Source organism: Actinoplanes sp. TFC3 (assembly GCF_001553785.1).
Taxonomy (GTDB): domain Bacteria; phylum Actinomycetota; class Actinomycetes; order Mycobacteriales; family Micromonosporaceae; genus Actinoplanes.
This window is the reverse complement of sequence record NZ_LOJP01000001.1, coordinates 1,235,071-1,292,741: the sequence shown is the minus strand read 5'-3', so window position 1 is coordinate 1,292,741 and position 57,671 is coordinate 1,235,071. Positions and strand designations below refer to the sequence as shown.

Sequence of the window (57,671 nt, the reverse complement as noted above, 5' to 3'; positions counted from 1 at the left end):
TCGTAGACCGCGTCGAGGCGCTCGGCAGTGTCGAGCACCTGGATCGGCGATTGGGGCGTGCCCGTCTCATCGATCACGCGCAGCAGCAGCTCGTGGCGCAGCACCCGATTGGTCTGCAGTTCGAGGATGGGCTGGGCGTAGAGGGTGAACCGATCGGTGCCCAGGGCGGCGGCCACGCGGCTGCGGTAGGAACCCTGGCGGTCCTTGGCCGGCACCGGGTCGGGCACGAGCGTGACCGGGCGGTTGCCCTCGCGGGCCTGCCGCCACGCGTGCTCGGCGTCGATCAGCAGGTCGTGGCTGCCCGCCTCGCCGTCGGGGCGGAAACGGACCAGCCCGGCCCAGGCGCGGGCGTGCACCCACACGTCGGGTAGCACGAACGTCTGCGTGCGCAGGGCCTCCACGAAGTGGTCGGCTTGACGCCGGGCCATGGCCCACGACGTGCCGGGGAGCAGGACCGCGATCTCCATCGGACCGGTGCGGCCCAGCAGGTCGGCCGGCTGGGCGATGCCTTCCAGCACGCGCGCAGTGCGGTGCAGCAGCTCGACGCCGTCACGCCCGCCCAGCTCGGCCCGGTCGGCTTCGACCCGGATGACCAGGACCGCTCCCCCGCCGCGGCGTTGCGCCCGGTCGATCTCGTCGGCGAAGCGGGCCCGGGTGAGCAGGCCGGTGGCGGGGTCCGGATCGATGATGGAGGCCTGCACGGTCTCGCCGCGCCGGGTCAGCCGGTCGACTTCGCGGCGGGCGCGTTCGCGGGCGGAGACGTCGCGCAGCGCACCGCGGATGCCACTGACCGTGCCGTCGCGCCCGGCCAAGGGCTCGAGCCGGCAGTCCACGTCGAACCAGCTTCCGTCCGGGCGCAGCAAGCGAACGGTCACATGCACCGACTCGCGGGCGGTCCAGGCGCGGGTGATCGAGGCGAGCGCCGTGGCATGGTCGTCGCGGTGCACATAGTGCGCGAGCAGCTGGCGGTTGACCTCCATGCCGTTGACGCCGGTGCCGAGCAGCCGCGCCAGGCCGTCGGACCAGGCCACGCGGTCACCATCGGCGGTGTACAGGAACCAGACTTCATCGTCCACGGGCGTCCGCGCCTCCGGCAAGTGCGCCGGCCTCGGCCCCGCGTTGGGGCTGAGTCGTGGGCGCCGGGAGAGGCGGTCCCGCAGCGCCCGGGGACGCGGGAACCGCTCGTCGGGTGCTGTCATCCGCTGTTCCCACCTCCCCTGCCGAGTGAACGATGCCCCCGCCCTATTACGACCTGTTACCGCTCTATGTAACAGGGGGCGCAGGCCTCAATGTTTTCGCACCTGCGCCCGGAACACAAAGAACAGGGTGTTCTCCGCCGAACAGAGCAGGGATTCAACCGATCGGCTGACCTGGCGGTGGCCCAGCGAAACGGCCCGGACATCGGGTGATCCATGACGGACAGTTACCGTGAGTGCCGACAGTGGAACGATGAGCAACACCAGGTCCGTGATCATCCCCTGAGGCCCCGGCCGGGTGATCCATAACGGGTAGATATGGTGGCGGTCCGGGCACAGAACCGAGGACGAGACAGACGTCAGCGAGGGTGACGCATGGGCATCATTCGGGACATGCAGCGCGCGCAGGCGACGCAGGCCGCCGCCGATCAACGCTCGCGCACCGCAGCCGCACAGCAGCGGCAACTGATCCGCCGCAACGCCGACCTGGCGATCGCCGCCGCTCAACAGGCCGCCGCGGACGCCGACCGGCAACGGGAGCACCGGCGGCTCTACGCCGAGGCGCGCACGGCCGACGCCGCCGCCGCCAACGCCGATCTGCGGGCGCGGCTGACCGACCTCGACACCTTGCTGCTGTCCACGCTGGACGTGGATGATCACATCGACCTCGACCGGTTCAAGAAGGCGATCGAGGTGCCCCCGTTCGACCCCGGGCCGCTGGGTCGCCCGGCGCCCGAGCCGTCCTGGTCGAGCTACGCGCCGCCGCAACCGCGCGGGGTGGGCAAGATCCTCGGGGGTGAGCGCCTGCACGCTCAGCAGGTGGCGGCCGCGCGGCGTGCGTTCGACCAGGCCCAGGCGCAGTGGGCCGAGCACGAGCAGCGCCGCCTGCGCCGGCTGGTCGCCCGCGAGCAGCAATACCAGGAATACAAACAGCGACACGAGGCGAAGTTGCTGGCGTACAACGCGGAGGTGGACCGGTTTGCCGCCGCGGTCGCGGGAGCCGATCCGTCATCGGTGGTGGAGTACTTCGCGATGGTGCTCGGCAACTCGGTGTATCCCGACGACTTCCCCCAGCACTTCCGGCTCGCGTTCCTGCCCAAGCAGCAGCATCTGCTGATCGAGTACCACCTGCCGCCGGTCGAGGTGATCCCGGTGGTGAAGGAATACCGCTACGACCGCGTGCGCGACGATCTGCTGGCCGTGCCGCGCGAGGAGAGCGAGATCCGGCGCCGGTACACCGAGGTCATCGCGATGGTGGCGCTGCGCTCCGTACACGAAATCATCGAGGCGGATCGGGGCGGCCTGGTCCGCCGGGTCCTGTTCAACGGCATCGTGGACACCATCGACCGGCGCACCGGCCAGTTCGTGCGTCCCTGCTTGGTTTCGCTGGACACCGACCGGGAGACCTTCGCCGCCATCAAGTTGCGCCGGGTCGATCCGGTGGCCTGCCTCAAACACCTGCAAGGCGGCATTTCGGGTACGCCCGATGCCCTCGACGGCGTCACGCCGGTGCTCGATTTCGAGCGGGAGGCGGACAACGACTTCACCCAGGAGTTCAACGTCCTGCGCGACATCGACGAGCGCCCCAACCTGGCCACGTTGCCCGAGCCGGAGTGGGAGCAGACCGTGGCGGATCTGTTCTGCACGATGGGCCTGTCCATGGGCACGGGCAAGGGAGGTCGCTGGCTGGCCTCCGACCCCCGCCCGCTGTTCGGCGGTCCAGTGGTGGTTCAGACGGTACGGGGCCAGGTCGTCGATGTTGCGACAGCCACCGCGCTCGCCACTGCTGTCATCGAGGCTGGTGCGACAAAGGGCATCCTGGTGGCCACCGACGGCTTCGAGCCCGCGGTGCACGACGAGCTGACCGGCCGGCCGATCGAGCTGCTCGACGGCTCCGCACTGCTCAACCTGCTGGCCGAGCACACCGGCATCAAGGCTCGGATCGAGTCCGAAGGTGGTGCCCGCGGGTAGCGTCCACGTGCGCGGGCACCTCGTCGTGCCGGTCGCCGACGCTCAGCGTCCCGGTGGGCTCGACCATCAGGATCGACGCGCCGCCGGCCGAGCTCGGCTTGTGCTCGGTGCCCCGTGGCACGGTGAACACGTCGTGGCGGTGCAGCACCACCGTACGGTCGCGCAGGTCGATCGTCAGCTCACCGTCGAGCACGAGGAAGAACTCATCGGTGTGGTCGTGGGTGTGCCAAATGTGCTCGCCCTGCACCTTGGCGATCCGCACGTCGTAGTCGTTCACGGCGGCCACGATTCTCGGGCTCCACAGCTCGTCAAAGCTGGCCAGAGCCTTGTCCAGTGATGTCATGCCGCTCATGGTGGCCCCTTGGCACGGCACCCGGTGAGTGCTAGAAATCGCACATGCCGCAAGAATCCTTGCACCGGGTGGTGGTGCTGGCCGACGAGAACTCGAACCCGTTCGAGCTGGGCTGCGCCACCGAGGTCTTCGGCCTGCGCCGTCCCGAACTGGGCCGCGACCTGTACGACTTCCGGCTGTGCGCGGCCGCGCGGACCACCAGGATGCGCGACGGCTTCTTCACGCTCACCGGGGTGGCCGGGCTGGAAGCGCTCGACGAGGCCGGCACCGTCATCGTCCCCAACCGCCCGGACGTCGACGTCCCCCGCCGTCCCGCCGTCCTCGCCGCGATCCGCCGGGCCCACCAGCGCGGCGCCCGCATGCTCGGCTTCTGCAGCGGCGCGTTCACCCTGGCCGAGGCGGGCATCCTCGACGGCCGCCGCGCCACCGCGCACTGGCAGTGGGCCGACGCCTTCCGCGCCCGTTTCCCGCAGGTCACCCTCGAACAGGACGTGCTGTTCGTCGACGACGGCGACATCCTCACCGCCGCCGGCAGCGCCGCCGCGCTTGACCTGGGCCTGCACGTGGTCCGCCGCGACCACGGCGCGGAGATCGCCAACGCGGTGAGCCGCCGGCTGGTCTTTGCCGCGCACCGCGACGGCGGCCAGCGTCAGTTCATCGAACGCCCGATTCCGCAGATCCCCCACGATTCGCTGGCTCCGCTGCTCGCCTGGGCCCAGCAGCACCTAAACCAGCCGATCACGGTCGCCGACCTTGCCGCCCAGATCGCCGTCAGTCCGGCCACCCTGCACCGCCGCTTCCGCGCCGAGCTGGGCACCACCCCGCTGGCCTGGCTCACCGGCGAACGCGTCACGCTGGCCTGCCGGCTGATCGAACGTGGCGAAGCACGCCTGGACGTGGTCGCGCGCCGCAGCGGCTTGGGCACGGCAACCAACCTGCGCGCCCTGATCCGCCGGGAGACGGGTCTCACGCCGACGGAATACCGGCGTCGCTTCGGTGCTTCCGCGGACACCACCAGTTCGCCTCGCCCAACGCCGCCACCAGAGCCGGTGCCAGCACACCACGCACTATCGTCGCGTCGATGATGATGCCCAAGGCCAGCGCGGTGGCCAGGATCTTCACCTCGGTCGTGGGCACCTGCGACAGCGAAATGAAGGCCAGGAACAGGATCAGCGCCGCCGACGTGACCAGCCGGCCGGTGCGCGCCACGCCATGCACAGTGGCATCGTCGGTGTCGTGGCCGTTGTCGTGTTCCTCGCGGATGCGGGACAGCAGGAACACCTCATAGTCCATCGACAAGCCGAACAGGAACGCGAACACGGCGATCGGCACCCAGATGGTGATGGCACCGGACGCGCTCTGATCGAAGAGCAGCTCGGTGCCGTGGCCGTCCTGCCAGATCCACACCGTTATCCCGTACGCCGCCGCGAGCGAAACAACGTTGAGCAGCAACGCTTTGAGTGGTAGCACCACCGAACCCAGCGCGCGGGCGAGCAGCAGGAACGTGACCACCACGATGATCAGCACGACCCAGCCGGCGTTGCCGTACGTGGCCACCGCGAAGTCGGCATCCTGGGCCGGTGTCCCGCCGACCCGCGCACCGGCATCCTCGGCCACCGTCCGCACCCGGGCCGCCGCGTCCTCACCCTCGCCCGTGGAGGTGTCCTGGCTGGTCCAGGCCAGCACAATCGCCTGGTCACCGCGCTGCCATCCGGCCGGAGCGATCGCCGCCGCCACCCCGTCAGCCGCGGCAACCTTCGCGCGCACGCCAGCCGGATCGGTGGTCAGGATCTCGATCGGGGTGGAGACGCCCGACCCGATGCCGGAGTTGTCCACAGCGGTGATCGCGGCGCCGGCCTTACCGCCGGTGGAGGCGAGCGAGGCGTTTGTCGGCTGTCCCAGCCGCAACCCGAGCACCGGCGCGGCGAGCATCAGCAGGACAAGGGTGGCCAGGATCGCGGAGAGCCAGCGGTGCCGGACGACTGCGGTGCCGACCCGGCGCCACAGTTTGCTTTCCGGGTCAGCGGAGCGCCGGTGGGGCCAGTCAAGCCGGGGTCCGCACAGCGACAGAAGTGCGGGCAACAAGGTGAGCGACGCGAGCACGCTCATGACCGGAATGAGCAGTCCGGTGAATCCGACGCTGCGCAGGAAGGGCACGGGCAAAGCGATCAGGGCGGCCAGGCTGACCGCGACAGTCACTCCGGAAAAGAAGACGGAACGGCCGGCGGTGCTCAGCGCTGATCGTACGGCGTCATCGTTGCTCAGCCCTTGACCTCGTTCTTCGCGCCAGCGGGTGACGATCAGCAGGGCGTAATCGATGGCCACGCCCAACCCGATCAGGGCGAGCAGGAACTGCACGATGAACGAGATGTCGGTGACCGCAGTCAGCCCCCATACGATGAGAAAGGTGGTGAGAATGGACGCTGCGGCAATGACCAAAGGCATCAGCGCCAGCACGGACCCGAAGACCAGCAGCAGCACAATCAGCGCACCGGCACCGCCGAAAATGGTCTCGGCCAGCACGTCCGCTCCCCCGCCGCCACCTCCCTCGGTGGCCAGGGCATCTTTACCGGTAACCGTCGCGCCATTCTGCTCGGCAATCTGCTGCAGCACGGGCAAGGCGGCGACATACGCATCGCCACCGGGAGTGGGCCGCGGATACACCAGAATCAGCCCGAGATTGTCGCGCAAAAGCTCAGGCTGATCCACGTACGACGAAATGCGCGACCCCGGCAAAGCGCTCTGCACCGCCGTCGTTACCCGCTCGGCAACAGCCGGATCGGGCCGATCGACCACCAGCAGGATCGGTGAGAAATCCCCGCCGTTGCCAAACGCCGCCGTGATGTCCTTGTTGGTCTCATAACCGGGCTGCCCGGGCAACGAGAAGTCATACGTCAGCGCAGCCGTGGCCTTGGGCGCCGCGATCCCGCCCACCACGGTCAGCACCAGCCAGGCGGCCACCACCCACCACCGCCGGGCCACCACCCACCGAGCCAGCACGATCATCCACCGACCCTAGAAGTGGCCGCCGCCACCCGCGAGCCGGCGCGACGCCCCGTGGCCACATCGCAACCCTCCGACCAGCGCATCCGCCCGGCACCGCGGCCCGCAGCCACTTCGCAACCCCGAGACCAGCGCATCCGCCCGGCACCGCGGCCCGCAGCCACTTCGCAACCCCGAGACCAGCGCATCCGTCCGGCATCGCGGCCCGTGCCCGCATCGCAACCTTGAGAACTGCGCATTTGTCAGGCCACGGCGGCGGGCTCGGGGGTGATGCGCAGTTCGTCGATACGTTGCCACAGCGGGTGCAAGGCGGCCGACGGTTCGCGGTTGTAGATGCTGCCGCGGATTCGGACGAACACACAATTTCCCACCCGCTCGAGCACGGCCTGCCGGCGCATGTCGCTCTCCCAATGTTCCGGGCCGTGGTACGTGTCGCCGTCACATTCGATGGCCAAGCGGCGGCCGTCCGGGGCGTTGAGCACGAAGTCGATCCGATAGCCGCCGATGCGGTACTGCACGATGGGCCGGTAACCGCGTTCGTGCAATTGGCGCAGCACTTCGCGTTCGAAGTCGTTCGACGGTTCGGCCGGGGCCGCAGCGGGCGAGCCCCGATGCAAAGCGTGGTTCAGCAGCAAAGCGCGAGCGTCATCGGCGCGTAAGGAGGATGCCTGAATCGAATGGAAAATCCAGAGCTGATCACGAGCCCGGGACGCTGCCACATTGATCCGGCGGTGATATTCGCGCTTGGTGAAAGCGGCCAGCCTGCCGTCCTGCTCGGACACCACCATCGACAGCAGCACGACATCGCGTTCATCGCCCTGGAAGGTGTAGGCGTCGCCCACCCGCAACCGGCGGACTTCCATTTCGTCCTCGCCAATGCTCTCGCGCAACGATTCGAGCAGATAGCCGGCCTGGCCACTGGTGCTCAACAGGCTGATCACGCCGAGCGTCTTTTCCCGGTAAGCCGGGTCCGCCACGATCTCGGCCACCCGGGCGACCAACGCGTCGGCTTCGGGCACGTTGACCTCGCCGAACGGGCTGACCGGCGCTCGCAGGCCGGTGGGCACGTGCTGTGTTCGTACCGGATCAAGGGTCGAGGTGTCGGCGCGCAGCGGCTGAATTTTGCCGTCGTAATAGTGCCGGGACGAGAAATCGATGATCTGCGGCACGCACCGGAAATGCTCGGTCAACAGAATGCGCTCGGGTGAGCGGCGCACGGCGTGATCGTAGAGCGACGATTCGGGGTCGAAATGCTCGGCCGATGGCACGTCCGGCAAATGGCTTCGGATCAGCCCGGTCACGCCGCCAACAAAGCCGAGCTGCGGGCCGATCTGCTGGTCATCGCCGACCACGACAGCCCGGTCAGCCAGCGACAACACCGGCAATGCGAAAAGGTCAGCCTGCGACGCCTCGTCCACGATCACCACGTCGAAATGCGCGCCGCCGGCGAATTGTTCGATCGCCCGATCCACCGACATGACCCACACGGGTACCGCCTCGACCGCCGATGCCATCGCACGCTGGGCATGGGCCTGCCACGCCGCGGCACTGCGCCCGGTCCCCTTACCGATCTTGCGCAACGCGGTGGTCCAGTCGGCGAGCGCAGCCCGGCGGCGATCGTCGAGAGCCCGCGCAACTTCCAGCCACGCGGATGCCACCACAAGATCGGCGGTGAGCTTACGTATCTTGCTGCGCGCCTGTTCGACACGCCGGTTCAGAGCGGCCGGATCGACGCTACCAACGACCTGATCGAACCAGGTCTGCGCCTGCCGCCACCGCCAGGCCTGCAAGCACGCTGCCCCGGACACAGCCGGAACCTTCCCCGCGTCGATCTGCCCGGTCCAGATCGGAGCCGTTGCGGCGAGACGGTCCCTCAGCTCAACATATCGGTGCACCGCAGGCCGCAGCGCGAGCAGCCGTGCGGTCTCCGCGAGAGCAGCGTCCCAGCCCTCCAGCGTGCGCCAGGCCGCCGCAAGGTGCGGCCAAGGCGCCAGGCTGTCGGCCACCGCCCGATCGGCCGCGCCCAACACGTCAAGGTCGAAAACAACGGGCGAGTCGGAAATAAGCTTCGCAATTGCTACCAGCCGACCCGCGTCAAGGTCGAGTTCCTCCTGCGGTACGAGCACAGCCAGCCGAGCCGACAAAGCAGGCCACTCCCGCGCGTCCCACCCCAGTGACTGCGCGGCCTCAGCCAGCAAGCTCCCGGTCCACACCTCGGGCTCGCCGTTGCGCGCCGGAATGCCCAGCCGCTCGGTCCACTCCGACCAGTGCTCGCCCAGCCTTCGCTGAGCCTGCGCACGGCGTACCCAGGCAACCGCCACATCGACGTCGGCCACGCTGCGCAACGGCTCGTCGTCGACGCGCATCTCCTCGGCCACCCGGAACAGCCCGGCCTGCAGCAACCGGGACACGCCCTTACCCGCCGCGAACCGACCCCGCAGCTCACTCAGCGTCGCCAGCAACTTCTTCGGCTCCGCGACGAGCTGCGGCGCGATGACGACCCGGTGCCCGGCCAGGGTGCGGGTCAAGTCGGCCAGGGACTGCTGCAACGCCTCCGTGGCCGCCACATGATCACGCCAGATCGTGGCCCAGTGCCGATCGGCGAGCAGGCGCCCGAGCCGGTCGGTCCACGTACCTTCGCGGCGATGCAGCCAGGCGACCGCCTCCCGCAGACCGTCGAGCAGACCGGGCAGAGAATCGGCGCCAATTTCTCGTACCGAATCAGGATCAACACCGGCCGCCGCCAAGCGCGACACCCGCTCGGCGGCCAACGCCCGATTGGCTCGGTCCTGCTTGGCCTGAGCCTCATCCGGCAGGGCCGCAACGTCGGGCAGATCCCGAACCGCCGCGGCCCGCTCCCCGGGCGCCAAGCGCATCGCCAGCTCCAGCAATTCGCCGAACTCCGCGCTGGTCAACGGCGGTTCATCGATAGGTTCAACGGCATCCGGAAGCCCGCCGTGCGCCGTCGCCCGCGCGCGCAACCACGCCCCCACCTCGGCGGGCGACAGGGCGGCATCATCGACCCGGTAGGTGGCAGCCTCATTCTCCGCAATCGCCCGCAACCCACCCAACGCCCCGGCCAAATCGAGTTCGGCCGCCGCCAACCGCTGCGTGATCCGCTCAACCCGCTGCGCCTCGGCCACCTTGTCCAGCGTGGCCGCGCGGTCGGACAACTCCCGAGCCGCCAACTGCAATTGCACAAGCTGATCAGTGGTACGACCAAGCACCGCCAAGCACAGCGCCTGCACCTCTTCCGGAAGTCCATCCCGCAGCACCCGCAGCGGATCCTCCTTTTGAGCCACCACGAGCACCCGCTTGCCGTTCGCCATCAAGTGGCAGATCAAATTGCGGATGGTATGCGTCTTCCCGGTGCCCGGCGGCCCCTGAACTGCCACGTTGCGATGCTGGGCAAGCCGGCGCGCAATGGACTCCTGCGCCTCATTGGTAGGTAGCGGCATGAGAAGCCGTTCGCCCACCCGGTGCCAATCCTCGGGCCGGTCCTCGGGCATCCGCAACCGGCTCGGCTCGTGCGCCACGATCGCCGCCAGCGCCCCGATGCTCGCCGTGTCCCCGGCCAGCAACCTGTCCCGCAAACCTTCGAGGAAGCCGCGCAGCAGACGCTGCTTGGGGCGGGCAAAAAGGACACCGGTGTCGGCGATGGTCACGGTGTCGCCCAGCCGGCGGACGGCGCGATCGAAGAACTCGTGCCGCTCGAACTCGTCCCACAGGTCGACTTCCACGATGCCAGCCGGCCCGGCAAGCGCGAGCAACTGGCGCAGGTAGCGGTCATCAAGGCCGGTGAGGGCGTCGATCTGCAGCCGGGACGGGCCCTGCGGGGACACGGTGATCAGGCAGCGATCCGGTTCGTACTCGATGAGCACCGGCGTGGCCACCAGCGGATAACGCACCCGAACGCCGTCGATCACGGTCTCGACGATGCCGTGGCCCCAGACCAGCTCGGTGGTAGCCACGGCCATGTCGACTTGATGCATGCGATCGAAGAGCTGCCGGTGCACCGTACGGGTCTGCTCGGCGGCGCGGCTGCCCTGCACCCATGGCCGCCACACCTGGTCCCGCCAGTCTTCGAACCCGTCCGCCGGGGTGTCCTCAGGCTCGTTGAGGCCTGGCTCTGGCCCTGGCTCGTTGAGGCCTGGCTCTGGCCCTGGCTCGTTGAGGCCTGGCTCTGGCCCTGGCTCGTTGAGGCCTGGCTCGTTGAGGCTCGGCTCTGGCCCTGGCTCCTTGAGGCTCGGCCGCGCCATCGACGGCTTGTCGCGGCTCTGCCGCGATTCCGGAGGCATCGGGGGCTGGCGAGGCATCGGGGGCTCGTTGAGACTCCGGCGCAGCTCCGGAGGCACCGGCGGCGAGGCCGGCATGTCGGGCAAACCCACGCACAGCCATGTCGTGCCGTCCGCAGCCGGACCCACCTGGCAATCCGGATGAACGGGCAACTGATCAAGCCAGTGCGCATCCCCCGGTACGGTCCGCGCCGGACGATCCATCTGAGCGCGAACTGCAAGCAGGTAGTCAGCCACGGAGACGGCACGATCCCGAATGACGATCGGCGTCTCCTGCATCCTTCGCAGATTAGCCTGTAGTGCCAGCTATACCCCCGTTACTAGCCCCAGCCCCATCGACCATCGCGCCCCAGCTCTCTAGCGTTGATCGCATGGGATTCGCTCCAGTCATGCGCTCGGTCTTATGAGTCTGCTGCCGGGTCGATGCGGCCGTCGTGGTTCGGCTGCGTCAGGTAGATGTCGCGCTTGGATCGGGCCTGCGGGCTGGCGGGGACTGCGCTCAGATCAGGCCGTTCCGCTTACTGCACCATCCAGTACGGGCGCTAGCCGGCGCCCGCGCTGGCCGGATCACCCACCGGGCGTTCGCATGCACACACGCTCGCGCCCGCAGCTCTACCCCGAGTCCCCGGCGGCCCGAGTTTCTCAGCTGTTCCCAGGCACCCACCGGCCCGTTCACGCTTCCACCGGCCAACACAACCCCAACCACCTGGCCCAGCCTCAACCAAGCCCGCTCCCGCCACCAGCACCCCAACCCCCGGAGATGCATCCTGCAGCAGCAATCCGTCCAACCAACTCAGCCGGACCAGGTGATCACAGAGCTACGGGAACTGCAGCCGCCGCGGCCGCGGGATGACCGGAGGCGGTAGTGGCAGGTCGTCCAGGTGGCTCCAGTCGAGGGTGCCGTTGTCCGTGGACTTGATCTCGCCGAGGCAGGCTCGGAGCAGCCCGAGGTGGGGTGCTCCCGCATACCCGGCGATCACTACTTCGGGGCGCGGCTCGATTGTGGCTATTGCTGCGCAGATCTTGGCGACCTCTCGCTCGTCGACGGCGTCGAGCGGTAGCGGTGGCTCGGCTTGCGAGCGGCGCCAGGGTGGGCCGAAACGGCGTAGCAATTCTCGGGTCAGTCGGCCGAACGAGCGCCCGACTGCCGCATCGCGCATCGAGTCCCGGGCCGATTGGCCATAGCACCACGGCACGATCACGTGGCCGTTGATGACCACGAGTTGATACACCGAGCGTGGCACGCTGATGATTTCGGCGCCGGGGAGCGTGCCAAGAAACAGCACCAACTCCTCGTACGGGAGGGGCCACCGCGGGTTGGCCAACACTCGTTCCGTGGTCTGCGTCATCGAGGGATGGGCATTGACTTCACGTTCGATCGCCGTACTCAACGCCTCGGGCACCCGGGTCCACATTTCGGCGGCTACCTTGTCGCCGAACTGCTCGACCACCCAATCGCTAGGACCGACCAGAACGTCTGGACGCATTCAAGACCACCACCGTCCGTGTCGCTGGCGCTACGTCTGGCTAGAAGAGTTTCATCTCCGGAGATCGACAGGAAGAGGCTTCTTGCGAGTTCTCGGAAACACCGATGAGTGAAACCCGGTCGGACGCTCAAACCGTTGCGGCGACGCTGAAGCAGCAGGTCTTTGATGCGCGAACCTGCAACTTGCAGGGCGAACCGCGCCTGCAAGTTGCATGTCAGCTCGCAAATCAGTCGTCCATTGGACAGTCAAGCGCATCCATATTTCGAGACGGTGACTTCCCTGCAAACATCCACGGACAGTGATCATGGCGCCGGAGGTTGGTAAGGTCCGCGAGGTGACGCGGCACAGGCACTTCTGGCCGGCCGCCCTCGCCGTGGTACTAGCCTTCTGCGGCGCAGTGGTGGCTGTGCGAGCCGGTGCTGTGCGCGTACACGATGCATCCCGGGCTATTGATCTTGCTTTGCAGGACCAGGGCGAGGCGCTGCTGCGTGGCGACGCGCCCGGATGGTTGCGGCCGGTGGACCAATCCCAGCAAACGGAAATGCGTCGGCTGTACGACAACCTGCGCGGTCTGGAAGTGTCGGCCTGGCTTCCCCGGGCTACCAGCCTGGCCGGTGACGATTCGCTGTGGCGGGCTGCGGTGCAAGTCCGGGTCTGTTTCACCGGCACCCGATGTGTACGCGCCCACAACACTTACGTGCCATTGGGCGACGTGATCACAGCGGCAACCGTGTGGCGAGTTTCTGACGATCACGCGGTACTCGAAAGCTTCTTGGTGTCGGCGCCCATGCCAGCTGCGGCCGTACCGTGGAAGACGAAGACTTTGAATTTCGCCACCGGATCGCGAGTGATCGTGGCGGCTTCGAGCGGTTCCATGCAACCGGCCCAATGGGTCGCCGTCGCGGACCGGGCAGCGCAGATCGCCGACAAATATGCGTTTGTGCGACCGGGGAAGTACGTCATTTATCTGGCGGCGGCCGACGAATGGCAAACGGTGATCGGTGAGGATGGCGAGGCACTCGGATTCGTCGACCGCACCAGCGAACAAACAGCCTTCACCGTGGTGGACGCCGCCGAACAACCCAGCGAAAGGTTACTCCGGCACGAACTTGGTCATGTCGCCACTTTGCTCGGCACGCTCGGCGGTCAACCGGACTGGGCGATCGAGGGAATGGCCGAATATGTAGCCTGGGAACAGACACCGATGTCGTCATACCGTTTGACGCAGGCGGCTCGCGACCACATCGCTCGTACGCAATGGCAGGGACGGCTGGATTTGCCGTGGTCGTCGCAACGCACCGAACGGGTCGGGTTCTACGCGATGGCTTACCTGGCGATCAGGTGCCTGGCTTCAACGTACGGGGAAGCCTCGCTCTTGTCTTTCTTCGATCGCGTCGCCCGCCAGAATCGCTCCCCGGCCGAAGCCGCTTTGCCGGCGTTCGGAACGCCATGGCCGGCGGTCGAGGAGGCCTGCCACGCGAAGATCGAAGGGTGGCTGAGCTAAAGTGCTGTCGGCACAAACTTGTTGCGAGGTGCCTCGGCTCCGTCGTGAAAGCGATGGTGTGTGCGTCGTGAAGGCGAAGGTGCCTGCGTCGCGATGGCGCCGGGGAGAATCTGGGAAGCCGGTGCGATTCCGGCACGGGCCCGCCGCGGTAACCGGGGAGCCGCCGCCCATGCACCCAGGTGCAGCCACTGGCGCATTGCGCGCTGGGAAGGCGGGCGGTAAGGCAGCGATCCGGAAGTCCGAAGACCGGCCTCGCGTCCACCCAGCGGAAGCCTGCCCAAAAATGGATCTGTACGACGTCATCCACTCCCGCCGAGACGTCCGAGCCCAATTCACCGGAGCTCCCATCCCGGACGAGACGCTGCAAAGAATCCTCGAAGCAGCCCACGCGGCGCCCAGCGTCGGCCTCTCCCAGCCGTGGGATTTCATCCTCATCCGCAACCCCGAAACCCGCGCGCAATTCCACCAGCACGTCCACCACGAACGTGAAGTCTTCGCGTCATCCTTGGACCCGGTAGCCGCCGAACGCTTCTCCCACATCAAAATCGACGGCATCCTCGAATCAACACTGTCCATCGCCGTCACCTACGACCCAGCCCGGGGCGGCCCAGCAGTTCTGGGCCGGCACGCAATCGCGGACGCCGGGCTGTATTCGGTTTGCCTGGCCATTCAGAACATGTGGCTGGCGGCTACGGCGGAGGGGCTGGGCGTGGGGTGGGTTTCGTTCTACCGCGAGGAGTTCCTGGGTGAGTTGCTAGGGGTGCCGGCGGGGATTCGACCGGTGGCTTGGCTCTGTCTGGGACCGGTTACGCATTGGGAGACGACGCCGGATCTGGAGCGGCACGGGTGGCGCAGACGACGGCCGGTTGAGGCTGCGGTGCACAAGGAGCGGTGGCCAGCAATGTGATTGAGGAGGCGCGGCGCGCTACCCGCAGGAGGTGGCGCGCCGGCCACTCGCGAACTAGTGCCTCGTCTTTGAACGTTGGCCGTGTAATCCGTCGGTTCTGATGGGGTGTCGGGCAGGCTGTTCCTTTCGCGGTTTGTGGGAGGTGATGCCGGGTGGGCCGACGCCCGGAAGTGTTTGTGCGAGCTCTGTCGTTGGCCGAGGGTCAGCGGCTGCAGAAGATCACGCGTACTGCGAAGAACCCGGTCAAGCTGCGCCGGGCGGTCGTCGTGCTGATGTCCGTCCAGGGCCAGCCGGCGGGGGACATCGCGTACCTGCTCAAGGCGACCGACGACTACGTCCGCGACGTGATCCACGCGTTCAACGAGCGGGGGTTCGACGCGCTGGACCCAAAAGGGAGAGGGGGCACGCCGAACAAGGTCAGTGAGACGGTCCGCGACTGGATCTGCGTGATCGCCCGGTGTGACCCCCGATTCCTGGGCCGGCCGTTCTCGGGCTGGTCGCTGTCGAAGCTGCGTGACTACCTGATCGACACCGGCTGGGTCGCCACGATCAGTATCGAGACCGTCCGGCGAATCCTGCACGAACGCGGCGTGACCTGGCAGCAGTCGAAGACGTGGAAAGCCAGCAACGACCTGGAATTCACCGCCAAGATGCGGCGGGTCCTGGACCGCTATGACCATCCACCGGCCAGCGGCCGGGTCATCTGCGTCGATGAGTTCGGGACGCTGAACCTGCAGCCCCGGCCGGGCAAAGCCTGGAAACCACAAGGCCGGCCGGTCCGGCTACGGGCAACTTACCACCGTGATCACGGTGTCCGGCACATGATCGCCAACCTCGACCTGGCCACCGGGAAGATTCCTTACCAGATCCGGGACAGGAAACGCTCAAGCGAGTTCCTCGCCTTCCTCAACAGCCTGCGACGCCGCTGGCCAGGACAGACGATGCACCTGATCCGGGACAACTTCTCCCCGCACAAACACCCCACCGTTCGGGCCTGGTGCCAGGCCAACGACCTCTTGATCAACATCAATCATCTCGAAAAGACCGTTCATCAGCTATGCCATTGTTTCGTAGTGCGAAACGTGCATTACTTCTTAAGACATCGACAGCGGCGTGCAAATCCGTCTTCGCAATTTGCGCGGTACTTTGAGCACGATCTGCGATCGTATCGAACCAAGGCGACCCAACCGCCAACGACGACCGCGCAATCGCACATATGGCTTCTGACGCATGCAGCGCGGCAGAAACGTCGCCAATAATAAGATCGGCGTACAGCAAGCCTTCATACAAATGCGGATCGACTGGCGCCTGCTCAATCTTCTTACGGTACTCAGCACGGAAATCTTCAACCGACGTGTACCGGTCGAAGTAAGGCAGCGCCTCCGAGTGGGCGAAATATAAGATTTCGTCCATACATTCCGCCGCTTCGTCCACGTTCAATGGAGATGGCCAATAACTTCGCCGGTCGCTTGCGTGGCCCACATTTCGAAGAGTATGCCCGCCAAAGTTCTCTTTGGGTACCGCGAGCAATTCCACACCAAAAGTAACGCCAAAATCGCCGCCGTATCGAGAATTCTTCAAAATAAAATAGAACAGTAGCCATTCCGAATACCTTTGGTAGAGAAGTGTTCTTGCAGTTTTCCACTGCCCGGGAAGCTTCGGTATCAGGTGTCGGCGGACACTGCGCTGCCAGAGAGCGGGTTCCATCCTTATCTCCTTTCATGAGATGCCGGGGACCGGCGACCGCCAGGCCCCCGGCGCCTGCACGTCTAGCAAACTACCTCGAAAACAGGGCTATTCTTAAAGCCGTCGCCCGGCGCAGCTTGACCGGGTTCTTCGCAGTACGCGTGATCTTCTGCAGCCGCTGACCCTCGGCCAACGACAGAGCTCGCACAAACACTTCCGGGCGTCGGCCCACCCGGCATCACCTCCCACAAACCGCGAAAGGAACAGCCTGCCCGACACCCCATCAGAACCGACGGATTACACAGCCAACGTTCAAGAACGAGGCACTAGCCGGTGTACGCCTCGATCTGCTCCGGACGCAGCGTGGTCATGGCGATGGTGGCACCTTGGTCGTCGACGAACTCAACCTCATATGCGAGGTAGGGCGTGTGAAAAACGTGCACCACCGTGCCGACCGCCCCAGCTTCCAGCCCGTCGCCGGGCACCGGAGCGGTCAATTGCACGGCATCAAGTTCCTCGAAGTTCATCGTTCCTCACTTCGGAAAGGAGATGGTGACAATCCGAGGAGTAGTGGCACCCGTCTCCACGATCCAAGCGGTCCTGACGATTATGGTGCCGTTAGGACCCGTTAGCGGTACATCCACCGCCCACCTTTGACCATACTGATCGACCTTCCCCGGGATCGGCGAACCGCTCCGGACCCCGTCCCTGATCTGTTGTTCGATAAGCGCCACAATGTCCAGGCCGGTAGCGGACCGTATGACGTGATATTTGTTCTTCCCCACCGGTGATCCGGGTTCATCGCGTAGCCCGCAATCTTGCGGGGATCCGGTTCTGCGATGGAGAAGTCAGGAGGATCGGCTGGCTGCCGAGTCGGATCTGGCGGTGTCTCCCTGAGCGGCTCCGGAGCATTACTACCGCCTTTTCCCATTCCACCGAGGTTGTCGACGGTGCGGGACAGCCTTCCCGACATTTCCTCGAGGCGCCCCAAGCTGGCCAGCAGCCAATTCAGCCACCGAGCGATCTTCCCCGCCCAAGCAGCGCACAGCGTCGTCACCTGCTCAACCACCGCCGGCGTACCCACCCCGAGCGTGGCCGTCAGCTCAACCGCATAACTGATCAGCCGGGACACCACCGTGGCTACAGCGTCGCGGACCATCATGCGCACGGACCCCACGAGGATGCCTGCTACTTCGGTCATCGAAGCCGTGGTATTCGCCGCCGTGGACAGCGCTTCGAGGGCTTGTGCCTGGTGAGTGGCGTGCAGTGCGTAAGCCTCGAATGCCGCCCCGGTCCAATCCGGTACGTCGGTTTCCAAGGTGCGTCGGAGGGTCGCTGCTTCGGCCGATAGGGACGATGCCGTGTTGCGCCAAGCGGTGGCGTTGGCGGTTACTTGCGCCGGGTCGCCGGCGAGCCAGTCGAGGGCTTCGGCGAGGGGTTTGACGTGCTCGATCAGCCAGGCGATGCCGTACTGCAGGAGCCCGCCGAGTGGGTCGGACATCAGGGCCAGGCCGTCGAGTCCTGCACCGATCAAGGCGAGCGAACTGTCGATCCAGTTGCCGCTTTCGACACCCTCGGCGAGCTGCTCGATGTCCTCGGCGATCCAGATACCGGCCCATGGCGATCCAGCTGGCGAATCCGTGGTCATAGCGCGTTCCGAATCGCGTGGAATACGCGTTCGCGCACCCACTCCGTAGTTTCGTAGTCGGCTGCTGTGTCACGCAGGTCGCCGGCCGTGTCGTTCAGTCGAGCGGCCGTGGTGCGCAGGGCATTGATCACGGTGTCCTGCAAGATGTTCAGCATCGGGGGCACGAAGGCGCACAGCTGCCCGTACGCCTCGTTTCCCGATCGGACGACGGCTCCCGCATCAGCCGCAGCCGTGACGCCGTCGGCCACCGCTTGGACGTGCGTGGAGTGGGCGGCAACCTCCTGTGGCCGTACCGTAAATGGCGAGGTCATGGCCGGAATGACGCGATGATCGCCTTGCCTGTCTCGGAGTCCGCGCCGATTGTCTCGGCCGTTGCGGACGCAGCGCGTTGGGCCACCTCAACCTGCGCGGTCGCCATCGCCTCCAGGATGTCGCGCGCGGTCTCCTGCGCCGGATGATCGACAACCTGGGCGGCGACAGTGACCTGCCGATCTAGGCGCGCACCCCCACTCCGGCGAGGTGAGCCAGCATCGCCTGGTTCGCCTCCCAGCCGTCCGGGAACTTGACCGGCACACCCAGGTGCACCGGCTCCGTCGAAGGGTGCGCGTCCAGCAGTTCCGCGATTCCCTCGCGAGCAACGACCACGCAGGCGTGACGGTGCCGGGAGGTCAGCACGCAGAGGCGCCCCGACTCCAGATGGAAAGCCGTGGCGTCACGGCGGCCGGACAGCGGGTGCAGGACCACGGTGAGGTCGTACTCGCGGCCTTGCAGACGGTTGGCCGTGTCGACAGTGATGTCGCGGGCCTCTTCCGGCAAGAAAGCCCGGATGGCTGCTACCTGATCACGGTGGGCGGCGCCGATGGCGATGCGGTCGGCGGTCAGGGGGCGGGTTCCCGATTCGGACTGGGTGACGCCGTCGCGGGCCAGGGCTCGGGCGGCGATGAGGGCACACGCTGCTGCCGCTTCTGCGTCGGTTCGGACGGTGAAACGGGCCGGCAGCTCGTGCAGGGCCCAGCCGGAGGTTGCGGCCACGTCGAGGACTTCGTCGATCGGCGATGCTGTGGGCGTACCGAAGGAGAGGGTTCTGTCTGCTGGTCCGGTGCCGGAGCGGAAACCGGTGAAGGGGTAGAACGCGGCTGCGACCACCGGGGCGGCGGAGGCGGGCAGGCGCCAGGAGACGGGGAGGCGGAGGACCGGCAGGTCGGGGTTGTGGCGCAGCAGGACCGCGACGGCGCTCTGCATGGGATCCCAGGACAGACCGGTCCAGCGATCGACTTCGACGGTCGAGAAGGGATCGAGCTGGCCCGGGTCTCCGACGAACAACGCCCGATCGAAGCGGGGCGCCACACGCAGCAGAGCGTCGGAGCGCATCTGGTACGCCTCGTCGACGATTGCCCAGGGCCAGGTGCCGTCGGTGACGGTGGCCCACTTCGCCGCGGTGCCGATCGTGACCGCAGGCCCGCCCAGATCCGCTACCTTGGCGCCCACCCGGCACGACGGGTGCGCGCGAACCCGCTCGGTCGCGACGTAGTCCACGGCGGAGAGGCGACCGACGCCGAGCTCGGGCGATGCCGCTGCCAGCCGGGCAATCAGATCGTCGACCTGCTCATTCGTCTGAGCGACGATCATCAGGGGCACACCCGTTGCCGCGAGCACGCCGGCGGCGCGAACCACCAGGGTGCTCTTGCCCGCGCCGGGCGGGGAGTCGACCACGACGCCGCGGTGCACGGACGTCGCGAGGTCGTGCAGCACGGCGTCAACGATGCGCGCCGCCTCGGCGCCCGGGGTTTCCATCACGGCGCACACCGTACTGGGAGGGTCTGACAAAACTGGCGTATTGCCACAAGTGGGTCCAGCATGGCTACTTTAAGTGAATGAGTGTCTTCATGCGCCCCGGCGATGCGGACGACGGCGTGTACAGGCCGATCCTGCGTCCCCGCCGGGGCGAACTGAGCGCCCTGCACCATTTGGACGCGGCTGCCGCTCGGCTGGTCATGCCGATTGTGGAACTCGGTTCGCAGGATCGATTGCCGCAGCTCATCAAGCAGGTGCCCCCGCGCACCACCGCGGTCGGTGTGGACTTGGGCGCGGTGCCCGACCCGGCCGGCTCGCTCGTTTCGCCGCCGCTGGACCTCGCCGAGGAACTGGCAGAGCTGGGCGTGGCAATGCTGCCGGTGCTGCGGGCGTACGACAGCTCTCGTCGCCTTTCCGAACACGGCCTGGCCGCACGCATGCACCTGATGCGGGCCGTGTTGCGGCTTCAGCCGCACCTTGACGTGCGCAACTCGGCGGAGGCCACCGCCACGACGTCGCGCCTGCTCACCGGCGCGGGGCTCGATCCCGAGCGCGTGGACCTGCTGATCGATCTTGCCGAGACCGCCTGTGCCGCCCACGCGTACCGCATCGAAGAACGCGCCCGTCAGGTGTTGCGCTGGGCCAGGACGATGCCGTGGCGCTCGGTGACGGTGGCCGCCGGAGCCATGCCGCCCAACCTGGACGATCTTCCGGCGGATGAACCGGTTACCGTCGGCCGGCTCGACGCCCAGGTCTGGGCCCGGTTGAAGGAGCCGGGTGTCGGCTATGCGGATTACGGCGTCACGTCTCCCGTGCGTCGCAACGGCGTGAACCATCGGCAGCTCCCTACGCTGCGCTACACCACCGAACGGGACTGGTGGATCTACCGCTGGGCCAGAAGAGGCGGGCGAAGCGACGATCGCTGTCATGACTTGTGCAGGACGCTGGTCGGCTCCCCGCATTGGCCGGCCGAGGGGGCCCGCTTCTCGTGGGGCGACGCCGAGATCGCCCGTCGCGCACGCAGTGCTCGCGGCGGTGGCAGCCCGGCAAGCTGGATAGCGTGGAGCACGTCCCATCACATCGCTCATGTCCTGCACAGCCTCACCCCCGAACCGTCAGCCTCGTTCAGCCGACCTTCCAAGCCGCGACGACGTCCATGATCGGGTAGACGAACACGATGTCGCCCTTCTTGCCCGGCACGTCGAAGACCACCGAGGACGAATACTCGCGGCCGGCCGACAGCCGGCGCAGGAAGCCGCCGTAATCACGGCCATCGCATCCACTTCCCCCGACCGACGGCAGCCACGAGCCGTCGGATTTCTGGAAGCGGAAGTCGTACTCGCTGATCTCGGGTTCGCCTTCCAGCACCTTGACCTTGAGCTTGACCGGCAGGTAGCCGCCCTCCTCGGGCTTGACCGAGTAGATGTCGCAGGCACCCTTGTGGAAGGTGCCCGCGGTGACGGTGACCTGGAACTTCGAGTTGTTCTCGCCCTGGATCACGAACGGCTTGCCGTTCGCCAGCCGCTGCGGCCCGAACCGTGCCCGCGCCGGATCGGATGGATCAACCGGCGACGACGGCACCTTCTGCGGTGGCTGTGCCTTTCGCGCCGTGGCCTCCTGCGACGACACTCCGTGGGCCGGCACCGATGGCTGCGCGCCACGCGAGACGGTCACCGAAGCTGATTCGGGAGCATTGCCGCCGTAGGCCCGCACGGCCAGGTAGACGACGGCAACCGCACCGACCAGCAGGAGGGCGACGCCACCGGCGAAGTACGTGGCGATCAAGCCTTTGGGCAGCTTGCCGCCGCTGCGAGCAACCGGTGCAGGAGGACTTACGCGCACCGTGGCCGTCTGGCCGGAGGCGCGTTCCGCCACGGGAACCTCCAGGTCAGCCGGGTTTCCCAGGCCTGACATAGGCAGCACGGTGTCGTTGAGCGGTGTCGATGCCACCGCCGCAGGCGAAGTGGCGTCTTTCGTCTCGTCACTCACGGCGGCTGTCCCTCCTCGGTCGGCGCGAAAATCGAGTTCGATCCCGTTGAGCAGCGAGCATAAGCGGCTTCGCAAAAAAGCGTCGTCCCGCCTGTGGATAACTGCCTCACCTGCGTTTTCGCTCCAGCAGCACGATCGTCAGCATGGGATAGGACCAGCGCTGCGCACGCCGGTAGTGCGCTGTGAGGAGGATCCTTTTCGCCAGCGGCATGCCGTCCAGCAGGTCGGGCAGGTTGTCGCCCCGGATGATCCAGATCCGGGACGGCGAGGTCAGGCAGGCTGCCCACAGACATTCGGTGGCCAAGAACTGCCCGTCGGTGCGCTGTGGAGTGATCCGTAACACGTCCGGCGGCCGCGGCTCCGGGAGGTAGCGTTCGTAGATGTCCCGCGCCGCCCAGGGGATGCTCGGATGGGTGTCGGGAAAGACAGCCACGTCGCCCGCGAGATACCGAGGGCCGATGACTTGCGCGATCCGCGCCGTATCTTGCCGATGCCCGGCGCCACTTCGAAGATCGATCTGCATCGCGTACGACAAAAGCACGGCAACCACCAGCGCCATTCCCGCCTGCACCCGCCCCGCCCGCGCAGCACCGGCGCCGGCCAGCACCACCAGCGCAGGAACGGCCAGCAGCACATACCGGGCGACCCAGACCGGCACCTGAGTTCCGGCGATCAGCAGCAGAACCGGCGGGACAAAGCCGGCGCACGTCACGCACAAAGTGGCCATTCCCCGCCGCACGCCGAGCACCGCCAGGGCAAGAACGATGCCCCCAACCGCCGCGGACGCGAACAAATGCTGCGGCACGGCTTCGAGGGTCGGCGCATCGACAAGCGTGATCCAGGACACCTGGCCGTTCTGCCCGGCGGCGCGGATGCTCAGAAGTCCAACGGGTGCGGCTGCCACGAACGCCGCACCCGCCCACAGCCAGGTTGTCCGCCACCCGGCTCGGCGGTTGCTGAGCTGGTGCACGGTCACCGCGGTGGCGTGGGCCACCAGCATCAAAACGGCGCTGAGGGGGTGGAGAAGTCCGGTGGCGGTGGAGGCTGCTGCGTACCGGATGATCCTGCTTCTTGTGGGTTGCTCCAGAAGGCGGATGAGGAACAGGAGAGCGAGAGCGGCAAACAGCACAGTCAGGGCATACGGTCGCGCCTCTTGTGCATAGCGCGACGTGACCGGCAGCAGCGCGAACAGCATGCCGGCAGTTATCCCTGCCCCGGCGCCACCGAGACGCCTGCCGATCACCGCGACCACCCCGGCGGTCACCGCAACAGCGGCGAGCGAAGGAAGACGCAGCGCAGCCGTTCCAGTTCCGGCAAGGGAGGTAACGGCCTTGAGAAGGAAGTAGTACGGCAAGAGCACGGCGTCGACCGAACCGGTGAGCTGCCACAACTGTGACCAGGACAGCCGGACGGCACCCCATGTCGCCAGTTCATCGGCCCACAACGCCGGGCCGGTCAGCCGCCATGCGCCTAGGCATGCGGCTGTCAACGCCGGCAGAGCCCAGACCCTGCTGCTCTTCGAGACCGGCTCGCTTCTCAGCACCGGCCCGCCCAGTACCGGCTTGCACTGCGGAACCGGCTTGCTCTTCAACACCGGCGGACCTTAGGGAAGCTAAAAGAACAGCATCTGACCACTGCCCGGCCCTGTGGATAACTTCGGCGGCGAACCGGTTGAACTCGTACACTTGTACGAATGAAGCTTGATGCGGCAATCGCTTATGCCCGGCACGGCATCCCGGTCCTGCCGGTGCACACGCCTGACCTGGGCGGATCGTGTTCCTGCGGGCGCCCGGACTGCGATCGGCCCGGCAAGCACCCGAGGCTGCGGCACGGGCTCAGAGAAGCCAGCGCCGACCCGCATACGGTGCACAAATGGTGGTCACGCTGGCCGGACGCCAACATCGGCCTGCGCACCGGCGTCGCGATGGATGTGGCCGACGTCGACTCCCTCGAAGGCTGGCACGGCCTGCGGCACGTGCTGGACGGCGCGATGCCGCAGGGACCCCAGGTGCGCACGGGCGGCGGCGGCTGGCATTTCTGGTTCTCACCTCTCGGGTACGGCAACAGGGTGCACGTCATCCCCGGCGTCGACTGGCGCGGCGACGGCGGCTACGTATTGGCACCACCATCCCGGCACGCCAGCGGCACCACCTATTACTGGGTGGTCCGCCCCGGCATACCACTGCCGTCAGCACCGGCGGCGCTGGAAGAACTCATCGCCGGCCCGGAGCCCCCGCAGTCCACGACGGCTTTGGGCTCGGCGACCATCGCCCACCCCGACAGGTACGCGGCCGTCGCACTGGAAACCGAGACCGAACGCGTCGCGCATGCACCGGCGGGATCGCGCAACGACACCCTCAACCGGGCGGCGTTTGCTCTGGGCAGGCTCATCGGGGCGGGACTACTGGAGGAAGGCTTGGTGACGCGCGAACTTACGGCCGCGGCTGCATGGTCGGGCTTGGGGCGTACGGAAACCGTGCGAACGATCCGCTCGGGGTTGAGCGCTGGCCGCCTCTTCCGCTGCCGGGGAGTGACTGCGGGATGCGGGCGTCGGTGGTGAAATCGGGCAGAGAACGAGGCCAAGATCGCATGGCGTAGTTCCGGAGTTACCGCCAGGATAGGGGCGTGACTGATCGAGAGACGCCGAAGTCCTATTTGGTCGAAGTAAGTCTGCCCCTTGGCCGCGACGAGGTGTGGGATGCGGTCACGCAGCCGCCCGTGCTGCGGCAGTGGTTCGGTTGGGACTACGACGACCTGGACGGCGAGATCCAGCACATCTTTGTCAACGAGGCCACCTTCTTGGCGCCCGAGCGGATGGGCTGGGCCGACGGCTCCTATTTGGAGGTGAGCGGAAACGACGCCGGCACGGTCGTACGCGCCGTACGGCAAGGCTCAACCGACGATTCCGGCCGGTACGACGCGGTCGAGGAAGGTTGGCGCGCCTTCCTGCTCCAGCTGCAGTTCCTGCTGATTGAGCGGCCGAAAGGGGCACGCCGCACCATCTACCTGACCGGAGCGACCAACTGGCCAGAGGTACTCGGCACCATCGGTGGGGCGGTCACCCGCGCCGGCGATCGCGCGGCCTGGCTGGTCGACGGCGACGGCCACCTCGTGGTGATCGCCGGCCGCGAACCGCAGAACAGCCGCGGGGCGGGCCGGATGGAGATCACCGTGTCGACGTACGGGCTGGACGACGCCTCGTTCGAAGTGGTGCGCAAGCGGTGGGCGGAACGCTGGGCAGCCAAGGCACGCAACGCCCAAGTGACGACGGCGGACACTCCCGCGCCGTAACGGCTCCGATGACGAGGCCGGACACCCCCACGCCGTAACGGGTCCCACCGGCTTGGCGGCTGTACCGCGCCGCAACCACACACCGGTTCGGCGTCCGTGGCCGGCACCGGGGCGAGAAAGGCCGATCTGGCAAACGTCCCTGCGTCGTGACATTTCGAGTCCCACCCCGGGTGAGGCCTGAGCGGGACCGACGTGATGCGGATCCGTGTTCTTCGGCACGCAGCCGGTTCGCCGCCGGGCGGGTAGCCTGGCTGCTCTCACCGCCGAGTCGAAATTGCAGGGAGGGCGCATGAGCGGGCTCGGCGACATCCCAGCCGACGCGAACGGCCAGGCAGACCTTCCGGGCACAGCTGGCCCGGATGCCACCGCACGCACCCTCACCGACCCGGCGCGACTGCACGCTCTGCATCAGGTTGCCGCGAGCGCCGAGCCGGATGCTGCCTTCGACCGGTTCGCTTCGCTGGTCAAGCGCATGTTGGGCGTACCCGTGGCGCTTGTTTCTCTGGTTGATGATCTCCGGCAGTTTTTTCCCGGGCAGGTCGGGTTGCCTGAGCCGTGGTCCGAGAAGCGCGAGACCCCGCTCACCCATTCGTTCTGTCAGCATGTGGTTGACGAGGGAATTCCCAAGGTCTTTCCCGACGCGCGGATCTATGCGCAGGTGCGGGACAACTTGGCGATTCCGGAGCTCGGCGTGGTGGCGTACGCGGGGATGCCGTTGAATGATGCCGAAGGCCGGACCCTGGGGTCGCTGTGCGCGATCGACACGAAGCCTCGGGCCTGGACCAAGGACGAGCTGGAAATTCTGGCCGACCTTGCCGAGGCCTGCGCCTCCGAGCTGCGGTTGCGGATCGCGCGGGCCGTGGCCGATGAGGCTCGCCAGCACGCTGAAAGTGCGCGGGCACAACTGGCCATGCTGGCCGAGTTGACCGAAACGTTCGCGCGCACGCTCGACATTGACGAGGGGATGCGGCTGCTGGCCAACGGTGTCGTCCCCCGGCTGGCCGATTGGTGCATGGTCACGCTCGCCGGTGACGACGGCGGCGTGCGGCTCGTGGCCGGCGCGCACCGCGACCCGCTGAGGAAGGCCGACACCGAACGCTTCGCGGACATCATGGCCTCGGCGCTTGGTCCAGATTCTGCGGTTCTTGCGGTCCAAAGATCCCGTACGCCGGTACGCCGGGCAACCGAGCCCAGCTCAGCACTGCTCTCTCGTACCACGAACCCGGAACTCGCCACGATCGCCGAGCGGCTGGGCTACGCGTCCTACATTGTCGTGCCCGTCACCGCGCCGGTGAGTCAGAAGGTTCTCGGTTCGATCACGTTGATCAATGGCCCGGACCGGGCGGCGTTCACCGAGGCCGATGAGCGGACCGCGCTCGACATCGCCCGGCGGACCGGTCTGACCATTGACAACAGCCGGTTGTACCGCCAGCAACGCCATGTCGCCGAGGTTCTCCAGCACAGCTTGCTGACCGAATTGCCGCAAATTCCCGGCATGAAGTTGCACGCCCGCTACCTGCCCGCTCAGGACGGCGCGGCGGTCGGCGGCGACTGGTATGACGCGTTCATCCAGCCCGATGGCAGCGTGATGCTGGCGGTGGGGGACGTTTCGGGCCACGACATCGAAGCCGCGGCGGCGATGGGTCAGCTGCGCAACCTCGTACGAGGTGACGCCTACGCCCGCGACGACGAACCCGGCAACCTGCTGTCCCGCCTTGACCTCGCCGTCCGCGGTCTCAACATGGGCATCGCCGCAACGGCCGTTCTCGCCCGTGTACGCCGCAACGTCGACACCTACGAGCTGACGTTCTCCAACGCCGGCCACCCGCCGCCGTTGCTGCTGCGCCCGGACGGCAAGGTCGAGATCTGGTGGGAGAAGCCGGAACCCCTCCTCGGCCTGCTGCCCCGTCAGCACCGGTCAACGCATAGCCGAACGGTGCCGGTTGGCTCAACGCTGCTGCTCTACACCGACGGCCTGGTCGAGCACCCGGACCACATCCTCGACGAAGGCATCGACCGCATGGCCCGCTGCCTGCACGAAGGGGCAAACCTCCCGGTCGACGACCTCGCCGACCTGCTCATCAACGCAACCGCCCGCCGCGCTGACGACACCGCCTTGCTCCTGATCAAGCTCCGCTGAGGGCTGCCGGCTCGAGCTCCGCCGAGCCGTTCACGCCGGCCTCGTCATCCGCGGCCGAGTCACTCACCGGCGGCCCGCCGTGCGTCCAGGGCGTCTGGTCCGGCTCGGGGAAGGCGCCACCCGGCCGGTACGCCTCGCTCAACGTCGTGAACAGCAGCCGCTCCCCCACCTCGGGAACGCTGCCCGGCTCGGCCACCAGTTTGCGGCCCATGCCGCCGGACAGTTCGAGCAGTACCTCGGTCTTCGCTTCGTCCCCGGGCAAAACAGGCGTTACCGAGATGATCGTGGCCTTCTGGCTGGGCCGGGCCGGGGAGGTCAGCGTGGCGCCGGGCTCCATTCGTACCGGTTCAGCGGTCACCACCATGATCCGGGGCCGCAGCACCGGACGCTTGCCCGAATCGTCGATGCGGTCGGCCTTGGCCAGGGTGACCGCACCCTCGAACGCCGCCCCGGCCAGCCGGTATTCGGCCATCACCAGCGGGTCGTCGAACGCCCGCTGCACCGCATAGCGCGCCGCCGCGTTCTCCAACCGGCTGAGCCGTGCCGCCGCAGCAACCGCACCGTCCCGCCGTGGCTGAGGAGCGCCACCTTCGGCCAGGTGCTGGTAGAACGCCGAGTAAGCATCCCGGTCGCCATCCCAGCGTCCCGCCACCCGGCTACCCACCGGCAGCGCGCGCAACAGATCAATCGCCTGCCACATCAAGTTCCAGGTCGGCAGCAGCTGTTCCCGCAACACCGCCGTCAACTCTGCGATGTCGGGTTCCGCGACCGACAGCAGCGGCGCCAGCACATGGTTGTCGAACGCCGGATCCGTGGCCGGGCCGGCCGGCGGGAGGAGCGCCGGATTTTCGGCAGCAGCCGCCGCCTCGAAAACGCTCACGCCCGCGGGCGGCGCGATCCAGGCCATGAGCGCGGCCAGTTGGGCGTCTTCGGCGCTGCTCTGCCCGGTCGCCCAATGCAACGACATCGCCTGTACGACGTTGAGCAGCAACGATGAGCCGGGGACCTCGGCGGTGTTGGCGAAGAAGGTCAGCCACCGGCCCAGCAGGGGCACCGCCGCCGGCACCGCGTACTCGCCCTCGGTGCTGCGAAAGCGCGTCGATCGTCCGAAGAGGCGCAGGAACTCGACGCCGCCGGAGTTGGGCACCCACAGTTGCGGCGCGTCGGTGAAGCGGTAGCGCACGTCGCGCCCCCGGTCCACGGCGACCGCCTCGGTCAGTGCGGTGAAGGAGTCAACATACGGGACAATTGCCTCGGCCAGCGACGCGGCGAAGGCGAACCGGTCATCGCGGTTGCGGGGCTGAGCCACCACCAGCAAGTCCGGATTTTTCCGGTCAGTGCCCAGCATGGCGGCCAGCGGGGCGTTCGCCTCACCGGCCATCGCGTACGGGATCAGCACCATCGGACGCTCGTGAAGGTGCAGGTGGCGGACCGTCGCCAGGGGCTGCGCCCGGGCTGCGGCGAACGCTTGGGCGCGGGCGAGAGCGGTGAGCGTACTCATAGGATCCCGGCGCGCAAGCGGGCAGCAGCCTGGAGCAATGCCGCGGCCTCAGCCTGTTCTTCGGTCGGGGTGCGGGCTTCGGTGGCGAGTTCGAGCGCTTCCTGAATGGTGTTGACGCCACCGAGCGCGTCACGCACCGGGCGGCCCAGCGCGGCGGTGCTGCCGGAAGCCTCGTGACGGCAGAACACGGCAAGCTCGCACGCCGACAGGCATTCCGGGGCATATCGGGCCTCGACCTCATGCAGCGAGGCGATCAGCTGGGCCGGGGGCAGCGCCACGTCGAAGCTGATGCCATCCGGCAGCGAGGCCGCCAGATCGGATACCGAGGCGAGCCGGGTGAGCTGACGTTTCAGCGTCGCGAGCTGCTTGCGCACGTCGATGACCACGGCCTGCGGGGTCAGCGAGAAGTCGCGCGGGCAGACCAGCACCACGTCATGGCTGACCAGAGCCGGATCGTGTCCGAGACTGGTCAGTAGCCGGCGCAGCGCGAGTACGTACACCGCGGCCTGCACGGCTGCCGCCGACACCTTGGCGCTGTCGGCCTGACCGTCCACGATCGCGAACGACTTGATCTCTACGACGTGCAGCCGGCCTTCGACCTGGAACGCGATCAGATCGGGTTCCAGAAAGACCTGCCGTCCCGCGACCTCAAGGGTGAGCAGCGGGTGGTCGACCAGGGCGGCCCCGGCGGCGGCAGCAAGCAATTCCCGGGTACGTCCATGGCGCGCACCCAGCGTTGCATCGTCATCCTCGCCGAGGTCGGCATACGCGACGCTGTCCGTTTCGAGCGCCAACACATCCCGCAAAACGGACAACAGCAATGCGCAGTTGTCCGCCTTGAGCATCGCTTCGAAGCCGTTGCCCCGAGCCAATGCGAACCGGCTCTGCCCGAACCCCATCGGAAAACCGATCTGCTGAGCCAGGCGCGGCTTGTCCACCCCTGCCGCGTCCAGCACAGCCCGCCGCGAGCAGCCAGGATTACCGGTCAAAGCGGCAATTGTCCGGGCGTTGTGCCGCTTCGCGGGGTTGGCGCCCCGGAACCGATCGAGCGCCGAGTCCGAATTGTCGCGAGGTCGTGGAGTCGCCGTCACGCGCGGCATCGCTGGTTCGGCAGGCTCATCACGCCGAACAGCCGCTGCCGATCGTCCAGCCGCTCCCAGCGAGCCACCACCACATCCGAGGCGATACCCGGGGTGAGCTCCGCCAGCGCCGCGCGAGCCGCAGTCGCCAGTGCGCGCGGGTCGTGCACGAGGAACGCCTCCGCGCCACCCGGAACCGTCTCAGCCAGCCTGCGCAGCAGTTCCATCGCCGCTGGACTCGCCGACGCCCGAATGATGATGAACTCGGCGATCCGGGCGACCGCGGCCAGGGCATCGGCCCGCAATTGCTGCGGCGACACCAGCCGGCGGGCCACCGGCCAGCCCGACAACGTCACCATGCCGCGGGCTGCCGACAGGTCGTGGTGCAGGGCCGGGACGATGCGGTACGACGTGAGCGCGTGCGGATCGTAATCCCGCTCCTCGTCCCGCAGTACCGCTGCGAGCCCCGGCACCGAGAGGTCGCCGTCAAACAAAGCCGAGTGCACGTCCACCACCAGCCGCGGCGTAGCCGGGGCGCCAAGCAAAACCAGCGCGTGCCGGGCTTGTTCGCGGGTAGCCGGGAGACGCGTGCCCGGAATTGTGCTCAAAGTACTCATCGGCGGCCATTTCCATACGGGGTGTCCTGGGTTGATCGACCTTAGATCCTCGTACACCGGGTGGGCAATGCCCCGTTGAGCCACGACGTTTCACCCACGGGAGGCGAAAAGTCGCGCATATCGGACTGACACCACGCGGCGCGCTACTTTCGGGGTATGCCGAAGGCCATCTGGAACGACGAGATCATCGCCGAGAGCGACGACACCGTGGTTGTTGAGGGAAACGTCTACTTCCCGCGCTCGTCCCTCCGCGAGGACGTACTGCGGCCCTCCGACACGCACTCCGTCTGCGTGTGGAAGGGCAAGGCGTCCTACTACACCCTCGAGTCCGGTGAGCACAGGAGCGAGGACGCCGTGTGGTTCTACCCGGACCCCAAGCCGGATGCGAAGGCCGTTCGCGACCGGGTCGCCTTCTGGAAGGACGTCAAGGTCGAGGACTGATTCTCCCCGCCCACGGCCACTGTCCACGCCCGGCGCCGACCCCAGGTCGGCGCCGGGCCACGCCGTGCGTTTCCCGGCAGCCCGATCCAGCTCGTGGGCCCGCGCCGATCTCTCGGCCGGATCCGGCCCCTCGGCCCGATCCGGTTTCCTCAGCCGATCCGGGGATGCGCGTCCTCGATCGCGGTGACCTCGAGGTAGTCGAGCATGTCCCTGCGTTCCTCGGTGTCCAGCGCCCCGAACGCCTCGTAAGCGCAGGCGCGGGCATGCGGTGTCTCGGCCGCCAGCAGCGCGATGATCGCCGACCAGGCCAAGGACACCCGATCGAACAGCCGCGCCTGACGCAGCGATGTCAGCCGGCTGAGCATCGCCACCTTGGTCGCCGCGTCATCGTCGTGCGGGATGCGGTCGGAGAGCTCGAACAAGGCCTTCCCCCGGTACGGGTGCTCGGCCTCGATCATGCGCGCGAGCTCGGCGTTGTCCATCTGGTCGACCACCGGGGCCGGTCCGCGCCGGGGCAGCTGCGGACGCGTGTCGTCAGCGGGCACGGCTGTCGCGCCCGCTCTCGAAGCCCACGCCCGGCGTCTGCTGTGGCAGCGTCGGAACGCTCTGGAACGCCGGGAAAGGCGGCGCCGGCATCACCGGCGGATCGGGGGTTACGGTCACCTCCTCCGGCTCCTCGTCCGGATGATCGTGCACCTGCTCCCCGCTCTTCCCGTCTCGGGCCTGCACAGTTTGTCCTCCGTTGCCGACTTTTCCGTTCGTGGCCTATGAGATCACGCCGGGATCTTCAAGGCGACCCCACCCGGGGACACGCCCGGACATCACCCGACCTGGCGACCGCCGTAATGTGGCGGCAACACATAGATCGTTGCTAACCAGCAAGTAGCTTCATCGAGAAACGCATTGCTTCTCCGACGAAGGTAGGCGTAGGTGGACGGGGTAGTGAGCACTACCGGTGCGACGCCGGAATGGCGCTCGGCAATGATTGACGTCTCGGAGCTGTCGCTCACCGACCTGACCGCGGCCACGGATCCGGCCGGCGAGAGCGTGCTGGCGCACTGCCTGCGCCGCCTCGCCGACGACCTGGCCCACCCCGGGGAGCCGATCGCCGGTTTCAACTCGGCCCTCTGAGCCGTGACCATCCCGGCCCTGGCCCACGCCCGCCCCCACCACCTCAGCGACGCAGCCTTGGCCGGCCTCGGCGCCGGCCATCCCGACGCCGCGACCATCGCCGAACTCCGCCGCTCGCAGCTCAGCCGCCACCTCCTCCTGCTGCACGAGATAGCCGCAACGCTCCGGCAATCCCCGTCAAAGCAGACAGAACATCTGCCACAACCACTGGCAGATCGGACCTCGGCCGCGCCCGACGAGCCCATCGCCGCGTTAGCCGCCGCCGAGCGCGAAGCCCCAGCCCGCGTCCGCGAGCTCCTGGCCGACCCCCTCTTCGGCGTCTGGGCGGTGTCCTGCCTGAAAGCCCTCCGCGAAGGCGCATCCCCCGAGCAAGCCGGCCTGACCCACCTCGCCACCCTCGCCACCGCCGCCCACATCCCCCACCAGCGCAACCACGACGATCGTGCGCTCACCGCAACCCATGACGGCCTGACAATTTCCGTACGCCTGGAGGACCGCGACCCCCTCCGCGCGCACCTCGGGCTGACCCCGGCGCCCCGGCTGACCAACGAGCAGCTCAGGCGCTGGCGCGAGAAGTTCACCGGGGCTTGGCGCCTGCTGGTAACCGCCGTGCGCCCCGACGCCGAGGTATTGGCAGCCGTACTCACCTGCATCGTCCCCGTGGAGCCCGATCCCGCGGCCAGGGGAATCAGCGCGACCTCGGCCGATGCGTTCGGGGCGGTGGCGATCTCCGAGCCCGCCGATGCCACCGCGCTGGCGGTTGGGTTGTTGCACGAAGCTCAGCACAGCATTCTCAACGCGGTGCAGTACCTGTTCGGCCTCCTCGAAGCCCCGGGCCTAACGGGCTATTCACCCTGGCGCGATGATCCGCGGCCGGCGTCCGGGATTCTGCACGGCGCCTATGCCTATCTCACCGTCACCCGCTTCTGGCGCACACAGCGCCGGGACCGGCTGGCCCAGTTCGAGTTCGCCCGCTGGCGCGCGGCGGTGGTTGCGGCAGGCGAAGGACTGCGCGAACTCACCCCGGCGGGTGCCCGCTTTGTCGGGGCATTGCTTGACGAGGTACGCCCCTGGCTGGCCGAACCCGTCGAGCCGGCCGTGCTCCGCCTGGCCGAGGGAGCCAACCGCGACCACTACCTCCGCTGGCGGCTCCGCAACCTGCGCATCGAGCCTGACGATGTGGCCGCATTGACGCAGGCCTGGCACGCGGGCCAACCACCGCCGCAGGTCACGCCCCGTTTGCAGCCCATGGCCCGGCGCGCTCTGGAGGCGAACGCCCGCCTGGACCTGACTCACCGATTCTTGCGAGGTCACTCCTTGGAGGGCCTTGGCACTGACCCGAGACCCGCGGAGGGGAACGGGGCTGCGCCCGAGCAACAGCGGGAGAATCGGACAGCCGAGCACGAACTCCGGCGGCAAGGCCGGGCACCGGGGCAACACACCAGCCGCTCAGGACAAGCGGCGAAGGTGGGCAACGGCGAAGCGGACGTCGCGTATGTGCTCGGGGAGCGGGAAAGGGCACTGCGGGCGTACCGGAAAGTCGGACTTGTCGGTGTTGATTGGGTGGGGTTGATTATCGCCGGGGGGTTCGACGTGGCTCCGGAGGTTGCCAGCGTGCTGGCGGGGGTGGGCGAGCCGCTCGAGATCGTGCGCTGGCTTTCCTAAGGAAGCCTTCCCGAGGGCCGATTTTTGGCTCCGTTGGAGGTGAGGCATGAGCCGCAGCAGTGCTATGGACCGGACGCGCCGGTGTGTGGATGACGTTCTGATCTTCACATCGTTGCTGCTGCTCGCGTGGCCGGCGATCTTCGAAGACGTGGTGGCCGGTAATTCCGGCGTGCCGGGGCTGATCATCGGTGGGGCCACCGTCGTCGGGCTTGGCATCGTGGTGATGCTGCTCGCCGGGCGGTGGCCGCTGCTCAGCTACGCGCCGGCCGCCTCCGCCGTGATCATGGCCGGCTTCTGGTTCGGGCGGCATGGCTCGATCAGCCCGGCGCTGACCTGGCTCACCATCGCCGTTGCCGCAATCGTCCTGGTCCGGCAGTTCCTTGGCGCTCGCACGAATGCCGGGCTGGTCCGTGACTTGACGCGGCAAAAGGCGCAATTGGTACGGCAGGCGTTCCGGGATCCGCTCACCGAACTCGGCAACCGCAAGCTCTTCATGGACCACGCCACCGATGCCCTCGCGGACGCCGACGACACGATGACCGCCGTGCTCCTGTTCGATCTGGACGGGTTCAAGGAGGTCAACGACAGGTACGGCCACGCCACCGGCGACCAGTTGCTGCGCACGGCGGCCGAACGGTTGAACGCCAACGTCCGCGCCAACGACACCGTGTCCCGCCTCGGCGGCGACGAGTTCGTGGTGCTGCTGCCGCGCCTGGTGGACGACCAGATCGCCGACACCGTGGCCAACCGGATCCTGCGTGACCTGGCTCAGCCGCTGGTCATCGACGACGTTGTGCTGACCATCCCGGCCAGCGCGGGTATTGCGATCACCCGGGGAACCGGCGCGCAACTCGACGACGTGATGCGCGAAGCCGATCTGGCTCTGTACCAGGCAAAGGCCGATGGAAGGGGCGTAGCCCGGCGTTTCGACCCGGCGCAGTTCGCCGAGGCCGAGGCCCGCCGCCGCGAGGAAGCGGACGTGCGCCGCGCGTTGGACGAGGGCGAGTTCCAGGTCCACTACCAGCCGATCGTCGACCTCAACGGCGAGCGCACAGTGGGCGTCGAGGCGCTGGTCCGCTGGAACCACCCCGAGCGCGGCCTGCTTCCCCCGGTGGCCTTCCTGGACCTGGCCGAAGCGCTCGGGCTGCTCCCCCGCCTCGGCGGGTGGGTGCTGGAGGAGGCGTGCCGGCAAGCGGCGATCTGGCAGGTGCAGGAGCCGGGCTTCGAGCTGAATGTCAACCTGTCGGCCAGCCAGCTGGGCGATCCGGACCTTATCGACGAGGTACGCAACGTGCTCGAACGAACCGGCCTGCCGCCGTCGCTGCTGGTTCTCGAGCTGACCGAATCGGTAGCGCTGGTCGACCTGGTCGAGTCGGCCCGGGTGCTGAGCGCACTCAAGAGCCTCGGCGTCCGCATCGCGCTCGACGACTTCGGCACCGGCTTCTCGTCGCTCAGCCACCTCGGCGCCCTGCCGGTCGACGTGGTCAAGATCGACAAGTCGTTCGTCCAGGCCATGCAGGAAACCAGCGGTGCGTCGGTGGCTGAGGCCGTCCTGCAGATTGCCCGTACGTTCAACCTGGCGCCGGTTGCCGAGGGTGTCGAGGACGCGGACCAGGCTTCGCGTCTGCGGGAACTGGACTGCGCCCAGGCTCAGGGCTACCACTTCGCCAAGCCCATGCCGGCCACAGACCTCACCGACCTGCTCTACCGCCAGTCAGCGCTCTCCACCTGACGCCCAGCCGTAGCCCGCGGACAGCTCGAAGTCCGCGGGCAGCCAGGGCTCACGGACCTTCGGCTACAGCGGAGGTAGCTCGATCTCCGTCTCCAGCCGCTGCCCGGCCTGCGCGCGTACCGGAATGAAGTGCCGATCCCCGTACGCCTTCTGCAGTCCCTCGACCGCCGCCAGCGCACCCACCTCGTCCCCCTCGTCCAGCGCCAGGTTGAACGCGCACGCCAGCGTGTCCGGGTGGTCAGCGCCACGCAGCCCGCGCGATCGGTTCAGCGTGTCCAGCGCCATCTCTCGCGCCGGTTGCGCCTCGCCCACTGCCAGCAGGTCCGCCGCGAGCCCGTTGGCGCAGCTCAGCGTGAACGGGTGGTCCACTCCGACGCTGCGCCGCAGGCCGCCCAGGGCTTCGGCGTCGATGGTCCGGGCTTCCGCGGACCGGCCGATGGCGCGTACGACTCCGGCCAGGTTGGCGCCGGCGGCCAGGGTGAAAGGGTGCTCGTCGCCCAGCACCGCGTGGTAGCGGGCCACCGCGCGTTCGAGCAGGCGGTGGGCTTCGTCGAAGTTCCCCGCGTCGCGCTCGCAGTTGGCCAGGGACACCATTGCGGCCAAGGTTTCCACGCTGAGGTCGCCGAATTTCTGCCGGTACAGCTCCACGTTCGCCGCCGCACGGGATCGGGCTTCCGGTTTGCCCTCGCGGCGCGCGGCCATTGCGGCGAAGCGGCCGGCCCACAAGGCCATGGGGTGATCTGCGCCCAGGGTATCGAAATGCCCGGTAACCGCGAGCAACGCCGAGGCACCCGCGTAGTCGCCCATGCCGTACAGGTCGAAGGCCAGTTCCGCGCGAGAGGACAGCGTTTCCGGGTGACCCTCAATGAAGATCATCTGGCGGTGGCGCAGGACCTGCTCGTCGATTGCGCGGGCGCCGCGGAAGTCTCCGAGCAGGCGCAGGTCGGCGGCCAGGTTGTTGGCGCAGCGCAAAGCGGTCGGGAAGTTCTCGCCGAACAGCCGGCGGTAGCGCACCAGGTTGTCGGCGTCGAGCTGGCGGGCCTGCTCGAAATGGCCCTGCATGCGCAGGTCGGCGCCCACGCTGTTCGCCGTGGCCAGCGTCGTCTCGTCGTCGCCGCCGAGCACGTCGCGTTGCAGCCGCAGGGTGTGCGCGTTCAGCGCGCGGGCGTCGGCGGTGCGGCCCACCGCTCGCAAGGCGTTGGCCAGATGGAAGTTGACGAGCATCGCCTGATCGTCGGTTTCGCCGAAGCTGTCGGCCCAGCGGGCAGCCGCGTGCGCGGCGAGGTCGCGGCTGGAGTCGTAGTCGCCGCGGGCGTACAGGAACCGCACACAGTTGATGACCAGGTGCCGGATCTCCTCGGAGTCGCCGCCCAGCACGTCGGAGTGCACCAGGTGCGGGACGATGTCGGCGTAGCGGGACCAGCGGGCGGGATTGTCCGGATCGCCCGGGTCGGCGGCCGCGAGCATGGCCCGTACCGTCCGCAACATCGCGGCGTGGTGTTCCGAGGTCAGCTGCTGGCCCAGCATGCCGCGGACCAGCGGGTGCACGATGAGCCCGGCACCGGGCGGGTCAAGGTCGGCGAGCCCGTAGCGGCCGATGAGCCGGATCGCGGCGCGTAGCCGGCGTTCGATGCGCAACGTCGGAGCCAGCTCGGGTGAGGCCAGGCCGCGCGCCGCCCACAGCAGCTCCCACGACACCGGGGCACTGGCCAGGAAGGCGCTGAGCTGCAGCAATTCGAATGCCGCCGGGGACGCCTCGGCCAGCGCGTCGGCGGCCAGCCCCCACGCGACGCGGATGGGCGTGGGGAAGACGAGTTCCTGGGCGCGGGCTTCGTAGCGGGTGAGGTACTCGTCCACAGTCCACCCGGCGGCGGTGCGGACGGCGGCGGCGAGTTCGAGAGCCATGGGGACGTCGTCCAGGTGGGCGGCGAGTCGTTCGGCGTCGGGTACGGGCATCTCGGGCGTGCGGCGGCGCAGGAAGTCGACGCTGTCCGTGCGGTCGAAAACGGACACCGGCACGGCCTGCGCGACCTCGGAGGTCCAGCGCGGATTGCGCGAGGTGACCAGGACATGTCCGGCGCCACTGGGCAGATACGGCTTGATGTCCTCCGGACGGTTGGCGTTCTCGAAAACGACGAGCCAGTTACGGAAAGGCTCGCTGCGGCTCAGCGCATCGCGGACCGCTCCGAGCGTACGGTTGATGTCGCGGGCTTCCGGCAGTTTCAATTCGCTGGCCAGACCGACCAGCGCGGCTCGCATGCCCGCGGTCTGCTCGGCGGGGATCCACCAGACCAGGTCATAGGTGTCGGCGTAGCGGTAGGCGTATTCGACCGCTAATTGGGTACGTCCTGTTCCACCTAGCTGATGATCGGCGGAGGGGAGCAGCACGACCGGTCCGTTGCCGAGCAGTCCGCGCATCCGCGAGAGCAGGTCCTCGCGACCCACAAACCGCGGATTACGTGGCGGCAGACCACCCCGGATCGGCACGCCGGTCCTCCCCCTCTTCTTCGGCCAACAGTTTCCTCATCGACCAACAGTTCTTCATTGGCAGGCGAGTGACACACCCGTCTACCCTCACACTGCGATTACCGTACGTGGAACCATCGCCACTGCGGAAGATTGTCCCAACGGAAGGCGCCCGGTGACCGACGAACCCGTGACGACACTCGAGCGCGACAACGATGTGGCCACTGTCGCTCTGCACGGCGAAGTCGATGTGCTCAACGTGGACCAGGTGCGCATCGCCCTGGTGGAAGCACTGGAAACGGCTCCCCGCACAATTGTCGTCGACCTCGCGCAGTTGTCCTTCATCGACTCCACCGGTCTGGGCGCCATTATTTTCGGCTTCCAGCGCGCCCGCGACGAGGGCATCGACTTCCAGCTCGCGAACCCCAGCCGCGGCGTCCACCAGATTCTGGTGCTCAGCGGCCTGCTCGAAGTCGTCTCGCTCAAGGAAGCCAAGGACGCCAAAGAAGTCAAAGAAGTCAAAGAGCTCCAGGAATAGCAGCGGATGTCGCACCTGGGTGGATGGTGCTGACCGTCGTTCCCACCGAGGGCGGGTCCGGGAATCCAGGCGCCGGGCGGCGCCGGAACGGATTCCCGGACCCTTCATTGTGCGTAAGTGGTCACCCCGCAAAAACGAAAACCTGAGCGGGCACGGTGGCCGAGGTCCGGAAGTTGGTGTTGACCGTGGCGGCCTCGGTGGCACTCGGGTAGGCGTTGGTGCAGGAAACCGGCGCGCTGCTGCCCGACATCAGATCCGAGCACCGGCCCGTGCGGTTGTCCGGCAGCCCGAGAATGTGCCCGAACTCGTGCGCGGCGATCCGCGGCTGGTAATACCCGTCGTTCACGGCTTCGCGTCCCATGTACCAGCGGCCATTGCCGAGCGATGTCGTATAGGTGCGCGGCCAGCCGTTGTCCGCGTACACCCGGATGTTGGGGGTTCGCCCGGCCGGCACCGGCTGAAGCTGAACATTTGTCACCCGGCTGTTCCAGATCTGGGCGCCTTGATTGACCACGGCCACGAATTCCTGGGCCTGGCTGGCGTCGTAGTACAGGATTCTCGGCGCCGCGGCCGCGGGCCCGGTGGTGACGACCTGCAGGCCCGCCATTGCCACGATCGCGAACAGCAGTGCGGACAGCTTTTTGAGCAACACAACGACCTCCCTGAGAGGGAACGGGGTTGCTCCCAAGTTCCGCACATCGAGTTACATCTATACATATCGAACAGGTGATAACGGTCGGCACCCCCGCACCGGACCAGGTCAAGGACGAGACGTATACACAAGCCGCAAAGGCTGGATTTGTCTTGAAGCCGGAGAGGCCGGTTCAGCGACCGGTGGGTGCGGGGAAGGCCAAGCCGATCCCCGGCCCGGCCGGACCCTCGTGCTGCAGCCGGCGACCGGCCAGCAGCATCAGCGACAGCAACGAGGCCAGCACGGCCAGCGCCCCGGCGCCGTACCAAGCCATGTCGTAGTCGCCGAGCCGGTCGCGCACCAGGCCGGCCGCGCTGGCCGCGATGGCCGCGCCGAACTGGTGGGACGCAAACACCCAGCCGAACACGACTGCTCCGCTCGTACCGAAATATTCGCGGCACAACGCCACCGTCGGCGGCACCGTCGCCACCCAGTCCAGACCGTAGAAGAGAATGAAAACGACCATGCTCGGATGCGCTGTCGCAGCGAACAGCGACGGGAGCACGAGCAGCGACAAACCGCGCAAACCGTAGTACGTGCCGAGAAGCAACCGGCTGTCGACGCGGTCGGTAAGCCAACCGGACACGATTGTGCCCACGATGTCGAACACGCCGACCAGGGCCAGTAGGCTCGCCGCCGTGGTCTCGCCCATGCCGTGGTCGTGAGCGGCCGGGATGAAGTGCGTGCCGACCAGCCCGTTGGTGGTCGCGCCGCAGATCGCGAACCCGCCCGCCAGCAGCCAGAACGCCCGGGTCCGGGCCGCCTGCCGCAGCGCCGCGAGGGCATTGCGCACCGCCCCGCCCGGCGACACGGCCGGGATCTCGACCTCGCCGCCATACGCGGTGACCTTGAGGTCGGCCGGGCGGTCCCGCAGCCGCCACCAGACCAGCGGCACCACGGCCAGCGCCGCCGCCGACACCACCAGCGCCGCGGTCCGCCAGCCGTGGTCGCCGGTCAGCGTGGCAAGCAGCGGCAGAAAGATCAGCTGACCGGTGGCGCCCGCCGCAGTGAGCACCCCGGTGATCAGGCCGCGGCGCTTGGCGAACCAGCGGTTGGTCACGATCGCCACGAAGCCCAGCGCCATCGAGCCGGTGCCGAGCCCGACGAGGACGCCCCAGCACAGGATCAGTTGCCAACTGGCGTGCATGAACACCGTCAGCCCGCTGCCGAGCGAGACCAGCAGCAGGGCGGCGGCCACCACCCAGCGCATGCCCAGCTTCTCCATCAGCGCCGCGGCAAACGGCGCGGTCAGGCCGTAGAGCAGCAGGTTGACCGACACGGCGGCGGCGATGACGCCGCGCGGCCAGCCGAACTCGTCGTGCAGCGGCTGGAGCATGACCGAGGGCGTGGCCCGGAAGCCAGCCGCGCCGATCAGGGCGGTGAAGGCAACGGCGGCCACGAGCCAGGCCGGATGAAGACGTCGAGTAGTCACCGGATCATTCTGCGAAGCCCGGACCGGACGGACGAGTGGCCCGGAGGCCATGATGCGCAAGAATCGGGCCATGACGCATTCCGTGGCGCTGCTGGCCCTCGACGGCGTGGTCGGGTTCGATCTCGGCGTTCCTCCCCAGGTGTTCGGCGCGGCTCGCACGCCCGGTGGCACCCCGCTGTACTCGGTCACCACCTGCGGGATCGACCGCCGCCCGATCCGGCCGTCGCGCGGCGGCTACCAGGTGCTGCCCGACCACGACCTCACCCCGCTGACCTGCGCCGACACGGTGCTCGTGCCCGGCACGGCCATCATCGAGGGCCGCCGCGAGCCGCAGGTCCGTAAGGCCCTGCGGGCCGCGCACGCCCGCGGAGCAAGGATCATGAGCATCTGTACGGGCGCAGCAGTACTAGCCGACGCCGGCCTGCTCGATGGCCTGCCCGCAGCCAGCCACTGGGCCCACGCGGCCCGCCTGCGCCGGCTCTATCCGGCGGTGAACTGGGACTTCGACGTGCTGTTCGTCGACAACGGCAGCGTGCTGACCTCGGCCGGAGTGGGCGCCGGGGTGGACCTGTGCCTGCACGTCGTCCGCAAGGATCACGGCAGCGCGATCGCCAACATGGCTGCGCGGCGCTGCGTGGTTCCCCCGTTCCGCGACGGTGGGCAAGCGCAGTACATCGAGCGGCCCGTCCCGGACACCGACGGCGCGGGCACCCAGGCGACCCGGACGTGGGCCCTCGACCGCCTCGCCGCGCCGGTCAGCCTGGAGGACCTGGCCGGTCATGCCCGGATGAGCGTGCGCACCTTCACCCGGCGGTTCCGCGACGAGACGGGCCTGAGCCCGCAGAAGTGGCTGGTGCAGCAGCGCGTCGCGCACGCCCGGCTGCTGCTGGAGTCCACCGATCTGGGCGTGGACGTGGTGGCCCAGCGCTCGGGTCTGGGCAGCGCCACCGCCCTGCGCCAGCATTTCCAGCAGTCGGTCGGTGTCGCACCCAGTGCCTACCGCCGCACTTTTCGCCGTACGTAACGCGAGCCTCAGATCCGGGCAGAAGTGTCCGATGGGACAGGCGTACCCCGAAAGTGTCGTTTCGCGAGGATGCCATGGACCAGACCTTCCGCCCGCTGCTCGACGCGCTGAAGCAGATCGGCGTCGACGCTCGTGCGGTGGATGCTGCCGCCGAGGAGGCGCAGCGCAGCGGCCGGTCGGTACGCGCGGTCCTGATCAATGACCAAGTGGTCACCGAGGAGCAGCTCACCTCCGCCGCCGCCGCCGCGTTCGGCATCAACACCCTCGACCTGGTCGGCTTCAACCCGGACCCGGTCGCCCTCAAGCGCATCCCGTTGCCCGTCGTGCTGCGCCACCGGGTGCTGGGCCTGGCGATCAACGACGGTGAGCTCGTAGTCGGCGTGACCGACCCCGGCGACGTAGTGGCGCTCGACGACGTGCGCGCGGCCACCGGCATGACCGTACGGCCGGTGGTGGTGGCCCGCAGCGAGGTCCGCCGGATCATCGAACGCCTGCAGCGCGAGGACAGCGACCTCGGCGACATCGTCGACACCTCGCTGGACGACGCCGCGGGCATGGCCGCGCAGGCCAACTCCGCCGACGACGCGCCGATCGTGCGCTACGTCAACAACCTCATCGAGCAGGCCGTCCAGAACCGCGCCTCCGACCTGCACCTCGAGCCGACCGAGGACGACATGCGGGTGCGCTACCGCATCGACGGCGTGCTGCACGAGCTCGACACCGTGCCGCGCGGCGTCATGGCCGCGCTGACCTCCCGCCTGAAGATCATGTCGGGCGTCGACATCACCGAGAAGCGGGTGCCGCAGAACGGGCGCATCACCGCCCTCATCCGCGACCGCACTGTCGACCTGCGGACCGCGACGCTGCCGACGGTGTGGGGCGAGAAGATCGTCCTGCGGGTCCTGGACACCGGCGGCATCGACCTGGAGATGACCAAGCTGGGCTTCACCCAGCACAACCTCGACCGCTTCGCGGCCTCGTTCACCAAGCCGCACGGCATGGTCCTGGTGACCGGTCCCACCGGTTCCGGCAAATCCACCACGCTGTACGCCACCCTGGGCCGGATCAGCAAGCCCGAGATCAACGTGATCACGGTGGAGGACCCGGTCGAGTACCGCTTGCGGGGCGTCAACCAGGTGCAGGTGAACGCGAAGGCCGGATTGACCTTCGCCGCCGTGCTCCCGGCCATTCTGCGCTCGGACCCCGATGTCGTGCTGATCGGTGAGATCCGTGACGGCAACACCGCCCAGATCGCGGTCGAGGCGTCGCTCACCGGTCACCTCGTGCTTTCCACGCTGCACACCAACGACGCCCCGGGAGCGATCACCCGGCTCACAGAGATGGGCATCGAGCCATTCCTGGTCGGTTCGTCGCTGGACTGCGTACTGGCCCAGCGGCTCGCGCGCCGGCTGTGCGACTGGTGCAAGGAGGCGTACGCACCGACCGAGGAGGAGCTTGAGGCGGCGCACTGGCCGTATCAGGATCTCAAGATTCCGGAGGCGCTGTACCGGCCGGTGGGCTGCCGCAACTGCGCCAACACGGGTTTCCGGGGCCGGATCGCGCTGCATGAGGTCATGCCGGTCTCCGCGGAGATCGAGTCGCTGACCATCCGCCGCGCCTCGTCCAACGAGATCCGTGCCACGGCGGTCGAGCAGGGGATGTACGACCTGCGCGCGGATGGTCTGGCCAAGGCGGCCGGGGGTCTGACCTCGGTCCGCGAGGTCTCCCGGGTGGCCATTTGAGCCGGGCGCCGCAGGTTACCGCACCGATTGTCCCGGCGCTCAGATCCGCCGGAAGAGGTCCTAAAGCCACCCGGGACCGTGCCGAATGAGGGTGGCGTCAGAGGAAGTCACGAGATTGCCGGGGCCACGGATGTACACCCTCGAACAGGAAGTACCGCACCAGGCGGCCACCGGGCCGGCCTCGGGCGACCTGGCCGTGCTCGATCACATGCTGGTCTCGCTGGTCGAGGCCGGCGGCTCGGACCTGCACCTGACCGTCGGCTCCCCGCCCATGATCCGGGTTGACGGCAGCCTGCGGGCCCTGCCCGGCTACGGCAAGCTCAACTCCGCCGACACCGCCCTGCTGGCCCGCGCCGCCGTCACCCCGGCGCAGTGGGAGACGTTCCAGGCTGAGCAGGAGCTGGACTTCGCGCACAGCATCATCGGCGTCTCGCGCTTCCGTGGCAACCTCTACATCCAGCGCAACTCGTGCGGCGCGGTGTTCCGGGCCATCCCACACAAGATCAAGCCCCTGGACGAGCTGGGCATGCCCGACTCGGTGGCCCGCTTCGCGCACCTGCCCCGCGGGCTGGTGCTGGTGACCGGCCCGACCGGTTCGGGCAAGACCACCACCCTGGCCTCGGTGCTGGACCTGGCGAACCGCAGCCGGGCGGCACACATCATCACCATCGAGGACCCGATCGAGTTCCTGCACCCGCACAAGCGCAGCGTGGTCAACCAGCGCGAGGTCGGCTCGGACACCGAGACGTTCGCGCAGGCCCTCAAGCACGCCCTGCGCCAGGACCCCGACGTCATCCTGGTCGGCGAGCTGCGCGACCTGGAGACCACCGCGACCGCGCTGACCGCCGCGGAAACCGGTCACCTGGTGCTGGCCACCCTGCACACGCAGAGCGCCACGCAGACCATCGACCGCGTCATCGACATCTTCCCGCCGCACCAGCAGCTGCAGATCCGCGCGCAGCTCGCGGCGAGCCTGCAGGGCGTCGTCACGCAGGCCCTCGCGCCGCGCGCCGACGGCAAGGGCCGCGCGGTGGTGTGCGAGATCCTCACCGCCACCCCGGCCATCCGGAGCCTGATCCGCGAGGGCAAGTCGCACCAGATCCCCTCGTTCATGCAGGCCGGCGGCAACGACGGCATGCTCTCGTTCGACCAGCACCTGGCCGAACGGGTGCGCGAGGGCTTGGTCAGCATGCACTCCGCCCTGGAGATCTGCCATTCCGCCGAGGAACTCAAGCGGCTGATCGGACGGGTGTGACATGCCGGCGACCAAGACGTACTCGTACAACAGCATCGACGCGACCGGCCGCAAGATCAAAGGCACTGTCGAAGCGGCGAACGAAACCGCTGCCACGCATCTGCTGCGCGGGCGCGGCGAGGTGCCGCTGGAGTTGACGCTGGCCGGTCAGGGCCTCAACCGCGAGCTCAAGATCCCCGGGCTCGCCGGCCGGACCAAGCTCAAGGACCTGGCGGTGTTCTCCCGCCAGTTCGCCACGATGACCGCGTCCGGCATGTCGCTGCTGCGCTCGTTGGCAATCCTCGAGGAGCAGACCACCGCCGTCTCGCTGAAGAAGGCGGTCGGCGAGGTCCGCACCGACGTCGCCGGCGGTCACTCGCTCTCGGCGGCCATGACCAAGCACGACAAGGTCTTCCCCCGGCTGATGGTCGCCATGATCCGCGCCGGTGAGACCGGCGGTATGATCGACCGAGCGCTGGAGCAGATCGCGGCGAGCCTGGAGAAGGACACCGCGCTGCGCGGCAAGATCAAGGGCGCGCTCACCTATCCCGCGATCGTGCTGGGCTTCACGTTCGTGCTGATCGCCGCGGTGCTGATCTTCATCGTCCCGGTGTTCGAGAACATGTTCAAGAACCTCGGCGGCGAGCTGCCCGGCATCACCCAGTTCCTCGTCGACACCAGCCACAACATGTGGTGGATCGGGCCGCTGTTCCTGATCATCGGCATCACCGGCTCGGTGCTCTACAAGCGCCAGCAACGCGCGAGCGCGGAGTTCCGGCTGGCCGTCGACAAGCTCAAGCTGCGGGCGCCGGTGTTCGGCTCGCTCTTCCGCAAGCTCGCCATGGCCCGCTTCTCGCGCAACCTGGGCCTGCTGCTCAACGTCGGCGTGCCGGTCATGCAAGCGCTCGCCGTGGTCGGGGAGACCACTGGCAACGAGGTCATCAACATCGCCATGCGCGACGTGCAGTCCGCCGTGCGCGACGGGCAGACCATGTCCTCGGCCATGCGGCTGCACAAGATCTTCCCCGAGATGGTCACGCAGATGATCGAAGTGGGCGAAGAAAGCGGTCAGATCAGTCAGATGCTCGACAAAGTTGCCGATTTCTACGACAGGGAAGTCGACAGCGCCGCCGAGTCCCTGACCGCCTCGATCGAACCGATCATGGTCCTCGTCATGGGAGCCGTGGTCGGCGGAATGGTGATCTGCCTGTACCTACCGATGTTCACCATCTACCAGAACATCCAGAGCAACTAGCGCTCCGGAGCACGTAAGAGACGTCGGGCGCCCGAGCCCGGACGACCCATCCCCGCTTCACCCTGACGCCCAACGGAGGCACCCCCAATGCAGGAGATCATCAACCGGCTGCGCGCCAAGAAGGGCGACGAGGGCTTCACGCTCATCGAGCTCCTCGTCGTCGTGGTCATCATCGGTGTCCTGGTCGCCATCGCCGTCCCGGTGTACCTGAACTACCGCGAGGGCGCGGCCGACAAGTCGGCCCAGTCCGACGTGCGTGGCGCAATCAGCGCGGTCGAGCAGTACTACACCAACAACGGCAACGCGTACCCGGGCGACGTCGCGGCCACCACCGGCACCGGCGGCAAAATCGTGCTCCCCGCGACCGGCACCGGGGGCACCGCCGGCACGATCACCATCTCCGACGGCACCACGCTGCAGCTGAAGAACAACAGCACGTACTACGTCATCTGTGCCAACAACTCCGGTGGCACGAAGAACAAGTACTACCAGTACAACAGCCAGAACGGTGGCTCGGTCAAGGCGTCGGCCGCCACCACGATGGCCGCCTGCATCGCCGGCTGATTGCCGAAAACCCGACCGCGAGACCGAGGAGGACCCGTCATGCCGCAGCCCCTGCTGCTCGGCATCGTCGGCCTGCTCGGGCTCGCGGTGGGTTCGTTTCTCAACGTGGTGATCCACCGGGTGCCGCGCGGCGAATCGCTCGTGCGGCCCGGCTCGCACTGCCCGAACTGCGGCAACGAGGTACGCAACCGGCACAACATCCCGGTGCTTGGCTGGCTGCTGCTGCGCGGTAAGTGTGCCGATTGCCAGGCCCCGATCGGCGCGCGCTATCCCCTCGTCGAAGCTGGTACGGCGGCGCTCTTCGTGGCTGTGGCGGCCAAGTTCGGTTGGTCGTGGGAGCTGCCGGCGTACCTCTATCTCGCCGCGGTTGCCATTGCTCTTGCCGTGATCGACCTTGACGTCTATCGCCTGCCCGACCAGATCGTGCTGCCGTCCTACAGCGTGGCGCTGCTGCTGCTCGTACCCGCGATGATCGCCACGGACGGCTGGAACACCGCGGCCCGCGCCCTGCTCGCGGCCGGCGTGATGTGGCTGCTGTTCCAGCTCATTGGCTTTTTCGGGATGGGCGGCGGCGACATCAAGCTGGCCCCCCTGCTCGGTCTCTACCTTGGCTGGCTCGGCTGGAGTGCGGTCGCCGTCGGCCTGTTCGCCGCTTTCCTGCTCGGCGGTTTCGCCGGCTCCGTGCTGATGGCCCTGCGCGTGGCCCGGCGCAAGAGCCGCATCCCGTTCGGGCCCTACATGCTCGCCGGTGCGTTCGTGGCGGTCTTCGCCGCGGCCCCCATCGCCGACTGGTACACGAATCTGCTCATCCCCGCCTGACCCACACTCAACTCGGAGGGAGAACCGATGGCTGGCGTCAATCCGATCGGGCTGGACATCGGCTCGTCGTCCATCCGCGCTGTCGAAGTACGCCGCGCGAAGGACGAGTACTCGCTGACCAACTTCGGTCAGGTCCCGCTGCCCCCGGGCACCGTGCAGGGCGGCATTCTCACCGACCCGGTTGCGCTCACCTCAGCGCTCAAGCAGCTCTGGGCGGCCTGCAAGTTCGGCACCAAGCACGTGATGCTCGGCGTGACCAACCCGCAGTTGGTGGTCCGCGAGATGTCGGTGTCCAACCTGCCGCCCAAGGAGATGCGCAAGTCGCTGCCGTTCCAGGTCAAGGACATGCTGCCGCTGGCCGTGGAGCGCTCGCTGCTGGACTTCCGCCCGCTGGAGGAGCCCGGCACCAACCCGACAGTGCGCGGGCTGCTGATCGCCATGCCCAAGGACGCGGTGATGGACCTGGTCCAGGCGGTCGAGAAGGCCGGCCTGCATGTGGTGAACGTCGACCTCGCCTCGTTCGCCCTGCTGCGCGCCGCCTCCCGGCTCGACGCCCAGGTCGAGGCCATTGTGGACATCGGCGCCGAGGTCACCAGCGTGGTGGTGCACGCCGACGGCGAGCCGCTGATCGTGCGAACCGTGCCGCGCGGCGGCAAGGAGATCACCGAGAGCATCGCCACCCGGTTGGGCATCACGCTGCCCGAAGCCGAGGCGCTCAAGTGCCGGTACGGCCTGCACGGCGACGGCCACCCGGACACCGCAGCGGCTGCCGCCGACGCGATCCGGCCGCTGGTCAACGAGTTGCGCAGCTCCTTCACCTACCTCGCCTCGGGCGAGCGCCAGAAGCAGGTCACCCGGGTGGCGCTGTGCGGCGGTTCCGCGCTCATGCCCGGACTCGCCGAGCACGTGCAGCAGCAGCTCGGCGTGTCGGTCATGTACGCCGACAGCGCCGGCCGCCTGCGCGACACCCGCAAGGCCCGCGAGCGCGGCTTCGACAGTTTCGTCCCGTCGGCCGCCGTGTCGATCGGCCTGACCCTGGGAGCGGCAGCCTGATGGCCACCACCCTGATGCCGGTCGACCCGGCGAGCACCCCGCAGCGCGTGACCCGGCTGATCACCATCTCGGCCAGCCTGCTGCCCGAGGAGGTCATCGGCGCGCGGCGGGCCCGGCGGACCCGCGGCTGGGTGATCATCGTCGTGGCCTTGGTGGCCTGCCTGCTGGGCGCCTGGTTCTTCTTCGCCAACCAGGAGAAGCGCGACGCCGACGCCGAGCTGACCACGGCCACCACCGAGGTCACCGACCTGCAGCGCAGCCAGCGTGAGTACAAGGACGTCGTGGACGTGCAGACCGACACCGAGACGCTGTCCAAGCAGCTCAAGGCGGTCATGCAGAACGACCTGGACTGGGCGGCGCTGTACCGCACGCTCAGCGGCACAGCGGCCGGCGCCGGGCTCACACTCGACGGCGTCAACGCCACGCTGGCCGATGCGAGCGCCCCGGCCAACACCGACAACTCGCTGCCGAGCACCAGCACCGCCGCCACCGTGGGCAGCATCGTGATCACCGGCACCGGCCCCGACAAGGAAGCCGTGGCCGCCTACGCGGACACGCTGAGCAAACAGTCCAACCTCGCCACCCCGTACGTGACAGCGGTGAACGCCACGGATGGAGGCGGCGTGTCCTTCAGTCTCAACGTCGATGTCACCTCTGCCGCGCTGTGCGGCCGCTTCGGCGACAAGTGCGAGTCGCAGGGAGGCAAGTGATGGGCGGGTTGCGCGCCGACCGGCTGTGGATCATCGCCGGCGTGGTGGCCATCGCGGTCATGTGCGTGGCGACCTGGTTCCTTTTGATCAACCCGCAGTACGCGGAAGCCAGTGAACTGCGCTCGCAGACCGACTCGGCGGTGTCGCAGGCGTCGACCCTGCGCAAGCGGATTGTGGCGCTGAAGAAGGAAAAGGCGAACCTCAAGCAGTTGCAGTCGACGCTGGCGACGTACCAGGATGCCCTGCCTGCCGACTCCGGCATCCCGGCGTTCCTGCGCCAGCTACAGGCCGCGGGCAACGACCTTGGTGTCGCCGTCGGCGGCGTGACTGTGGGCGCGCCCAGCACCTCCACCGTTGTCAGCGGGGTCAAGGAACTGCCGATTCAGCTCACCGTGACCGGCTCCGCCGACGGGCTCAACGACTTTCTCGAGCAGCTGCAGGGCGGCGGGCAGAAGCGGGCCGTGCTCATCGGTTCGGCCGTCTGGTCCGATTCCCCAGACGCCGCCGCCGACGCTGCTTCGTCGGATCTCAGCATTGTTCTGCAGCTCAAGGCGTTCGTGGCGCCCCAGCTCGCCACGGGCGCCCCGGCGGTCACCACCGACTGAAGCCTCCCCGGAGGGAAGTGAACCGTGCGGCGTAACCCCAGCAACGACGATGGCTTCTCGCTTCTCGAGGTCATCGTGGCGATGGCGGTCATCGGTACGGTCATGGCCGGCGCCGTGCCGTTCCTGGCCCGTTCGCTCTCGGTCGTCAACCAGCAGCGGGCCGCCCAGGTCGCCATCCAGGTGGCCAACGACGCGCTCGACCGGGTCCGCGCCCTCGACCCGACGTCGCTGACCAGCGGGCGCAGCGCCACCGCGGTTGCCACTCAGATCGCCCGTGCTTCCTCCACAGTGGCCGCTTACCTGCAGACGATGGCGGTGGCGTCCGACCCGATGCTGCCGAACTCCTCCGATGCCGGCGCCTCCGCTCCGCTGCCCACCGAGCCCGTCGAGACCACCTCCAACGGCGTCACGTTCAAGCAGGAGTGGTACGTCGGCAAGTGCTACCAGAGCCGGGTCTCCTCGGTCGTCAACGGCGTGCTGCCCATCGGCAACTGCGTAGCAACCCAATCGCCGGTGTACAACCTGCCGTTCTTCAAAGTCGTCGTGGCGGTCTCCTGGCCGGACAAGAACTGCAAGGATGCGAGCTGCAGCTACATCGCCAGCACCACGATCAGCACCGGCACCGACGCAGTGTTCGACGTCAAGACCGCCGCGCCCACGGTCATCGACCCGGTCGCCCAGCGCACCTACGTCGGAGATGTGGTCGCCCTGCAGGTCATCTCGACCGGCGGCACGTTGCCGTTGACCTGGTCGGTCACCGGGTTGCCGGCGGGCCTGACGATGTCGGGCACCGGGCTGATCACCGGCACCCCGACCACGCCGGGCACCTTCCCGGTCACAGTCAAGGTGACCGACAAGGAGAAGCGCAACGACGACTCGACGTTCACCTGGACGGTCGCCGCCTCGCCGGTGCTGACCAACCCGGGCAAACAGGTCAGCCGGACCAACGCGGCCGTGAACCTGCAACCCGTGGTCACCGGCGGGTTCGCGCCGATGACGTGGACCTCGGCCACGCTGCCGGCCGGGCTGGTCCTGGACAAGGCAACCGGCCTGATCACCGGCACGCCGACCACCGCGAAGACCGCGAACGTCACCCTGACCGTTACCGATTCCGGGCTGGTCCCGCGCACGTCCAGCGTCACGTTCAGCTGGCAGGTGCTGACCCCGGTGCAGCTGTACGACCCCGGCCCGCAATCGATGACCAACGGCACCAACGTCGGCACGTTCACCCCGTACGCGTTCGGAGGGCTGGCGCCGTACACGTGGCAGGTGCAGAACTTGCCGGACGGCGCGGTGATGGACCCGTCCACCGGCAAGGTCACCGGCACCATCGCGCATGGCACGCGCTACATCACCACGGTCACGGTCACCGACGCGGCGGGCGGTACGACCACGCTCAGCGTCGTCTGCAACGTCGTCGCGAGTTCCTCATCGGATCTGCGGGTGACCGCGCCGCTCGCCGATCAGAGCACCGTGTCCGGCAAGACCGTCTCGCTGCAGGCCACCGCGAGCGGGGCCACCGCGTCGGCGTACACGTGGACCGCCACGGGCCTGCCGACCGGCCTCTCGATGAGCTCGTCCGGCCTGATCACCGGCACCGCGACCACCAAGGGGACGTACACGGTGAAGCTGGTCGTGAAGAGCACCGGGTCGACGCTGGCCAACGCCATGTTCGTCTGGACCGTGTCGTGAAGCTCCGGCGACGGCCCGCCGGCGACGAGGGCACCACGCTCATGGAGTTGATGGTGACCATGGGCGTGATGGGTGTGCTCGGGTTGCTGTTCACCGCGGCGGTGCTGCAGGTCTTCAAGACCACCTCGGTCACCGATTCGCTGAGCGAGGCCCAGCGCGAACTCGCCGTGGCGTTTCAGCGCTTCGACCGCCAGTTGCGCTATGCGTCGTGGATCGCCGACCCGGGCAAGATCGGCACCACCCAGTACGTCGAGTTCGCGGGCCCGGTCACCACCGACTGTTACCAGCTACGCCTCGCACCGAGTTCGGACGGGCTCGGCGTGCTGCAACTGGTCACGTGGACGCTGGGCAGCCCGCCAGCCGCCAACGCCCGCGGGCAGACGGTCGCCTCGCAGGTCGTCATGGACAGCACCACCCCGCCGTTCAGCAAGCAGGCGTACGGCGCCCAGCCCTACGCCTCCGCGGGAGCGAACACCACCGGCGGTGACTTCAAGTCCGTCTTCCAGCGCCTGCGCGTCCAGCTGACCACCAGGGTCGCGTCCGGCACCGCGCAGATCGACACCACGTTCACCGCCCTGAACACCTCGAACCTGACCCCGGCCACGAACGGTTGCAGCGAAGGGAGACCCAAGTGATCACCAACCGCCGTACCGGTGACGAGGGTTCGATGGCGATGGCGCTGCTGCTCACCCTGGTCGCCATGTCGCTGACCGCGGGCCTGGTGCCGCTGGTGCTCGGCCAGATCACCAGCACCCGGATTGTCGACGCCCGGACCGTGGCGCTCGATGCCGCCCAGGCCGGCGTCGACGCGGCGGTTGGCCAGTTGCGTGGGGCCGTACCGCTGACCACCCTGCTCGGCTCGACCACCAGCGTGGCCGGCGCGCTGAACCGGCTGCCCTCCTGCGCCGGGACGCCGCTGACCGGCGCGGTGGCCTCGGTGGCCGACCTGACCGCCTCGAGCACCATCCCGGTGCCGGATCTGCGGTTCAGCTTCGTGATCAAGTACTTCACCGTGCCGGCCGATGCCACCGACAACACCCCGGAACCGGCCGACTGCGTCAACGGTCTGCTGCAGGATGTGCCCTCTACCGCGCTGATCACGTCGACCGGCACCGGCTTGTCCAGCACGCTGCTGCCCACGGTCGCTCAGGGCGCGGCGAACACGCGGACGATCGAGGCTACGTACACCTTCCGCTTCAAGAACGAGAACATCGATGGCGGCGCCATCCAACTGGCCTCGCCCACCACCAACCCGCTCTGCATGGACGCCGGTGTCGATGCGTCCCCGGCGCCCAGCTCGGCGGTGACCGTGCAGCTGTGCAAGGAGGGCGGCGGCAGCGACCAGCGGTTCTCCTACACCAAGGATCTGGCCATCGAGCTCATCGGTTCGGAGAACAGCCTGGCGCCGAACGGCATGTGCCTGGAAGCCCCGATGCCGCACAAGACCGATGGCGCGCTGACGTTCCAGCCGTGCGAGGGCCGCGTGGCCAAGCAGCAGTGGAGCCTCAACGACAGCTCGGCGTTCGTGGGCACCACCAACGGGGTCAGCACTGACAACTTCTGCATCAACGCCAAGACCGCAGGCTCCCCCAGCGAACTCGTGCTGGGCGCCTGCGGCGCGGTGTCGAACAAAAACGTGTGGCGCCCGCAGGCCGGTGTGGGGGCGGGCATGGCCTCGGCGGAAACCAAGCAACTGGTGAACTACAAGCAGTTCAGCCGCTGCCTGGACGTCACCAACTTCGACTACACGAACAGCAACGTCGGGTATGAGATCGTCTGGTTCTGCAAGCAGTCACCCAACGGCACCGTGCCGGTGAACCAGTCGTGGAGCGTGCCGGCGAACGGCGCCACCGTGCTCACCCCGGCCAACACGCTGCTGCGCACGCCCAACGGCTACTGCCTGCAGACCCCGGAAACGCCGGCCGGCTACGTGACAATGGCGGCTTGCTCGGCTGACGTGAACGTGGCCGGCAAACGCCTCAAGTGGACGGTCTACGGCGACACCGGCGAGGTGGCCAGCAGCTTCCGCATCGTCGACAGCAACGGCTACTGCCTCACACCCACCGACCTGTCGGCCAAACCGGCGGACACCCACTCCGATGGCACCGCCAAGGTGAAGGTCGCCACCTGCACCAGCTCGGACCTGCAGAAGTGGAACGCCCCGCCGACCTTCAACCACCCACTGGCCGTCACGAACCTGTCGGAGAAGTAGAGGCCGAGCAGCAGTCACTCAAGCGATGGGGAGGCGGAAGACCCCGGTCGGTCCGGCCGCCGTCGGGCAGGCGAGATACGGCAGGCTCACTTCGCAGCCGTACGCCGCATCGGTGTCGATTGCGCCGACGGTGTGCGGGCTGTTGTCGGCCGGGTCGACAAGCTGCACCCAGATGCGCCGGGGGATGACGGTGTCGAGGCGCATCCGCAGCCGCGGGTCGCTCCACACCTCGCCCAGCCGGCGCAGCACTGTGCCGGTCGCCGGGTCGATCTCGGCGAAATCCGGTTCGCCGTCCGAGGTCTGCACCACCACCGCGCCGTCCACCCGCCGGGACGCGGCTCGCCACTGCGGCAGACTCCACCGCAGCTCGCCGTCGGCGGCATCGAGCCCCCTCACCCCCAGTTCGCTGGAGACACAAACAACCGGGCCACATTCGTTGACGATCCCCGCCGACGCGCTCGGAACCTTCCACACCAGGGTCAAGTCCGGCATCCGGTACGCCGCTAGCATCGCCGGCGTCGTCACGTACAACCGGTCCCCCGCCACATCCACAGTGGAATAGCTGCCCACCTCACCCTGACCCAGCTCGGATCCGTCGGTGAACCGCAGCGTCGTCACCCGCCCGCTCAGCTCGACCAGGACAATCCGATCGCGAGCGGCATCGTCGTACACATCAGTGCGCGGGTTGATGTCGCGGCGCCACACCGGTTTCCCCGTTCGCGCGTCGGTCAGCACCAGCACGCTGCGGGTCGCCGACGCGTCGGTGCGCAGCAACACGTGCCCGCCGGTAACCGTCAACGCCCAGGTACTGCCCCGGGAAAGGTGCCACAGGGCCGTGCCGTCGCTTGCATCCAGCACCGTCATCCGAGGGTCGTCCCCGGCCCGGGCCAGCACCACACCGGCCTGCGGGTCGTAGGTCAAAGCTTGCACGATGTGCGGTACGGGAGTGGCCCAGCGTTGCGCGCCGGTGGACAGGTCGTAGCGTCGTACCCCCGCTTCGTTCTGCGGATTCTGACCGAACGTGGCGGTGAACAGCTCCGATGGACCCAGTTCGAACCCCGCCGCGGCCGTCCCGCCGGCCGCCAGGACTTGCACCATCGGGTCCCCGGGCGGCGCCGCCGCACCCACCGTGAGCAGCAAAGCGATCAAGAAGAATACTCGCCAGCGCCGCGTACGCCGGGCCCGCGGCACCGGAGGCCGCGCCGGCTGCAGATCGAGGTCGATCACCGTCACTCTACGAGGGTACGGGTCACCGAGCCGTGGTGACTGTGAGTAGGCTGCCGGTATGTCTTACACGGTCCCGCCGACCCGGACGGCCGCCGTGGTGCGGCAGCTGCGCAATGAGATCGTCACCGGAGAGTTGTCGCCCGGCACACTGATCAAGGATGCGGAGCTTGCCACCCGCCTGGGGGTGAGCATCACGCCCGTGCGCGAGGCGATCGCTCAGCTCTCCGTCGAGGGCCTGATCGACATCGCGCCCAACCGGACCCGGCACGTCACCCGGGTCACCCAGAAGAATGCCCTTGAGCTGATCGACGTGATGAGCGTGCTCGCCGTCGCCGGCTTCGAGTGGGGCGTCGAAAACCTGACCGGAACCCATCTGGACCTGATGCGCCAGCGCCAGAAGGAGTTCGTCGAGAGCCTGCGCACCGGCAACATCCTGGCCGCAGCCGCCGCGGGGGCCGACTTCAGCACCATCGTGATCCTGGCCAGCGGCAACCGCGAACTGCAGTCCATGGTCGACCTCGTGGTGGCCCGCACCAACCGCATACTGGCGATGAGCGAAGATCTGTGGCAGATCTGGGTGGACGGCCACGACGAGATCCTCGACCTGCTCGAACTCGGCGACTCGGCCGGCGCCACGGCACGCTACCGGCGCATCTACGCCGACTACCGCGCCCGCGCGGAGGAGGAGCTGCTCGAAGAATGACCTAAGTGGATCTGAGCTCGGGCAGAAGAGGCGCCAACAGATCAAGACCATTCCGCCGTACGGCAAAGCGCGTGATCCCCCACCGCGCCCGATGCCGCCGTACCGCCGAAACGATCTGATCCGGACTACCCACCAACAGGAACGGCACCTCGCGGAGTTCCCCGGCACTCATCCCCAGCCGCTCACCGAACCCGGCCAGCACCCTGTCCGGGTCATCGGTGATCTCCACATGCTGCACGAGCGCCTCCAGCGTGACTGTCCCGCTGGGCATTTCCGGGCTCGACGCGCTCTTTCTCGAGGCCGCGCCGGCTCGAACCTTGGCCACCTGCTCGTCGATGTCGCTGAGCCGCCACCGGGCCTCATGCCGATGGCCGTCGGATTTTGTTCGCCCGAATCCGGTAAGCCCGACGATATCGGCGTGCTCCCCGGCCCACCGCAGCAGCTCGGAATTCGCCGTGCCAATCAACAACGGCACTCGCTCCTGCACCGGCCGCGGCTCGGTCAGCTCGGCGTTCAACATGGTCAACTCGGCGGTCGACACGGTAACCCGCTTTCCCGCCAGCAGCCGGACGGTCGCTTCGGCCACGGCGATGCAGCGCCGGACCCGCCCGGGGACGTCCGGACGTACCTGTCCAATCGCATCCCATTCGGCCGGCGTGTGCCCCGCACCCAGCCCCAGCAGCGCACGCCCTCCGCTGATCATGTCGAGCGTTGCGACATCCGCGGCCAGCAACATCGGTTCGCGCACCCCGGCGTTGGCCACGTACGAGCCAAGTTTGATGGTCGTGGTGACCGCGGCCGCCGCAGCAAGCGCAACAAACGGCGAGGCGCAACTGCCCGGATGATCGGCTACGAGTAAGGCGTCGAAGCCGGCCGCCTCGGCCTTGCGCGCAACCTCGAGCCAATCGGCAGCATCAACGGGGAGGGTTTGCAGAACGAACTCAGCCATCCCGCCATCTTCGCCGAGCGGAGGGCATCCTGCTGCCCCACCCAGTGTGCCCCTGCGCAACGGGGTTCAGCCATGTCCGATACGGCATTCAGCAGGTAAAAAGACGGCACTTGGACGAAGAATGGCAGACCAGAGCATGGCGATCAACCGGCTCGGAGCCAAGACTGAAGACACGGCCAGGACGGCAAAAAGACGGCATCTGGCAGGTACGCGGCAGCATTAAGGCTGGCGATCAGTGGACTCGCACCCGCACACTGGTGGGCACGAACACCAACGGAGGCCAATGATGGGAACTGTCAAACTCACGGTGAGCCTGTCGGACGAAGTCGTTGACGCTCTCAAGGAGATGGCGGCGGAGGAACGAACCTCGGTGACCGAACAGATCAGGCGAGCTGTGTCGCTGCAGAAGTGGATGTACGACCTGCAACGGCGCAAGGCCAAGCTACTCGTCGAGGAAGTGAACGGGAGTCCGCGTGAAGTCGTGGTGCTGCGTTGACGGCGTACCTCTGAGGGGGCGGCGCGGCTCGTCCAGTCAATGACGCGGCCCGGCTCGGCTTGTTCAGTCAATAACGCGGACCGGCCCGGGTTGTCCAGTTGCTGACGCGGACCGGCCCGGCTTGTTCAGTCGCTCACGCGAACCGGCCGGGTTGTCCAGTTGCTCGCGCGGACCGGCCGGGTTGTCCAGTTGCTGACGCACTGTGCCGGTCATGGGCCGCCCCGAGGACCATCGCTGGTATGGCCGCTTCGAACCATAAGCGGGACCCATCCACGGCAGAAGTGCTCGACCTCAGCTCCGAGGACAGCGAGGCCTCGCGGCGCGGTCTGACACCGCCGGCGTGCGAGTGCGTCCCCAAGATCTGGAACCTGGTAACGGAAATAGCGTGCGCCACCCCCTGCGCCGCCAAGCTGGAGCGCGGCCATGGCTGACCTGCTGACCCCGGACGCCCAAAGCGATGGCAACCGCTCAACCCCGGACCCGGCGTTCGCCCGCCCCTGGGACCTCTCCAATGACCCCAACGAACTCCGCGACGCCGAAAAGGGCCTCTCAGCACCCCCAGAAACCGGCCCGCCAGCCGACGACATCCGCGCGGTAGCCCTGTTCCTGCTGCGCCTCTTCGGCGCCTGCATGCTGCTCATAATCCTGGCAACAAGCGCCCTGGCCTGGCTGGAACCAACGGGCCTCAAAGACCTAATAGCCTTCTTCGGCACAGTAATAGCAACCCTAGGAACCCTCCTAGGCAGCGTAGTAGCCTTCTACTTCACCCGCCGCTAAACCCCCCCCCCCCCCCCCCCCCCCCCCCCCCCTCCCCCCCCCCCCCCCCCCCC

At 67.9% G+C, this 57,671-nt stretch carries 50 protein-coding genes and 1 riboswitch (1 of these 51 running past the window's edge); of the genes, 29 read left to right on the top strand and 21 right to left on the bottom strand.

Going from position 1 to position 57,671, the window contains the following annotated elements:
* Window positions 1-1,076: the 5' portion of an EAL domain-containing protein gene (locus tag TFC3_RS05795; protein ID WP_082771869.1), read on the bottom strand. It extends 559 nt beyond the left edge of the window; only the first 1,076 of its 1,635 coding nucleotides appear in the window; the start codon lies at window positions 1,074-1,076; its stop codon lies off the left edge, out of view.
* 495 nt (window positions 1,077-1,571) lie between these two features.
* Here TFC3_RS05795 and TFC3_RS05785 point away from each other — a divergent pair, with 495 nt between their 5' ends.
* Window positions 1,572-3,167 carry a restriction endonuclease gene (locus TFC3_RS05785; protein WP_067496596.1) on the top strand — a complete coding sequence of 532 codons (1,596 nt, stop codon included), beginning with the start codon at window positions 1,572-1,574 and terminating at the stop codon, window positions 3,165-3,167.
* Here the strand turns inward: TFC3_RS05785 and TFC3_RS05780 are convergent.
* A complete protein-coding gene (locus TFC3_RS05780) occupies window positions 3,127-3,510 on the bottom strand; it encodes a cupin domain-containing protein (protein ID WP_153040108.1) in 384 nt (127 codons plus the stop codon). The genes TFC3_RS05785 and TFC3_RS05780 overlap by 41 nt on opposite strands.
* 53 nt (window positions 3,511-3,563) lie before the next feature.
* Between TFC3_RS05780 and TFC3_RS35360 the strand changes: the two genes are divergently transcribed.
* On the top strand, window positions 3,564-4,604 hold the full coding sequence (locus TFC3_RS35360) for a helix-turn-helix domain-containing protein (protein WP_082771868.1): 1,041 nt from the start codon (window positions 3,564-3,566) through the stop codon (window positions 4,602-4,604).
* Here TFC3_RS35360 and TFC3_RS05775 read toward each other — a convergent pair.
* The 3 genes from TFC3_RS05775 to TFC3_RS05765 form a co-directional block, all read right to left on the bottom strand.
* Window positions 4,486-6,525, bottom strand: coding sequence for an MMPL family transporter (locus TFC3_RS05775; protein WP_067496593.1), 2,040 nt, complete (start codon window positions 6,523-6,525; stop codon window positions 4,486-4,488). The two genes, TFC3_RS35360 and TFC3_RS05775, sit on opposite strands and share 119 nt — an antisense overlap.
* 239 nt (window positions 6,526-6,764) lie before the next feature.
* Entirely contained in the window at window positions 6,765-10,499 is a 3,735-nt protein-coding gene (locus tag TFC3_RS05770) for an AAA domain-containing protein (protein ID WP_236718003.1), read from the bottom strand.
* A gap of 1,136 nt (window positions 10,500-11,635) precedes the next feature.
* Entirely contained in the window at window positions 11,636-12,304 is a 669-nt protein-coding gene (locus TFC3_RS05765; RefSeq protein WP_067496590.1) for a hypothetical protein, read from the bottom strand.
* 298 nt (window positions 12,305-12,602) lie between these two features.
* Between TFC3_RS05765 and TFC3_RS05760 the strand changes: the two genes are divergently transcribed.
* The 3 genes from TFC3_RS05760 to TFC3_RS05750 all read left to right on the top strand — a co-directional run bounded on the left by TFC3_RS05760 (window position 12,603) and on the right by TFC3_RS05750 (window position 15,974).
* Complete coding sequence (locus tag TFC3_RS05760) at window positions 12,603-13,808, top strand: hypothetical protein (RefSeq protein ID WP_153040107.1); 1,206 nt, start codon at window positions 12,603-12,605, stop codon at window positions 13,806-13,808.
* Window positions 13,809-13,885: 77 nt separating this feature from the next.
* Window positions 13,886-14,061: riboswitch (cobalamin riboswitch) on the top strand.
* 30 nt (window positions 14,062-14,091) lie between these two features.
* Window positions 14,092-14,715 carry a 5,6-dimethylbenzimidazole synthase gene (gene bluB, locus TFC3_RS05755; protein ID WP_067496584.1) on the top strand — a complete coding sequence of 208 codons (624 nt, stop codon included), beginning with the start codon at window positions 14,092-14,094 and terminating at the stop codon, window positions 14,713-14,715.
* 152 nt (window positions 14,716-14,867) lie between these two features.
* Entirely contained in the window at window positions 14,868-15,974 is a 1,107-nt protein-coding gene (locus TFC3_RS05750; RefSeq protein ID WP_236718002.1) for an IS630 family transposase, read from the top strand.
* Between the two features lie 753 nt (window positions 15,975-16,727).
* Here TFC3_RS05750 and TFC3_RS05745 read toward each other — a convergent pair.
* The 4 genes from TFC3_RS05745 to TFC3_RS05730 all read right to left on the bottom strand — a co-directional run bounded on the left by TFC3_RS05745 (window position 16,728) and on the right by TFC3_RS05730 (window position 19,843).
* Window positions 16,728-16,928 carry a DUF4926 domain-containing protein gene (locus TFC3_RS05745; RefSeq protein WP_067496582.1) on the bottom strand — a complete coding sequence of 67 codons (201 nt, stop codon included), beginning with the start codon at window positions 16,926-16,928 and terminating at the stop codon, window positions 16,728-16,730.
* A 6-nt stretch (window positions 16,929-16,934) separates the two neighbouring features.
* Complete coding sequence (locus TFC3_RS40335; RefSeq protein ID WP_369819574.1) at window positions 16,935-17,135, bottom strand: DUF6883 domain-containing protein; 201 nt, start codon at window positions 17,133-17,135, stop codon at window positions 16,935-16,937.
* A 910-nt stretch (window positions 17,136-18,045) separates the two neighbouring features.
* Entirely contained in the window at window positions 18,046-18,360 is a 315-nt protein-coding gene (locus TFC3_RS05735; RefSeq protein ID WP_067496571.1) for a type VII secretion target, read from the bottom strand.
* 181 nt (window positions 18,361-18,541) lie between these two features.
* Window positions 18,542-19,843 carry an AAA family ATPase gene (locus TFC3_RS05730; RefSeq protein WP_067496568.1) on the bottom strand — a complete coding sequence of 434 codons (1,302 nt, stop codon included), beginning with the start codon at window positions 19,841-19,843 and terminating at the stop codon, window positions 18,542-18,544.
* A gap of 80 nt (window positions 19,844-19,923) precedes the next feature.
* On the opposite strand from TFC3_RS05730, the gene TFC3_RS05725 reads away from it, so the two are divergent.
* Window positions 19,924-21,003 (top strand): beta family protein, encoded by a 1,080-nt coding sequence (locus TFC3_RS05725; protein ID WP_236718001.1) that lies wholly within the window; start codon window positions 19,924-19,926, stop codon window positions 21,001-21,003.
* Here the strand turns inward: TFC3_RS05725 and TFC3_RS05720 are convergent.
* Both TFC3_RS05720 and TFC3_RS05715 read right to left on the bottom strand, forming a co-directional pair.
* Window positions 20,969-21,832, bottom strand: a complete 864-nt coding sequence (locus TFC3_RS05720) for a hypothetical protein (protein ID WP_067496566.1) — start codon at window positions 21,830-21,832, stop codon at window positions 20,969-20,971. The genes TFC3_RS05725 and TFC3_RS05720 overlap by 35 nt on opposite strands.
* A 106-nt stretch (window positions 21,833-21,938) precedes the next feature.
* The gene (locus tag TFC3_RS05715) at window positions 21,939-23,426 is read right to left on the bottom strand and encodes a glycosyltransferase family 39 protein (protein WP_067496564.1); all 1,488 of its coding nucleotides are present in this window, start codon (window positions 23,424-23,426) and stop codon (window positions 21,939-21,941) included.
* A 99-nt stretch (window positions 23,427-23,525) separates the two neighbouring features.
* Here TFC3_RS05715 and TFC3_RS05710 point away from each other — a divergent pair, with 99 nt between their 5' ends.
* The 3 genes from TFC3_RS05710 to TFC3_RS05700 all read left to right on the top strand — a co-directional run bounded on the left by TFC3_RS05710 (window position 23,526) and on the right by TFC3_RS05700 (window position 27,263).
* Window positions 23,526-24,392, top strand: coding sequence for a bifunctional DNA primase/polymerase (locus tag TFC3_RS05710; RefSeq protein WP_067496561.1), 867 nt, complete (start codon window positions 23,526-23,528; stop codon window positions 24,390-24,392).
* 65 nt (window positions 24,393-24,457) lie between these two features.
* Window positions 24,458-25,123: an activator of HSP90 ATPase gene (locus tag TFC3_RS05705; RefSeq protein WP_067496558.1), complete on the top strand. Its 666-nt coding sequence runs from the start codon at window positions 24,458-24,460 to the stop codon at window positions 25,121-25,123.
* Between the two features lie 289 nt (window positions 25,124-25,412).
* Window positions 25,413-27,263 carry a SpoIIE family protein phosphatase gene (locus tag TFC3_RS05700; protein ID WP_082772372.1) on the top strand — a complete coding sequence of 617 codons (1,851 nt, stop codon included), beginning with the start codon at window positions 25,413-25,415 and terminating at the stop codon, window positions 27,261-27,263.
* Here the strand turns inward: TFC3_RS05700 and TFC3_RS05695 are convergent.
* From TFC3_RS05695 to TFC3_RS05685, 3 genes are read right to left on the bottom strand one after another with little or no spacing between them, the layout of a single operon-like run.
* Window positions 27,250-28,764: a hypothetical protein gene (locus TFC3_RS05695; RefSeq protein ID WP_067496555.1), complete on the bottom strand. Its 1,515-nt coding sequence runs from the start codon at window positions 28,762-28,764 to the stop codon at window positions 27,250-27,252. The genes TFC3_RS05700 and TFC3_RS05695 overlap by 14 nt on opposite strands.
* Window positions 28,761-29,864 carry a hypothetical protein gene (locus TFC3_RS05690; RefSeq protein WP_067496552.1) on the bottom strand — a complete coding sequence of 368 codons (1,104 nt, stop codon included), beginning with the start codon at window positions 29,862-29,864 and terminating at the stop codon, window positions 28,761-28,763. Before TFC3_RS05690 ends, TFC3_RS05695 begins: the two co-directional genes overlap by 4 nt.
* Complete coding sequence (locus tag TFC3_RS05685; protein ID WP_153040106.1) at window positions 29,852-30,460, bottom strand: hypothetical protein; 609 nt, start codon at window positions 30,458-30,460, stop codon at window positions 29,852-29,854. Before TFC3_RS05685 ends, TFC3_RS05690 begins: the two co-directional genes overlap by 13 nt.
* A gap of 156 nt (window positions 30,461-30,616) precedes the next feature.
* On the opposite strand from TFC3_RS05685, the gene TFC3_RS05680 reads away from it, so the two are divergent.
* On the top strand, window positions 30,617-30,901 hold the full coding sequence (locus tag TFC3_RS05680; RefSeq protein WP_067496546.1) for a DUF427 domain-containing protein: 285 nt from the start codon (window positions 30,617-30,619) through the stop codon (window positions 30,899-30,901).
* 149 nt (window positions 30,902-31,050) lie between these two features.
* Here the strand turns inward: TFC3_RS05680 and TFC3_RS05675 are convergent, their stop codons facing one another.
* Window positions 31,051-31,446: a hypothetical protein gene (locus TFC3_RS05675; RefSeq protein ID WP_236718000.1), complete on the bottom strand. Its 396-nt coding sequence runs from the start codon at window positions 31,444-31,446 to the stop codon at window positions 31,051-31,053.
* On the bottom strand, window positions 31,436-31,630 hold the full coding sequence (locus TFC3_RS05670; RefSeq protein ID WP_067496544.1) for a hypothetical protein: 195 nt from the start codon (window positions 31,628-31,630) through the stop codon (window positions 31,436-31,438). Before TFC3_RS05670 ends, TFC3_RS05675 begins: the two co-directional genes overlap by 11 nt.
* Window positions 31,631-31,831: 201 nt before the next feature.
* Here TFC3_RS05670 and fxsA point away from each other — a divergent pair, with 201 nt between their 5' ends.
* From fxsA to TFC3_RS05655, 3 genes are read left to right on the top strand one after another with little or no spacing between them, the layout of a single operon-like run.
* The gene (fxsA, locus tag TFC3_RS05665; RefSeq protein WP_082771866.1) at window positions 31,832-32,032 is read left to right on the top strand and encodes an FxSxx-COOH cyclophane-containing RiPP peptide; all 201 of its coding nucleotides are present in this window, start codon (window positions 31,832-31,834) and stop codon (window positions 32,030-32,032) included.
* A 57-nt stretch (window positions 32,033-32,089) separates the two neighbouring features.
* On the top strand, window positions 32,090-33,697 hold the full coding sequence (locus TFC3_RS05660; protein WP_161952539.1) for an HEXXH motif-containing putative peptide modification protein: 1,608 nt from the start codon (window positions 32,090-32,092) through the stop codon (window positions 33,695-33,697).
* Window positions 33,698-33,743: 46 nt separating this feature from the next.
* Window positions 33,744-35,429: a bifunctional diguanylate cyclase/phosphodiesterase gene (locus TFC3_RS05655; protein ID WP_067496535.1), complete on the top strand. Its 1,686-nt coding sequence runs from the start codon at window positions 33,744-33,746 to the stop codon at window positions 35,427-35,429.
* Between the two features lie 63 nt (window positions 35,430-35,492).
* Here the strand turns inward: TFC3_RS05655 and fxsT are convergent, their stop codons facing one another.
* Window positions 35,493-37,916 (bottom strand): FxSxx-COOH system tetratricopeptide repeat protein, encoded by a 2,424-nt coding sequence (gene fxsT / locus TFC3_RS05650; protein ID WP_067496532.1) that lies wholly within the window; start codon window positions 37,914-37,916, stop codon window positions 35,493-35,495.
* A 154-nt stretch (window positions 37,917-38,070) separates the two neighbouring features.
* Here fxsT and TFC3_RS05645 point away from each other — a divergent pair, with 154 nt between their 5' ends.
* Complete coding sequence (locus TFC3_RS05645; protein ID WP_067496528.1) at window positions 38,071-38,433, top strand: STAS domain-containing protein; 363 nt, start codon at window positions 38,071-38,073, stop codon at window positions 38,431-38,433.
* 121 nt (window positions 38,434-38,554) lie between these two features.
* Here the strand turns inward: TFC3_RS05645 and TFC3_RS05640 are convergent, their stop codons facing one another.
* Window positions 38,555-39,085: a snapalysin family zinc-dependent metalloprotease gene (locus tag TFC3_RS05640; RefSeq protein ID WP_067496525.1), complete on the bottom strand. Its 531-nt coding sequence runs from the start codon at window positions 39,083-39,085 to the stop codon at window positions 38,555-38,557.
* A gap of 172 nt (window positions 39,086-39,257) precedes the next feature.
* Window positions 39,258-40,607, bottom strand: coding sequence for an MFS transporter (locus TFC3_RS05635; RefSeq protein ID WP_173745362.1), 1,350 nt, complete (start codon window positions 40,605-40,607; stop codon window positions 39,258-39,260).
* 19 nt (window positions 40,608-40,626) lie between these two features.
* Between TFC3_RS05635 and TFC3_RS05630 the strand changes: the two genes are divergently transcribed.
* From TFC3_RS05630 to TFC3_RS05575, 12 genes are all read left to right on the top strand, one after another.
* Complete coding sequence (locus TFC3_RS05630; protein WP_067496522.1) at window positions 40,627-41,580, top strand: GlxA family transcriptional regulator; 954 nt, start codon at window positions 40,627-40,629, stop codon at window positions 41,578-41,580.
* Between the two features lie 74 nt (window positions 41,581-41,654).
* Window positions 41,655-43,322 (top strand): GspE/PulE family protein, encoded by a 1,668-nt coding sequence (locus TFC3_RS05625; protein WP_067496520.1) that lies wholly within the window; start codon window positions 41,655-41,657, stop codon window positions 43,320-43,322.
* A 130-nt stretch (window positions 43,323-43,452) separates the two neighbouring features.
* Window positions 43,453-44,577 carry a type IV pilus twitching motility protein PilT gene (locus TFC3_RS05620; RefSeq protein WP_067496517.1) on the top strand — a complete coding sequence of 375 codons (1,125 nt, stop codon included), beginning with the start codon at window positions 43,453-43,455 and terminating at the stop codon, window positions 44,575-44,577.
* Between the two features lies 1 nt (window position 44,578).
* The gene (locus tag TFC3_RS05615) at window positions 44,579-45,811 is read left to right on the top strand and encodes a type II secretion system F family protein (protein ID WP_067496514.1); all 1,233 of its coding nucleotides are present in this window, start codon (window positions 44,579-44,581) and stop codon (window positions 45,809-45,811) included.
* An 87-nt stretch (window positions 45,812-45,898) separates the two neighbouring features.
* Entirely contained in the window at window positions 45,899-46,375 is a 477-nt protein-coding gene (locus TFC3_RS05610) for a type II secretion system protein (RefSeq protein ID WP_067496511.1), read from the top strand.
* A 39-nt stretch (window positions 46,376-46,414) separates the two neighbouring features.
* Window positions 46,415-47,194 (top strand): A24 family peptidase, encoded by a 780-nt coding sequence (locus TFC3_RS05605; protein ID WP_067496507.1) that lies wholly within the window; start codon window positions 46,415-46,417, stop codon window positions 47,192-47,194.
* Between the two features lie 27 nt (window positions 47,195-47,221).
* Entirely contained in the window at window positions 47,222-48,247 is a 1,026-nt protein-coding gene (pilM, locus tag TFC3_RS05600; RefSeq protein ID WP_067496504.1) for a type IV pilus assembly protein PilM, read from the top strand.
* Entirely contained in the window at window positions 48,247-48,957 is a 711-nt protein-coding gene (locus TFC3_RS05595; protein WP_067496500.1) for a PilN domain-containing protein, read from the top strand. Before pilM ends, TFC3_RS05595 begins: the two co-directional genes overlap by 1 nt.
* Window positions 48,957-49,562: a type 4a pilus biogenesis protein PilO gene (pilO, locus tag TFC3_RS05590; RefSeq protein ID WP_067496497.1), complete on the top strand. Its 606-nt coding sequence runs from the start codon at window positions 48,957-48,959 to the stop codon at window positions 49,560-49,562. Before TFC3_RS05595 ends, pilO begins: the two co-directional genes overlap by 1 nt.
* Window positions 49,563-49,586: 24 nt before the next feature.
* Window positions 49,587-51,254 carry a putative Ig domain-containing protein gene (locus tag TFC3_RS05585; RefSeq protein ID WP_067496494.1) on the top strand — a complete coding sequence of 556 codons (1,668 nt, stop codon included), beginning with the start codon at window positions 49,587-49,589 and terminating at the stop codon, window positions 51,252-51,254.
* Complete coding sequence (locus TFC3_RS05580; RefSeq protein WP_067496491.1) at window positions 51,251-51,889, top strand: hypothetical protein; 639 nt, start codon at window positions 51,251-51,253, stop codon at window positions 51,887-51,889. The genes TFC3_RS05585 and TFC3_RS05580 overlap by 4 nt, the downstream gene beginning before the upstream one ends.
* Window positions 51,886-53,466 (top strand): hypothetical protein, encoded by a 1,581-nt coding sequence (locus tag TFC3_RS05575; protein ID WP_067496488.1) that lies wholly within the window; start codon window positions 51,886-51,888, stop codon window positions 53,464-53,466. Before TFC3_RS05580 ends, TFC3_RS05575 begins: the two co-directional genes overlap by 4 nt.
* An 18-nt stretch (window positions 53,467-53,484) precedes the next feature.
* On the opposite strand, the gene TFC3_RS05570 is transcribed toward TFC3_RS05575, so the two are convergent.
* On the bottom strand, window positions 53,485-54,699 hold the full coding sequence (locus TFC3_RS05570) for a PQQ-binding-like beta-propeller repeat protein (protein ID WP_067496486.1): 1,215 nt from the start codon (window positions 54,697-54,699) through the stop codon (window positions 53,485-53,487).
* A 52-nt stretch (window positions 54,700-54,751) separates the two neighbouring features.
* Here TFC3_RS05570 and TFC3_RS05565 point away from each other — a divergent pair, with 52 nt between their 5' ends.
* Window positions 54,752-55,396, top strand: a complete 645-nt coding sequence (locus TFC3_RS05565; RefSeq protein ID WP_067496483.1) for a GntR family transcriptional regulator — start codon at window positions 54,752-54,754, stop codon at window positions 55,394-55,396.
* Between the two features lies 1 nt (window position 55,397).
* Here TFC3_RS05565 and TFC3_RS05560 read toward each other — a convergent pair whose 3' ends face one another.
* The gene (locus TFC3_RS05560; protein ID WP_067496480.1) at window positions 55,398-56,345 is read right to left on the bottom strand and encodes an LLM class flavin-dependent oxidoreductase; all 948 of its coding nucleotides are present in this window, start codon (window positions 56,343-56,345) and stop codon (window positions 55,398-55,400) included.
* Window positions 56,346-56,631: 286 nt separating this feature from the next.
* On the opposite strand from TFC3_RS05560, the gene TFC3_RS05555 reads away from it, so the two are divergent.
* Window positions 56,632-56,841, top strand: coding sequence for a ribbon-helix-helix protein, CopG family (locus TFC3_RS05555; RefSeq protein ID WP_161952538.1), 210 nt, complete (start codon window positions 56,632-56,634; stop codon window positions 56,839-56,841).
* Window positions 56,842-57,264: 423 nt separating this feature from the next.
* Window positions 57,265-57,618, top strand: a complete 354-nt coding sequence (locus TFC3_RS05550) for a hypothetical protein (RefSeq protein WP_067496474.1) — start codon at window positions 57,265-57,267, stop codon at window positions 57,616-57,618.
* Window positions 57,619-57,671: the final 53 nt, after the last annotated feature.

Coding starts and splice junctions, on each gene's coding strand:
- TFC3_RS05605 (WP_067496507.1), top strand. CDS start 46,415: ATGCCGCAGCCCCTGCTGCTCGGCATCGTCGGCCTGCTCGGGCTCGCG.
- TFC3_RS05780 (WP_153040108.1), bottom strand. CDS start 3,510: ATGACATCACTGGACAAGGCTCTGGCCAGCTTTGACGAGCTGTGGAGC.
- TFC3_RS05560 (WP_067496480.1), bottom strand. CDS start 56,345: ATGGCTGAGTTCGTTCTGCAAACCCTCCCCGTTGATGCTGCCGATTGG.
- TFC3_RS05690 (WP_067496552.1), bottom strand. CDS start 29,864: ATGCCGCGCGTGACGGCGACTCCACGACCTCGCGACAATTCGGACTCG.
- TFC3_RS05695 (WP_067496555.1), bottom strand. CDS start 28,764: ATGAGTACGCTCACCGCTCTCGCCCGCGCCCAAGCGTTCGCCGCAGCC.
- bluB (WP_067496584.1), top strand. CDS start 14,092: ATGGATCTGTACGACGTCATCCACTCCCGCCGAGACGTCCGAGCCCAA.
- TFC3_RS05730 (WP_067496568.1), bottom strand. CDS start 19,843: ATGGAAACCCCGGGCGCCGAGGCGGCGCGCATCGTTGACGCCGTGCTG.
- TFC3_RS05770 (WP_236718003.1), bottom strand. CDS start 10,499: ATGGCCGTGGCTACCACCGAGCTGGTCTGGGGCCACGGCATCGTCGAG.
- TFC3_RS05625 (WP_067496520.1), top strand. CDS start 41,655: ATGGACCAGACCTTCCGCCCGCTGCTCGACGCGCTGAAGCAGATCGGC.
- pilO (WP_067496497.1), top strand. CDS start 48,957: ATGGGCGGGTTGCGCGCCGACCGGCTGTGGATCATCGCCGGCGTGGTG.
- TFC3_RS05615 (WP_067496514.1), top strand. CDS start 44,579: ATGCCGGCGACCAAGACGTACTCGTACAACAGCATCGACGCGACCGGC.
- TFC3_RS05565 (WP_067496483.1), top strand. CDS start 54,752: ATGTCTTACACGGTCCCGCCGACCCGGACGGCCGCCGTGGTGCGGCAG.
- TFC3_RS05765 (WP_067496590.1), bottom strand. CDS start 12,304: ATGCGTCCAGACGTTCTGGTCGGTCCTAGCGATTGGGTGGTCGAGCAG.
- TFC3_RS05745 (WP_067496582.1), bottom strand. CDS start 16,928: ATGAACTTCGAGGAACTTGATGCCGTGCAATTGACCGCTCCGGTGCCC.
- TFC3_RS05680 (WP_067496546.1), top strand. CDS start 30,617: ATGCCGAAGGCCATCTGGAACGACGAGATCATCGCCGAGAGCGACGAC.
- TFC3_RS05700 (WP_082772372.1), top strand. CDS start 25,413: ATGAGCGGGCTCGGCGACATCCCAGCCGACGCGAACGGCCAGGCAGAC.
- TFC3_RS05610 (WP_067496511.1), top strand. CDS start 45,899: ATGCAGGAGATCATCAACCGGCTGCGCGCCAAGAAGGGCGACGAGGGC.
- TFC3_RS05775 (WP_067496593.1), bottom strand. CDS start 6,525: ATGATCGTGCTGGCTCGGTGGGTGGTGGCCCGGCGGTGGTGGGTGGTG.
- TFC3_RS05635 (WP_173745362.1), bottom strand. CDS start 40,607: ATGGCCTCCGGGCCACTCGTCCGTCCGGTCCGGGCTTCGCAGAATGAT.
- TFC3_RS05555 (WP_161952538.1), top strand. CDS start 56,632: ATGGGAACTGTCAAACTCACGGTGAGCCTGTCGGACGAAGTCGTTGAC.
- TFC3_RS05620 (WP_067496517.1), top strand. CDS start 43,453: ATGTACACCCTCGAACAGGAAGTACCGCACCAGGCGGCCACCGGGCCG.
- TFC3_RS05710 (WP_067496561.1), top strand. CDS start 23,526: ATGAAGCTTGATGCGGCAATCGCTTATGCCCGGCACGGCATCCCGGTC.
- TFC3_RS05785 (WP_067496596.1), top strand. CDS start 1,572: ATGGGCATCATTCGGGACATGCAGCGCGCGCAGGCGACGCAGGCCGCC.
- TFC3_RS35360 (WP_082771868.1), top strand. CDS start 3,564: ATGCCGCAAGAATCCTTGCACCGGGTGGTGGTGCTGGCCGACGAGAAC.
- TFC3_RS05655 (WP_067496535.1), top strand. CDS start 33,744: ATGAGCCGCAGCAGTGCTATGGACCGGACGCGCCGGTGTGTGGATGAC.
- TFC3_RS05685 (WP_153040106.1), bottom strand. CDS start 30,460: ATGAGTACTTTGAGCACAATTCCGGGCACGCGTCTCCCGGCTACCCGC.
- TFC3_RS05735 (WP_067496571.1), bottom strand. CDS start 18,360: ATGACCTCGCCATTTACGGTACGGCCACAGGAGGTTGCCGCCCACTCC.
- TFC3_RS05595 (WP_067496500.1), top strand. CDS start 48,247: ATGGCCACCACCCTGATGCCGGTCGACCCGGCGAGCACCCCGCAGCGC.
- TFC3_RS05725 (WP_236718001.1), top strand. CDS start 19,924: ATGAGTGTCTTCATGCGCCCCGGCGATGCGGACGACGGCGTGTACAGG.
- TFC3_RS05550 (WP_067496474.1), top strand. CDS start 57,265: ATGGCTGACCTGCTGACCCCGGACGCCCAAAGCGATGGCAACCGCTCA.
- pilM (WP_067496504.1), top strand. CDS start 47,222: ATGGCTGGCGTCAATCCGATCGGGCTGGACATCGGCTCGTCGTCCATC.
- TFC3_RS05630 (WP_067496522.1), top strand. CDS start 40,627: ATGACGCATTCCGTGGCGCTGCTGGCCCTCGACGGCGTGGTCGGGTTC.